At 32.1% G+C, this 46,387-nt stretch carries 44 protein-coding genes and 2 tRNA genes; 36 read left to right on the forward strand and 10 right to left on the reverse strand.

The annotated features are described in order from the left end of the window. Positions 1 to 110: 110 nt before the first annotated feature. Positions 111 to 386 carry a hypothetical protein gene (locus tag Q0409_RS01910; protein ID WP_298534504.1) on the reverse strand — a complete coding sequence of 92 codons (276 nt, stop codon included), beginning with the start codon at positions 384 to 386 and terminating at the stop codon, positions 111 to 113. A gap of 147 nt (positions 387 to 533) precedes the next feature. On the opposite strand from Q0409_RS01910, the gene Q0409_RS01915 reads away from it, so the two are divergent. The 6 genes from Q0409_RS01915 to cfbC all read left to right on the forward strand — a co-directional run bounded on the left by Q0409_RS01915 (position 534) and on the right by cfbC (position 8,047). Beyond that, on the forward strand, positions 534 to 1,517 hold the full coding sequence (locus Q0409_RS01915; protein ID WP_298534605.1) for an NAD(P)/FAD-dependent oxidoreductase: 984 nt from the start codon (positions 534 to 536) through the stop codon (positions 1,515 to 1,517). A gap of 241 nt (positions 1,518 to 1,758) precedes the next feature. Further along, a complete protein-coding gene (galE, locus tag Q0409_RS01920) occupies positions 1,759 to 2,733 on the forward strand; it encodes a UDP-glucose 4-epimerase GalE (RefSeq protein ID WP_298534507.1) in 975 nt (324 codons plus the stop codon). A 64-nt stretch (positions 2,734 to 2,797) separates the two neighbouring features. After that, the gene (locus Q0409_RS01925; RefSeq protein WP_298534509.1) at positions 2,798 to 4,123 is read left to right on the forward strand and encodes a hypothetical protein; all 1,326 of its coding nucleotides are present in this window, start codon (positions 2,798 to 2,800) and stop codon (positions 4,121 to 4,123) included. Positions 4,124 to 4,396: 273 nt separating this feature from the next. Continuing rightward, complete coding sequence (gene purF / locus Q0409_RS01930; RefSeq protein ID WP_298534511.1) at positions 4,397 to 5,839, forward strand: amidophosphoribosyltransferase; 1,443 nt, start codon at positions 4,397 to 4,399, stop codon at positions 5,837 to 5,839. Positions 5,840 to 5,936: 97 nt separating this feature from the next. Beyond that, entirely contained in the window at positions 5,937 to 7,193 is a 1,257-nt protein-coding gene (locus Q0409_RS01935) for a peptidase U32 family protein (protein ID WP_298534514.1), read from the forward strand. Positions 7,194 to 7,243: 50 nt separating this feature from the next. Then, entirely contained in the window at positions 7,244 to 8,047 is an 804-nt protein-coding gene (gene cfbC, locus Q0409_RS01940) for a Ni-sirohydrochlorin a,c-diamide reductive cyclase ATP-dependent reductase subunit (RefSeq protein ID WP_366940040.1), read from the forward strand. A gap of 98 nt (positions 8,048 to 8,145) precedes the next feature. On the opposite strand, the gene Q0409_RS01945 is transcribed toward cfbC, so the two are convergent. The 3 genes from Q0409_RS01945 to Q0409_RS01955 all read right to left on the reverse strand — a co-directional run bounded on the left by Q0409_RS01945 (position 8,146) and on the right by Q0409_RS01955 (position 10,018). Further along, positions 8,146 to 8,604 (reverse strand): DUF123 domain-containing protein, encoded by a 459-nt coding sequence (locus Q0409_RS01945; protein WP_298534517.1) that lies wholly within the window; start codon positions 8,602 to 8,604, stop codon positions 8,146 to 8,148. An 83-nt stretch (positions 8,605 to 8,687) separates the two neighbouring features. Continuing rightward, entirely contained in the window at positions 8,688 to 9,035 is a 348-nt protein-coding gene (locus tag Q0409_RS01950) for a DUF3795 domain-containing protein (RefSeq protein ID WP_298534520.1), read from the reverse strand. 44 nt (positions 9,036 to 9,079) lie between these two features. Next, positions 9,080 to 10,018: a DUF1848 domain-containing protein gene (locus tag Q0409_RS01955; protein WP_298534523.1), complete on the reverse strand. Its 939-nt coding sequence runs from the start codon at positions 10,016 to 10,018 to the stop codon at positions 9,080 to 9,082. A 104-nt stretch (positions 10,019 to 10,122) separates the two neighbouring features. On the opposite strand from Q0409_RS01955, the gene Q0409_RS01960 reads away from it, so the two are divergent. From Q0409_RS01960 to Q0409_RS01985, 6 genes are all read left to right on the forward strand, one after another. Further along, positions 10,123 to 10,536: a DUF371 domain-containing protein gene (locus Q0409_RS01960; RefSeq protein ID WP_298534525.1), complete on the forward strand. Its 414-nt coding sequence runs from the start codon at positions 10,123 to 10,125 to the stop codon at positions 10,534 to 10,536. Positions 10,537 to 10,629: 93 nt separating this feature from the next. Next, positions 10,630 to 10,716, forward strand: a tRNA-Leu gene (locus Q0409_RS01965). A gap of 217 nt (positions 10,717 to 10,933) precedes the next feature. Then, entirely contained in the window at positions 10,934 to 11,779 is an 846-nt protein-coding gene (galU, locus tag Q0409_RS01970; protein WP_298534528.1) for a UTP--glucose-1-phosphate uridylyltransferase GalU, read from the forward strand. Positions 11,780 to 11,832: 53 nt separating this feature from the next. Further along, positions 11,833 to 12,378: a hypothetical protein gene (locus Q0409_RS01975; RefSeq protein ID WP_298534530.1), complete on the forward strand. Its 546-nt coding sequence runs from the start codon at positions 11,833 to 11,835 to the stop codon at positions 12,376 to 12,378. 50 nt (positions 12,379 to 12,428) lie between these two features. Then, positions 12,429 to 13,400 carry an NAD(P)-dependent oxidoreductase gene (locus Q0409_RS01980; protein WP_298534533.1) on the forward strand — a complete coding sequence of 324 codons (972 nt, stop codon included), beginning with the start codon at positions 12,429 to 12,431 and terminating at the stop codon, positions 13,398 to 13,400. A 117-nt stretch (positions 13,401 to 13,517) separates the two neighbouring features. Further along, complete coding sequence (locus Q0409_RS01985) at positions 13,518 to 14,198, forward strand: glycosyltransferase family 2 protein (RefSeq protein WP_298534536.1); 681 nt, start codon at positions 13,518 to 13,520, stop codon at positions 14,196 to 14,198. Positions 14,199 to 14,349: 151 nt separating this feature from the next. Here Q0409_RS01985 and Q0409_RS01990 read toward each other — a convergent pair whose 3' ends face one another. Both Q0409_RS01990 and Q0409_RS01995 read right to left on the reverse strand, forming a co-directional pair. Continuing rightward, a complete protein-coding gene (locus tag Q0409_RS01990; protein WP_298534538.1) occupies positions 14,350 to 15,609 on the reverse strand; it encodes an ABC transporter ATP-binding protein in 1,260 nt (419 codons plus the stop codon). A 51-nt stretch (positions 15,610 to 15,660) separates the two neighbouring features. Beyond that, entirely contained in the window at positions 15,661 to 16,440 is a 780-nt protein-coding gene (locus Q0409_RS01995) for an ABC transporter permease (protein ID WP_298534540.1), read from the reverse strand. A gap of 347 nt (positions 16,441 to 16,787) precedes the next feature. On the opposite strand from Q0409_RS01995, the gene Q0409_RS02000 reads away from it, so the two are divergent. The 16 genes from Q0409_RS02000 to Q0409_RS02075 all read left to right on the forward strand — a co-directional run bounded on the left by Q0409_RS02000 (position 16,788) and on the right by Q0409_RS02075 (position 34,411). After that, positions 16,788 to 17,006: a TIGR04165 family Cys-rich peptide gene (locus Q0409_RS02000; protein WP_298534543.1), complete on the forward strand. Its 219-nt coding sequence runs from the start codon at positions 16,788 to 16,790 to the stop codon at positions 17,004 to 17,006. A gap of 77 nt (positions 17,007 to 17,083) precedes the next feature. After that, positions 17,084 to 18,223: a TIGR04083 family peptide-modifying radical SAM enzyme gene (locus tag Q0409_RS02005; protein ID WP_298534545.1), complete on the forward strand. Its 1,140-nt coding sequence runs from the start codon at positions 17,084 to 17,086 to the stop codon at positions 18,221 to 18,223. A 272-nt stretch (positions 18,224 to 18,495) separates the two neighbouring features. After that, a complete protein-coding gene (locus Q0409_RS02010) occupies positions 18,496 to 18,993 on the forward strand; it encodes a hypothetical protein (RefSeq protein WP_298534548.1) in 498 nt (165 codons plus the stop codon). A gap of 59 nt (positions 18,994 to 19,052) precedes the next feature. Beyond that, entirely contained in the window at positions 19,053 to 20,279 is a 1,227-nt protein-coding gene (locus tag Q0409_RS02015; protein WP_298534611.1) for a hypothetical protein, read from the forward strand. A 324-nt stretch (positions 20,280 to 20,603) separates the two neighbouring features. Next, the gene (locus tag Q0409_RS02020; protein ID WP_298534551.1) at positions 20,604 to 20,996 is read left to right on the forward strand and encodes a DUF356 domain-containing protein; all 393 of its coding nucleotides are present in this window, start codon (positions 20,604 to 20,606) and stop codon (positions 20,994 to 20,996) included. Positions 20,997 to 21,186: 190 nt separating this feature from the next. Next, positions 21,187 to 21,690, forward strand: a complete 504-nt coding sequence (locus Q0409_RS02025) for a multiprotein bridging factor aMBF1 (RefSeq protein ID WP_298534554.1) — start codon at positions 21,187 to 21,189, stop codon at positions 21,688 to 21,690. 320 nt (positions 21,691 to 22,010) lie between these two features. Then, a complete protein-coding gene (locus Q0409_RS02030; protein ID WP_298534556.1) occupies positions 22,011 to 23,285 on the forward strand; it encodes a proteasome-activating nucleotidase in 1,275 nt (424 codons plus the stop codon). Between the two features lie 379 nt (positions 23,286 to 23,664). Then, the gene (locus tag Q0409_RS02035) at positions 23,665 to 24,543 is read left to right on the forward strand and encodes a winged helix-turn-helix domain-containing protein (RefSeq protein WP_298534559.1); all 879 of its coding nucleotides are present in this window, start codon (positions 23,665 to 23,667) and stop codon (positions 24,541 to 24,543) included. Continuing rightward, positions 24,491 to 25,357: a winged helix-turn-helix domain-containing protein gene (locus tag Q0409_RS02040; RefSeq protein WP_298534562.1), complete on the forward strand. Its 867-nt coding sequence runs from the start codon at positions 24,491 to 24,493 to the stop codon at positions 25,355 to 25,357. The genes Q0409_RS02035 and Q0409_RS02040 overlap by 53 nt, the downstream gene beginning before the upstream one ends. A gap of 669 nt (positions 25,358 to 26,026) precedes the next feature. Continuing rightward, complete coding sequence (locus Q0409_RS02045; protein ID WP_298534565.1) at positions 26,027 to 27,103, forward strand: NAD(P)-dependent alcohol dehydrogenase; 1,077 nt, start codon at positions 26,027 to 26,029, stop codon at positions 27,101 to 27,103. Between the two features lie 106 nt (positions 27,104 to 27,209). After that, complete coding sequence (gene npdG / locus Q0409_RS02050) at positions 27,210 to 27,893, forward strand: NADPH-dependent F420 reductase (protein ID WP_298534567.1); 684 nt, start codon at positions 27,210 to 27,212, stop codon at positions 27,891 to 27,893. A gap of 223 nt (positions 27,894 to 28,116) precedes the next feature. Continuing rightward, positions 28,117 to 28,413 carry a putative quinol monooxygenase gene (locus Q0409_RS02055; RefSeq protein ID WP_298534569.1) on the forward strand — a complete coding sequence of 99 codons (297 nt, stop codon included), beginning with the start codon at positions 28,117 to 28,119 and terminating at the stop codon, positions 28,411 to 28,413. 293 nt (positions 28,414 to 28,706) lie between these two features. Further along, on the forward strand, positions 28,707 to 30,353 hold the full coding sequence (locus tag Q0409_RS02060; RefSeq protein ID WP_298534571.1) for a PH domain-containing protein: 1,647 nt from the start codon (positions 28,707 to 28,709) through the stop codon (positions 30,351 to 30,353). Positions 30,354 to 30,471: 118 nt separating this feature from the next. Next, positions 30,472 to 31,707, forward strand: coding sequence for an NAD(P)/FAD-dependent oxidoreductase (locus Q0409_RS02065; RefSeq protein WP_298534573.1), 1,236 nt, complete (start codon positions 30,472 to 30,474; stop codon positions 31,705 to 31,707). 86 nt (positions 31,708 to 31,793) lie between these two features. Beyond that, a complete protein-coding gene (locus tag Q0409_RS02070; protein ID WP_298534576.1) occupies positions 31,794 to 32,828 on the forward strand; it encodes a TIGR01177 family methyltransferase in 1,035 nt (344 codons plus the stop codon). Positions 32,829 to 33,037: 209 nt separating this feature from the next. Then, positions 33,038 to 34,411: an MATE family efflux transporter gene (locus Q0409_RS02075; RefSeq protein ID WP_298534579.1), complete on the forward strand. Its 1,374-nt coding sequence runs from the start codon at positions 33,038 to 33,040 to the stop codon at positions 34,409 to 34,411. A gap of 136 nt (positions 34,412 to 34,547) precedes the next feature. Here the strand turns inward: Q0409_RS02075 and Q0409_RS02080 are convergent, their stop codons facing one another. Continuing rightward, positions 34,548 to 34,916 carry a hypothetical protein gene (locus tag Q0409_RS02080; RefSeq protein ID WP_298534581.1) on the reverse strand — a complete coding sequence of 123 codons (369 nt, stop codon included), beginning with the start codon at positions 34,914 to 34,916 and terminating at the stop codon, positions 34,548 to 34,550. A 426-nt stretch (positions 34,917 to 35,342) separates the two neighbouring features. Between Q0409_RS02080 and Q0409_RS02085 the strand changes: the two genes are divergently transcribed. The 8 genes from Q0409_RS02085 to Q0409_RS02120 all read left to right on the forward strand — a co-directional run bounded on the left by Q0409_RS02085 (position 35,343) and on the right by Q0409_RS02120 (position 42,871). After that, positions 35,343 to 35,903 carry a helix-turn-helix domain-containing protein gene (locus Q0409_RS02085; protein ID WP_292787180.1) on the forward strand — a complete coding sequence of 187 codons (561 nt, stop codon included), beginning with the start codon at positions 35,343 to 35,345 and terminating at the stop codon, positions 35,901 to 35,903. Between the two features lie 113 nt (positions 35,904 to 36,016). Further along, positions 36,017 to 37,690, forward strand: a complete 1,674-nt coding sequence (locus Q0409_RS02090) for an AMP-binding protein (protein WP_298534584.1) — start codon at positions 36,017 to 36,019, stop codon at positions 37,688 to 37,690. Positions 37,691 to 37,836: 146 nt separating this feature from the next. Next, positions 37,837 to 38,091 (forward strand): ferredoxin family protein, encoded by a 255-nt coding sequence (locus Q0409_RS02095; RefSeq protein ID WP_296856814.1) that lies wholly within the window; start codon positions 37,837 to 37,839, stop codon positions 38,089 to 38,091. Next, positions 38,092 to 39,258 (forward strand): 3-methyl-2-oxobutanoate dehydrogenase subunit VorB, encoded by a 1,167-nt coding sequence (locus Q0409_RS02100; protein WP_298534586.1) that lies wholly within the window; start codon positions 38,092 to 38,094, stop codon positions 39,256 to 39,258. 57 nt (positions 39,259 to 39,315) lie between these two features. After that, positions 39,316 to 40,764, forward strand: coding sequence for a 2-oxoacid:acceptor oxidoreductase family protein (locus Q0409_RS02105; RefSeq protein WP_298534614.1), 1,449 nt, complete (start codon positions 39,316 to 39,318; stop codon positions 40,762 to 40,764). Positions 40,765 to 40,953: 189 nt separating this feature from the next. Beyond that, a complete protein-coding gene (gene nadE / locus Q0409_RS02110) occupies positions 40,954 to 41,754 on the forward strand; it encodes an NAD(+) synthase (protein WP_298534588.1) in 801 nt (266 codons plus the stop codon). Positions 41,755 to 41,827: 73 nt separating this feature from the next. Further along, a complete protein-coding gene (locus Q0409_RS02115; protein ID WP_298534591.1) occupies positions 41,828 to 42,259 on the forward strand; it encodes a very short patch repair endonuclease in 432 nt (143 codons plus the stop codon). 539 nt (positions 42,260 to 42,798) lie between these two features. Next, positions 42,799 to 42,871 (forward strand) — tRNA-Ala (locus Q0409_RS02120). A 184-nt stretch (positions 42,872 to 43,055) separates the two neighbouring features. On the opposite strand, the gene Q0409_RS02125 is transcribed toward Q0409_RS02120, so the two are convergent. The 3 genes from Q0409_RS02125 to Q0409_RS02135 form a co-directional block, all read right to left on the reverse strand. Next, positions 43,056 to 44,648, reverse strand: coding sequence for a putative glycoside hydrolase (locus Q0409_RS02125; protein ID WP_298534594.1), 1,593 nt, complete (start codon positions 44,646 to 44,648; stop codon positions 43,056 to 43,058). 244 nt (positions 44,649 to 44,892) lie between these two features. After that, entirely contained in the window at positions 44,893 to 45,861 is a 969-nt protein-coding gene (locus tag Q0409_RS02130) for an alpha/beta hydrolase (RefSeq protein WP_298534597.1), read from the reverse strand. Positions 45,862 to 45,934: 73 nt separating this feature from the next. Further along, the gene (locus Q0409_RS02135) at positions 45,935 to 46,294 is read right to left on the reverse strand and encodes a cyclophilin-like fold protein (RefSeq protein WP_298534600.1); all 360 of its coding nucleotides are present in this window, start codon (positions 46,292 to 46,294) and stop codon (positions 45,935 to 45,937) included. Between the last annotated feature and the right edge of the window lie 93 nt (positions 46,295 to 46,387).

A 46,387-nucleotide genomic window follows, 5' to 3' on the forward strand; every position in this document is an offset into this window, starting at 1 on the left:
AGACTTGGTTTTTTGTTTATGCAGGGCAGTGCGTATATGATATAGTCCGCGCATGTGCGCAAAATAAAATTGCCGACATTTGTCGGCAATTTGTTTTTGATGCTATGTAATTATGCGGTGTGATATTTTCTGCTTCTGTACAGCAAGTAGTAGATGACTGAACTGATAGGCAGGTTTGTGAGCATAACACCGGGGAGAATGATTGTTTGGAGCAACATATCAATGTCATCAATGCTTGCGCCCACTGCGAAGAATCCAACCAGTATGCAAACAACCAAAAGTTCAATGAATATCATACTGCGATTGATTATGGACAACTTAAAGTTGAAATTGGCTCGTACGCGTTTTGTGGGATTGAACAGATAAATGACTGTGGGGATGAGCATAAGTGCTGCACCGCCGATCATAAATCCAAGGAAATAACCATAGTGGACTCTGCCAAGCAATGACACCCACATGATGGCAACTTCAACAAGGAATAATGCCATAACAATGAGCCAACTGTCACGATTGATACGGTTAGAACTCAGGAAATTGAAGGTGTAAGATTGATTGCACCTGATGGAACTGATGTATGGATTACCAATGATGTAGTGGAACTTCCAGAAGCAGGTTACATCTTAGAAAGAAAAGTCTTTGACAAACACTTGGCTATGGAAGCAGGAAGAGAAGGTGTGGAAATCAGAATCAAAACCCAAGCAAAAGGTCTTAAGAAAGAGGAAGACGGATCCTACACTGTAACTTGTGAATGCATGGGTGAAGTTTTCGACATTAACGCTAAAATCCTTATCGGTGCAGATGGTCCTGAATCCCATGTAGCTAAATGGGCTGGACTTAAAGCTATCACCAAACCTAAACACATGGAAGCTGGTGTACAGTTTGAAATGTGTAATGCTAAAATGGAAAGAAACGATGTTCTTGAGTTCTACTTCGGTAGCGTAGCACCTGGAGGTTACTTCTGGTTATTCCCTAAAGGTGACGATATCGTAAATGCAGGACTTGCTATCATTCCTGAAATGGCTGAAAAATCCGCTTACGAATACTTAGTTGATGCTGTAAACAACTGTTACGCACTTAAGGATGCTCAACCTGTAGAATTGAATGTAGGTGGAGATCCTGTTGGTGGACTTGTAAAGGAAATGTACAATGACAACATCATGCTTTGTGGAGATGCAGCAAGCCAAGTTAACCCATTAACCGGTGGAGGAATCACCAGTGGTATTACTGGTGGTAAATTGGCAGGACAAACCGCTGCTGAAGCTATTGCAGCAGGAGACTGCTCCAAAGAATTCCTTAAGAAATATGCTGATTTAGTTGATGAAGCTATGGGTCACGATATGGACAAATACACCAAAGCTTGTGACTACTTATGGTCTTTAAATGATGATGACTTAAACAGCATTGCAAAAGCTTTCCAAGACATTGAATTTGAAACTCTTGGAACCACTGAACTTGTAAAGGCTTTAATTAAAGTTCAACCAAGTGCAGCTTTAAAATTACGTAAATTATTCTTATAATAATTTACTAATTTTCTTTTTTTCTTTTTTTAATATTCTTTTAGTTAATTTTAATTATTTATTTCACTTTTTTTCAATTAATTTTCCTTTATTTTTACTTAATTTATGTAAAAAGTTATATATTCATTAAAATAAAGTAAATATTAATATATATTTTAAACATAGAATAAAAATCAAATATTTTTAAAATTTAATAAAGGAAAGTATTTTATTAAATCAATGATTAGCTATTTGTGATAATATGATATTAATTACTGGTGGAGCAGGATATATAGGCTCCCATGTCAATAAATTGCTTAATAATTCAGGTTATGAAACAATAGTTCTGGATAACCTATCCAAAGGCCATAAGTCTGCAGTTAAATGGGGAGAGTTTGTAAATGCAGATTTAAGCGACAGTGAGAAAGTGAGGGAAATCTTTCAAGACAATGATATTGAGGCAGTAATGCACTTTGCGGCATTTTCATCTGTAGCGGAATCTGTTGAGGAACCTGAAAAGTATTTCAAGAACAATTATGAAAACACCTTGAATTTACTTAGAATCATGAAGGAATTCAGAGTGAGAAAATTTATCTTTTCATCCACAGCTGCATTGTATGGAATTCCAAAATCCATTCCAATCAGTGAAGAAAGTGAATTGAAGCCAATCAATCCGTATGGGGAATCAAAACTAATGGTTGAAAACCTATTGAAGGATGAGTCTGATTTCGGTGGCTTGAAATATGTTTCATTAAGGTATTTCAATGCAGCAGGTGCAGACTTGGATTGTGAAATTGGTGAAGACCATGACCCAGAATCCCATCTAATTCCTTTGGTATTGGATGCAGCTCTTGGAAGAAGAGGCAGCATTTCCATTTTTGGTGATGATTACAGTACTCCTGACGGCACTTGCATCAGGGATTATATTCATGTAAATGACTTGGCTGATGCCCATTTGAAAGCATTGCAATATTTGGAGGAGCCATTCAATGACAGCAATATTTTCAATTTGGGAAATGGTAACGGATTTTCTGTTAAGGAAGTTGTTGACACTTGCAAAAAGGTTACTGGAATTGACTTCGATGTAAAGATTGAAGGAAGACGTCCAGGTGATCCAGATATCCTAATAGCTGATTCAAAAAAGGCAGAAGAGATATTGGGATGGAAACCTCAAATTACAGAATTGGAAGACATAGTGGAATCTGCTTGGAATTGGCATAAGAAGATTCATGTTTAAGAATTGTGAATTTGGAAAAAAATAATTGGATTTAAGTGATTTTCTTTTAGAGTGGAGTGTTAAAATGGATAATTTTGAAGAAAACGATTATGGATTTAACGATTTTGAAGATACTTACTCAAATGAATTAAATGCAGGGGAATTGGTTGATGTTAGGATAATCCTAACAAATTTGGATTATTTGGAATTCCTTTCCAAGGCTGTAAGCAATTTTGACTTATCTAATTTTAATGTGAACATCTCTTCCATAATTCCAACTAAAGACATTGAAATAGCTAAAAATACTGTAATTGGTGCAGATTTGGTTTTAATTGCTGCCGAAAACAATGCAGAAAATCATAAATTATATCAAAACTTCAAGAAATCCTTGAAGAATGAGTTTAATTACATTGAATACTTAAAGCTTCCTTCACTTGATGAATTGAATGGCTATGAATATGATGATTATGATGATAATCTCATGGAGGATGAAATAGCAAATTCAATTATTCGTGGAGGATTATACAGCATTTCCAATCTATCTTCAATCAATGATTCAAAAAGAAAATATGCTGAACTAAAAAAGGATTTCGAAGAGGAATCATTGAAATATGATAAGATAAGTAGAGAAAATGACCTTTTAGTTAAAGAATCCAAATCATTGAGAGAGAAAAATGAAAAGGCATTGGAGGAAGTAAAGATACTCCAAAGACAATTGGATCAAATCAAGTCAGATTTTTCAGATTTGAAATCACGATTTGAAGGAATTCATAGCAAGAACTCATTGGAAGTCTATTCCTTAAATGAATTGTGGTATGATCTCTTTGGAGAATACTTGTCTCAGGATGTTTATAAGTTCATTCTAATCAGTACAGACAATTTCCGTCCTAAAAATCTCATGATAGGTCAAGGAGCAATTTGTGCAGAGTCTAAGGAAGATGCATTGGATTGGTTGAAGATCATTAAGACTGCATTTATCCTCTCTGATACAAATAAGCAGGATTTGGATTACAATAATTTCAAAAGCAATTTCAAGTTCGATGACATTGATGAGTTCTCTTCAAGCTCTTCATTATCCACATCAGGATTTGAGACAATAGAGGAGAAGGACATTTTCAACACTCCAAAGGATGACGGTTTTATCTATAATGAAAGATTTGAAGGAAATGATGATTCTGATGATTCAATCATAGATGATGATTTGTTTACCAACGCTTTCATTGATGAGTCCAAAAAGGAAGACATAAATGTTTTCAATCTCAAGTCTTTAAAGTCAATTGAGGATGAAGAGGAGGACTCAAGTGAAAATCCAAGTTATAGCAACAGAGAAGAAGATTATGATTATGATGATGAAGAGAATGTAGATGATGAGGAAGAAATCTACAATGCTTTTTCAAACCTTTGGGGTTAAATAATCGGTTATTTTAATTTTCTTTTTATTCACTATTTTTATATTTTTTATCTAATTTTTTTAAAGAATTTCAATATATTTTCCTATCTATTTTTTAATAATTTTTTAATAATTATTTATTACTTTTTTACTAATTTTTTTTCAAAAAGATTTATTATAAATATTAGAAAATTTATAAATAATTATATAATATTTTTTTAAGTTCAAAATATTATGTTCATGATTTAAAATTATTAAAAATTTTATGTCTTAATAGGGTAAGGAGATTAAATATTGAAAGATAAGTGTGGTATTGTAGGAATACATTCTAAAGACAATCTTAAGGATGTTTCTCACTTGATTTATTACGGTTTATATGCTTTACAGCATAGAGGACAGGAATCTGCAGGTATAGCTACTCATAACATAAATTATGGTTTGAATTTTTATTGTGGAATGGGTCTGGTAACTGATGTTTTCAACAATGCTTTAATCAAGAGCTTAGCTGGAAATGTGGGTATTGGACATGTAAGATACTCCACAACTGGACAATCAAAAATAGAAAATTCACAGCCATTCTTCACTGAATTGGATGATGGATTCATCGCTATGGCTCATAATGGTGATATTGTCAATTCAGGTTCATTAAGAGAGGAATTGATTAAGAAAGGTTATGAATTCAAATCTGACACTGATTCTGAAGTTGTTTGTTACTTGATTAAGGAAGAGGCTAAGACTGAGAAGGACTTCCTTAAGGTAATCGATACAGTTTCCCAAAAGTTAATAGGTTCATATTCCTTGGTTATTCTAATCAATGATGAATTGTATGTTTTAAGAGATCCTATGGCTATGAAACCTTTAGTTTTAGGTGAAACAGATGACCATTTTGTAGTTGCATCTGAAACTGTTGCTTTTGATGTTATTGATGCAAGGCTTATCCGTGATTTGGAGCCAGGTGAATTGATTTACTTCAAGGACAATAAGGTCAACTCCTATATCTTGCCATCTGCAAAAGGTTCCAAAAGGGCACATTGTATGTTTGAATATGTTTACTTTGCCCGTCCTGATAGTGTAATCGATGAGAGAAGCGTTTACAATACAAGACTTAGAATCGGTGAAGCATTGTATAAGGAATACCCTATTGATGCAGATTTGGTATTGCCTGTTCCGGATTCATCAATCCCTGCAGCTATTGGTTATGCAAGGGCTTCAGGAATTCCATACGGTGAAGGTCTAATCAAGAACAGGTATGTTGGAAGAACTTTCATTATGCCAACCCAAGAAGAGCGTGAAATTGCTGTAAGACTTAAATTAAACCCATTAAGACATGAACTTGAAGGAAAAAGTGTTGTTGTAATCGATGACAGTATCGTTAGAGGTACAACTTCCGAATCCTTGGTAAGAATCCTTAAGGCAGCAGGCGCTAAAGAGGTGCATATGTTGATTGGATGCCCTCCTGTAATTGCACCATGTTTCTACGGTGTTGCTCTTGCTACTAAAGAGGAATTGATTGCAGCTAATTTGGAAATCGATGATATCAGAAAACAGTTAGGTGCAGAAACTTTAGGTTATATCAGCATTGAGTCTCTTATCGAAGCTATTGGCATCGATGGGGACAATTTATGCTTAGGCTGTATCAATGAAGACTATCCTACTGAGATTCCAGAGGATTTGGAAGCGGAATCTTACTATGATTATTATCAACCTTTAATGGATGCAGCTGAAGAAGATGAATAATATTTCATCTTTTTATTTTTTTAATTTCTATTTTTATATTTTTTATTTTTATTTAATTTTTATGAAGTTTTGTTTGATTTATTAATGAGTTGTTTTTATGGTGGAATTGTTAGCTCCTGCAGGAAATTTTATTTCATTGACCAGTGCACTTAAAAACGGTGCAGATGCAGTTTATATTGGCCTTGAAGATATGAATATGAGGGTTAATGCAAGTAATTTCTCTCTTGAAGACATTAAAAAGGCAAGTGAAATGACAAGGGAGTATGGAGCTAAGCTATATGTCTGCACAAATACCATAATGAAAGACAAAGATGTTGAAATGCTAAAGGAACAATTACCCTATATCAAGGAATATGGTGCAGATGGAATCATCCTATCAGACATTTCATTAATAGATTTGGCAATCGAAAGTGGCCTTGAAGCCCATATGAGCGTTCAGGAAAACACAACTAACTTTTATGCATTGAAGGCATTGGAGAAATTAGGTGTCAAAAGGGCTATTCTATCAAGGGAACTGTCCTTGGAAGAGATTAAGGAAATCACTAATAAATTGAAACAAAGCGATTCCTCCATTGAGACTGAAGTCTTCATTCATGGAGCAATGTGCATGGCAATATCAGGCAGATGCTTCTTGAGCTATGGATTGTATGGCAGAAGCGCTAATTGTGGAGATTGCCTCCAGCCATGCAGAAAGGAATGGAAATTGAGCTTTGAGGAAGATGAGAATGATGATGTAATCAATTTCTCAGAATGTGATGATGAGTCATTCATAATATCCAATTCCTATGATGATTCCTATAGGACAAACTTCTTCTCTCCAAAGGATATGGCATTGATAGAACATATTCCAGAACTCATTGAAGCTGGAATCGATTCCTTTAAGATTGAAGGAAGGGCAAGATCTCCAGATTATGTTGCAACTGCAGTTAAGGTATATAGGGAAGCCATTGACTTGTATCAGGAAGATCCAGAAAACTATCAATATGATCCTAAATGGATGGATGAGCTTATGAAGGTATTCAATAGAGGTTATGATACTGGATTTTACTTCAATGTTCCTTATGAAATCAGTGAAAACAACCAATCCAGATTCATTAAGAAGGATATTGGAAAGGTTGTTAATTATTACAATAAGATTAAAGTTGCAGAGCTAAAGATATGGGATGACTTGGCTATTGGTGATGAGATTATGGTCCAAGGGCCAACAACAGGTTCAATCACCCATGTAATTGATTCTATGCAAATTGATGGAAAAGCTATTGAAAAGGCAGAGAAAGGTTCAAATGTGGCAATAGCAATTGATGAGAAATTAAGGGAAAGCGATTTTGTTTATAAATTGATTCCAAGAGAATAATTATTATACTTACTGAAATTACGGATTATTTTAAAACTATTGGTGTAAAGATGAAAAGACAAAAGAAAATAGCTATCTATGGAAAAGGTGGTATTGGAAAAAGTACCACAGTAGCTAATATTGCAGCAGCTTATAGTGAAGATGATAAGAAGGTTATGGTAATAGGTTGTGATCCTAAATCTGACACTACAAGAACCTTGTGCGGTAAAAGGATACCTACAATTGTAAACACCTTAAAGGATAATAAGGCTCCAGAGCTTTCCGATTTGGTTTTTGAAGGATTCAATCAAATCAAATGTGTTGAAAGTGGAGGTCCGGAACCTGGAGTTGGATGTGCAGGACGTGGAGTTATCGTTGCAATGAAACGTTTAGAGAATCTAAATGCCTTTGATGAGGAGTTTGATGTTATTCTTTACGATGTTTTAGGTGATGTGGTCTGTGGAGGATTTTCTGTTCCTCTAAGAGAGGATTATGCTGATGAGGTATTCATTGTATCATCTGGTGAATACATGTCATTATATGCTGCAAACAACATTTCCAAAGGAATCAAGAAGCTAAAGGGTAACCTTGGAGGTATCATTTGCAATTGCAAAGGAATCGAAAATGAAGAGGAGATTGTAAGCTCCTTTGCAGAAAAAATCAACACTCAAGTCATTGGAGTCATAGGAAGAAGCAATTTGATTCAAAGAAGTGAATTGGATGCAAAAACAGTTGTTGAATATGCTCCTGATTCAAATGAGGCAGAAGCTTATAGAAAATTAGCAAGTGATATTTTCATCAATGACAATTTCTCAACTCCAGAACCTATGGGAGATGAGGATTTTGAAAATTTCTTTAAGTCATTCTTGGATTAATGGCTTATTTTTTCTTTTTTTATTTACTTTTTTTAATTTTATAACTAATTTTTTCTTTTTAAAATCTGAGAACTATTTTTTTTATTCCTGGTTGATTTTTAATTCTTATTTTTAATTAACTCTTTTTTAAAATAGTTTAAATTATGATATTTCATATCTAACTTTTCATATGCACTTTTTACAGAATTCATAGCCTCTCTTTTTCTTTTAAAATAGATTAAATGAGAATTGCAATTGCAATCTGAACATCCGAATTTAGGAACTTCCTCACCATCTTCAGCTATTGTTGATGCAAGATCACATTCAATCTTCTTATCTGAAACATTAAAGAGAACATCCCTTATTTCACTGTTTTCATTTTTAAGCAGGTAATCAATATGCCAATGAAGTTTCTTGTCATCAGACAAATGCCTATTGATTCTTGCAACAAGTGAATTCATTGCTGAACCTATGTAAACATAGTATCCTTTCCTAAATTTATAGTCTTGATGTAGATGCCCTATGTTAAGTTTCTCACTTTTTCTCATAGATATGATTAAACAGTATGTTCCTTTCATAATTTAACAACTTTTGAATTTATTTTTAATTTAATTAATCATTATTTTTATTAAATTAATGGAATGTTTTTGTGCATAAATTATTATGTGTAAATGTTATATTCTTTTAGATTTTTTAATGCATCAGGATTGTTTTCAAAAATCATTTTTACTTTTTCACATTCTTCAAGTTCTGCACAATCTGCACATGTTTCATATTTTTTAGTTGAAGCGCATTTTCTTATAGGGCAGATTGAATCACAGAAGGGAGTTTTCACTCCATCAATACGACAACCTACACAATTGATCATTTCAGGGCTTATTTCAACACCATTTAGCTCGCTCCAAAGCTTTGCAACTTTTTCACGTAGTTCATTGTCATCATTTGCTGTTGCTATGCGAGCTTCACAGGTTTCACAATCCAATCCGCAATATGCTATGTATTCATTCATGATATCATCCTTTTTTCTATTCTCTAATTTTAAATAATTATTTTTTAAAATAATCTAGTTTGCTTAGTCTTTTCATTTGAGATACAGCTTTCCTGTTTTCTTTCGATTATTATATCATCTTCCTTTATTTGCCCTATCAAGAGAGGGGATTTTGGATCATGAAGTTTCAAATTCCTTTTGACCAATCTCTTATTTGAATTGGCATAGCAGTATAGGCAACCATGATCACAAGTGTTGTATTCTCCTATATCATTATTCAAAAGGCAATAACACTCTCCATTTCTTGCCTTTTGCTTTGGAATATTTAGGTTCTTATTTATTGCCTTTTCAATGACTTCCTTGGTCATGCATCCACTTGAATCGATTCCAAATCTTTCCAGTTCAGTTCCTTCAACGCAGGTCTTGACTTTAATATTGTATTTTTCTCCAATCTTTGCAAATTCCTCTCCAATCCTCAATCTTTCATCTTGAGTCACTTCTTTAGCATTTGGAAAATTGCGCTTTGTCTTTTCATATAAATCTATAAAGCTAATGATTGCTTCAGTTGTGTAATCAGATAAAGAATCTAATATGTAATCAAAGGATTCAATATGTTTTTCTAGAGAGTATTTTTCGCTAATGAAAATAGGATCATATCTTAGTGTCACCTTTTCTTTTCCTAATCTCTCAGAAAGGAATTTGAAGCTATCGATTACTTCATCAACAGGTGGAACATTAGGTTCTATTTCTTTTCCATAAGGAGTGATTGTTACATGCCAGTATTGATTGAACTTATCTATTTTTTCAAGATTCCTAAACATAGGCCTTGGATTTTTTGTAGTGAAAATTATGCAATCTATCAATTCAGGGTCTAGTCTATAAGAATATATTTGATTTTTAGCATATGGATTTCTTACATAAACGAATCCTTCGTCTATTCTATTATAGAACCATTCGCTGAAAAATCCTGGAATGTCTGTTCTTAAGCCAGTATTCAATATCATTTAAAAACTCCTTTAGAAAAATTACATTGTTTATCTTATCATATATCTATTTGGCATTGGTTTTTTAAAAATATTTTTATAAAATAATTTGCATAACTTTTATTATGAATTTTAAGATTAAGGCAAAAGGGCATGAAAATGTATTGTCTTTGCATAAATCCACATTTGAAATCACAAAGGATAAGGACTTGAGTCTTGCTGGAGATTGCATTATCGGATTGGATATTGACAAGTCAATGGAGGATTTTCCAAAAGGATTTAAGGAAAAACTGGCTAATGATGATACAAAAGTCATAGTCGAATTAAGGACTCCCAATGCCTCCGACACTATAGAGGGTTATGGTCATCATGATTTAACCTTGTCTCATCCAACAGATATTGTTTGCAGAAAAAGCACATTTGTGTGCTCTAGAACCTTAATGATTAAGTCTAACAAAGCAGCTATTGATTTAAATAGAGATTTGATTAAAGATTTGGCTAACGGTGAATCTATGGATGTGAATATTGAGCTTATTTGATTTATGAGCTAATTCTTTTATTTAAGTTGGTAGTAATATTTAAATAAGATAATAAATATATTATATAGTACTGTACTATTTTTCTGTTTTTATGCAGGGGTGGTCGAGCGGTCAAAGGCGCTAGGTTGAGGGCCTAGTGGGTTAGTCCCTTCGCGGGTTCGATTCCCGTCCCCTGCACCATTTTTATAATCTATTTTTATCTGATTTTATTTGATTTTTCACTTTTTTATTTTAACAAATTTTGATTGCTTATTTTTTTAAATAGCCTATTTTTTCATCAGATTTATATATTTTTATTAATAAAAATAATAATATACTAATTATTTAAATAATTCTTTGAATAAGAATTATTAGATTTATAAGAATTTTAAAATTCTAATTTATTTGAGGTGTAATGATGAAGGCAGTTATTCCAGCAGCAGGTTTAGGAACAAGATTCTTGCCTGCTACAAAGGCTCAACCTAAGGAAATGCTACCGGTTTATGACAAGCCTACTATTCAATATGTAATAGAGGAATCAGTAAATTCCGGTGTAGATGACATTCTAATTGTTACAGGTAAAGGTAAAAGATCAATCGAAGACCATTTTGACAGGTCTTTTGAATTGGAGCATCATTTAAAGACAAAAGGCAAAGAAGAGTTTTTAAAGGAAATAGAATACATTTCTGATTTGGCAGATATTCATTTCATAAGGCAAAAGAAGCAAAAAGGTCTTGGTGATGCTATCTATTGTGCAAAGAAACATGTCGGAAATGATCCTTTTGTTGTTATGTTAGGGGATACAATCACTAAAGACACTGTTCCATGCACAAAACAATTAATTGACATCTATGAGAAATATGGCAAGTCAGTCATCGCTTTGGAAGAGGTTCCTGATGAAAAGGTAGAAAGATACGGTATCATTGGCGGTGAAGAGATTGAACCTAATATCTATCAAATCGATAAATTGGTGGAAAAGCCACCGTTAAGAGTTGCACCAAGTAATTTGGCTATTATGGGAAGATATGTTCTCACTCCAGACATCTTTGACTGCATTGAAAATGTAGAGCCAGGTTATGGTGGTGAAATTCAATTGACTGATGCATTGTCTAAATTGGATGAAATCTATGGTCAAGTCTTTAAAGGCCAATCCTATGATATAGGTAACCGTATCGATTGGTTAAAAACTTCCTTAAGATTTGCATTGGAAGATGAAAAGGCTAAAGATGAAATTCTAAACTTTATTAAAAATGAGATAATTTAATTTTACAATTATCCACTTTTTATTTTTAATTTTTCAATTGTTTAAGTGATTCAATGATTAATGAGAAAAGCCTTGAAGAGGAAATCGAAGAGCTGAAGATACAGCTTTCCAATTACAGAAAGGAAAATCGCATTCTCAAGGAAAGGTGTGAATCCTATGAAGATAGGATAGAGCATTTTGCTATAGAAAGGGAAAACCTTTCAAGAGACATTATGAGATTTGAATCAATGGAAATGGAACTTAAGCAGTATGATATTGAAGAATTAGCCTTTGAAACCAAGAAATTGAATCATAGGGTTGATATTCTTAGGAGATATCTTAAAGCTGAAAGGCAGGACAATGAAAAATTAAATGAGCTTATAGATAAGTTGACAAAAGAACTGAATGATGCCAATTATGAAATTGCTAATCTGGAAAGAGACTTAAGGAAATCCAGGATTCGTCAGAATCAAAGAACCTACAATCTGGAAAATCGTTTGGATATAGCATATACAAAATTGGCACAGATGAAATACACTTTAAATGAATTTGAAGAATTAGGATTTTTTAAAAGGGTAAGAGGCAAGAAGCCTGAAAGCCTAGATGATATTGACATTTAATTTAAATTTTATTTTGCAATTGATATTTATTTGATAAAAAGGTGTTTTTTATGGAAACTCAAAGAATTATGGTAACTGGAGGAGCAGGATTTATAGGAACTAATCTTGTAAATGAACTTAGAAGCAGAGGTCATGAAGTATTGTCAGTTGACTTATTGCATCATGAAGATGAGGCTGACTTATACTCCGATTCCTATTCTGACTATGTTAGAGGGGATATTCGTAATTATCGTCAAATGGAAAGGATCTTTGATGATAATGAAAAGTTCGATTATGTCTACAACTTAGCTGCTGAATATGGAAGATGGAATGGTGAAGGATATTATGAAAACCTTTGGGAAACCAATGTAATCGGTTTAAAGAACATGATCCGTCTTCAAGAGAAATTAGGATTCAGAATGATTTCATTCTCATCTGCTGAAGTTTACGGTGATTATGAAGGAATCATGACTGAAGATGTAATGGAAAACAGGCCAATTAAAGACACTTATCAAATGAATGACTATGCAATTTCCAAATGGGCTGGAGAATTGATGTGCATGAACTCCGCAACCATGTTTGGAACTGAAACCGTAAGAGTACGTCCTGTAAACTGTTATGGTCCTCATGAAGCTTATTCTCCATATAAAGGATTCATTCCTATTTTTATTTACAAAGCCCTTCATGGATTGCCTTATTCAGTTCATAAAGGCCATAAGAGAATTATTGATTATGTTGAAGACACTGCAAATACCTTTGCAAATATTGTAGATAACTTCATTCCTGGTGAAGTTTACAATGTTGGAAGTAAACAGGAATGGGAAATGACCATTGAAGAGTATTCCGACTTGGTATTGGAAGCTGTAGGAATAGATGACTCTTTAGTTACTTACACTCCTGCTGAAGCATTCACTACAAAGGTCAAGACCATTGACTTTTCCAAAGCTATTCGTGACTTAAAGCATGATCCGAAAGTTGACCCTAAAGAGGGAATAAGAAGAACTGTAGAATGGATGAAATGGTATTATAGGATTGAAGATTAATTATTAATCTCAATTTTATAAGCAATTTAATCAATTTTAATCAATTTTAATCATTTTTTACTATTTTTTAGTTGTTTAAAATTCCATAATTTATTAATTATTTTTTCAAGTGATAAAATGGCAAATGTAGTGGCTATCATACCTGCATACAATGAGGAAAAGGCTTTAGCTGATGTCATAGGCAAAACTTTAGAGCATGTTGATGAGGTTATCGTTGTAGATGATGGAAGCAGTGATAAGACTTCTGAAGTAGCTGTTGAAGCGGGTGCTAGAGTAATAAAGCATAGCGTTAATTTAGGTAAGGGAGAAGCATTGAAATCAGGTTTTAAAGCTATTGGAGATGATTCAATAATCATTACAATAGATGGTGATGGCCAGCATAATCCTTCAGAGATTCCTGATTTAGTAAGGCCTATCATTGAGGATGGGGCAGATTTGGTGAATGGAAGCAGGTATATGAATGGTCCTGAAGAAAACACTCCGGCTTACAGAAGAGTTGGACAAAAGGTCTTGGATATTGCCACAAATATCTCTGCAGGAACTAAGGTAACAGATTCCCAAAGCGGTTTTAGAGCATTTTCTCCTAAATCCAAAAATGTTTTCAGATTTAAGGATACAGGCTTTGGAATTGAAAGTGAAATGCTTGTTGATGCAGCAGAATCAGGATTGAAAATAGTTGAAATTCCTATAACAGTTCGCTATGATTTGGATGGATCTACAAAAGACCCAATAACTCATGGTGTAGGTGTTTTATTCAATATCACCAAAGATAAAGTTCTCAGAACTTTTAAAAGATAGTCTTTTTTTAATAGTTTTAATTTAGAAAATAGGTAAATTTAAAAAATACTTTTAAAAAATAGATAAAATTTAAAAATAACTTTTTTTTAGTTTTTTAATAAAAAATAGATAAAAATAGCTATGAAAGCTATTTTAAATTAGATGAAATAAATTAGAACCTTTGTGGTTTTAGTTTTTTGGTTTTTTCTTTGCTTGCATTCTTAGCTTCTTTTGTATATTTATCACAAATGTAATTTACTTCTCCAATCTCACGGACTTTTCCCTTTTCAATCCAGATTGCCTTATCACAAATGGAACGGATTTCTGGAATGGAGTGAGATACAAGCAATACAGTAGTGTTGGATTCCATCAATGATTTGAGCTTTTCCTTACTTTTCTTCCTGAAAGTGATGTCTCCTACACCTAATACTTCATCAAGAATTAGAATATCTGGATCCACTATTGTAGCAATTGAAAAACCAAGCTTTGAAAGCATACCAGAAGAGTAATTCTTAACTGCAAGATTTATGAAATCTCCAAGTTCGCTGAATTCCAAGATTTCATCATACTTTTCTCTAAGGAATTTCTCATCATATCCTAAAATAGCACCATTCAGGAATATGTTTTCTCTTCCAGAGTAGTTCTTATCAAATCCAGCACCTAAGGATAATAAAGGAGCAATGTTACCGTTGATGATCACATCACCTTCATCAGGCGAGTAAACTCCAGAAATGATTTTCAAAAGAGTACTTTTTCCAGCACCGTTGTATCCAATGAGACCTACCTTTTCGCCTTTGTAGATTTTAAAGGACACATCATCAGTAGCTTTAAAAATGGTTTTCTTTTCCTTGTTTCTCTTCAAGGTCCTGATAACATATTCCTTAAGGTTGTCTATCTTATCATTTCCTATCTTAAAGCTTAGGCTGACATTTCTTAGTTCGATAGCAACATTGTCATCACCAGTGGTTTGGAGATAACTTTGGTTATTGTTATATTCCTCTAATAATTTAGCCTTTCTTTCCTTGTTTTGCTTTCTTTTAAGTGCTTTCTCTTCTTTTTCTTTTTCTTCAGCAAGTCTTTTTGCTTCAAGTTCCTTTTGTTTTTCCTCTTCTTCAATTCTTTTCTTTTCCTCTTCAGATTCCTTTAAGAAGAAAGTAGTGAGTTCAGTCTTTTCATACTCTTCGCTACCATCAAAAATAAGTTCAATCTTCAAGTCATTGTCAGAGTCAAAGGAAACTTCAAACTTACCTGCATCATCAGTTATGTATTGATGGGAGTTGATGAATTCACCATCTAATTTATAAGTATTACATTTTATTTTTTGATTGCTTAAAGAAGCATCTTCAGCTGTTTTTAGGTATGCTTCGAGAGAGAATGTGTTATGAATAGATGGCACTATCTTTGTTTCAATCTTACTGTTTGTTTCATTCATATTTTTCTCTCCTTAATCTTTTTTCAATCAAAATTTGTTTTTAAATTCTTTTTATAACTCTAAAGTGATCTTGTTTTGATATTTTCTAAATACTAATACTCCAATAATAAAGATGACTATTGAAAATATAATTGTTGTTAACATAATGGTTTGTGATGGGAATCTTCCATACATTACGAATTCCCTGAATTGAGCAATGATTCCATAAACTGGATTTAGTTCCATATATCCTCTAATAGGCTGTGGAACAATGTCCATTGGATAAAATATTGCACATGCGTATACTAATAAGCTTGTAAAGATTTTGTATAAGTATTCAATGTCTGTGAATTTTGTACATACAATAGCTAAAATCAATCCCACTCCAGTGATTAGGATAACTAAGGTTGCAATTGGAATAACTGCAAAGAGTCCCATCGCATAAAATGGAGCGCCAGTTACAATCATAATCGCTATCATAACGATTAAAGACATCAAAAAGTTTAAAAATTCTGAACAGATTCCTCCAATAGCAAATATGTATCTTGGAATGAAAATCTTTTGCAAAATACTTCTATTGCGTTTAATGGAGGTCATAGCTATTTTTGTTCCACTATTGAAGAAATCGATTACGCAACGTCCAGCCATAAAGTAAACTGGGAAGTTCTCAATACTTTTTGTAAAAAAGGTGGAAAATATAGCTGTTAATAATACCATTGTAATCAATGGATTTAAAAAACTCCAAAGAATTCCTAATACAGAATCTTTATATTTGGTAGTGAAGTTTCTCTTGATGATCTGTTTTAGAAGGAAATTTTCACTACTCCCTTTTTTCAGCATATCTAAAGTCATAGTTGTTACCTATTATTAAAGTTAAGTTAATTATAAATTAAGTAATATAATTTTAATTTATTAAATTAATTATATAAGTTTATTTATTTTTATTTAAGAGATTTATTAATAATACTGTCTTTAAACTAATTAAATAATACTATTCAATTGTAGATTATTATTGTTTTTTGACCAGTATTTTAAAATAGGGATTATAAAATTTTAAAATTTAAATTAAATTATATTAATAATGACAAACAATATTATAGTATCAAATTAAAATTATGATAAAATTATAATAAAATTATAATAAAATTATAATAAAATTATAATAAAATTATACTTAAAAAGATTTAGGAGAGATAAAAATGAAATTTGAAGATTTAATTGCAAAATGTCCTAAATGCGGTTCTACTGATAAGACTGCTCACAGGAGATTCATTGATAATCATCACGCACATGCTGAATTAAAGGAATTCAAATGTGACAATTGCGGATATGTTTTTGAAACCGGTAATGATAAGGAAAAATCAGAAGAGGAAACTATTAAAAAGGACCTCATCGGTGAATTAAATAAAAAATTATAATAATTTTCTATTAGATAATTAAAATCAATTGCTTTCAATAGTTTCATTCTTTTTAAAATTTATTTTTGAGGGATAAAATGACTTTTCATGTAATGATCATACCAACTTTAGGATGCCCATCCAACTGTGCCTATTGTTGGGGTTCTGAAGAAAATGCAGAATTAATGGATATTGATGTCATAAATCAGATTGTCAAATGGTTAGCTAATTTTAGAGACGAACCTGTACATTTCACCTTCCATGGTGGAGAGCCATTGCTTGCAGGTTATGAATTCTATGAAAAGGCACTTCCATTGCTTAATGATGCAACTACCCATGAAACTGAAGGTTTTTCCCTACAAAGTAATTTATGGCTATTAGATGAGGATATGGCTAAGTTATTCTCAAAATATAATATTGCTATCAGTACAAGCATTGATGGTCCTAAGGAAATCAATGATTATCAAAGAGGTGAAGGATACTTTGATAAAACCATGAAATCAGTTAAGTTAGCTACTGATAATGGCATACAAATCAACTTTGTCTGCACATTCACTTCATATTCCAAGGATTTCTCAGATGAGATTTATGATTTCTTTAAGGAAAACGGATTGAACTTGAAAATTCATGCTGCATTGCCATCATTGCGTGGAGATAATGCAGATCCATGGGCACTTCCTCAAGAGGAACATGGAAAATTGTTAATCGATTGGTTAGAAAAGTACCTATACGATTTGGATAAGTTTGTCATTATGGATTTGGACCATATTGCAAAAAGCAGTCTTAGAAGAGTAGGAACATTATGTACTTTCAATGACTGTATGGGAACTACCCTTGCTGTTGGTCATGACGGTTCCATTTACCCTTGCTACCGTTTTGTTGGAATGGATGAGTACATTATGGGAAATGTATACGATGAGCCATCCATGGAAGATTTGGAGAAATCTGAAGCTTGGGAAAAACTAATGGAATTCAAGAGTTTTGTTGATGAGGACTGTGCAGATTGCAAGTTCATTAAATTCTGCAGAGGCGGATGTCCTTATAATGGAATAGTTGCTACCCAATCTCCAAGAGCTGTAGACCCTCAATGTGAAGCTTATAAGATGATCTTTGGTGAAGTCTCTAAAAAAGCCAATGAAGACTTCAAGAAACATGCTATGGCAGCATTTGGTGGAGCTCCAAGAGTTAGAAAAGAAGGAGAGCCATTTTCAATAATGGATTTAATGACTAAAATGTAATTTTTAAATTACTTTTTCTATTCTTTTATTTTATTTTTTTTCTATGTTTTCTATTTTTATTTTCTTTTCTTATATTAACTTATTTTAACTCTTTTTATTATTCTACAAACCCTTTTTATAGTTAACTATTAATAATATGTAAATTAAATAAATATTTATATTATACTTTATTTGCGATTCTTTTGAATCGTAGAGAAAATATGATAATTTTAATTAATTATATTTTATTTGAAAAGTTTTTATAACTTAATTTATATTTATAGAGGCATGTTATGTTTTTAAAAATTAGGAGAGATACTTTAATAATTTTATTATTGGCTTTTATCTTAATTGTTTGTGGTAGATTGATTATCTATGTAGCATATGCATCCTCTGCTGAAGTCGCTGAAGGTGTGCCTATTGCAGGTATCATCGTTAAGGGAAATGATATAGTTCCTATTGACAGTATTCGTTATAATGTTCAGAACTCTGGTTTAAGAGAAGGCAGTTATATTGATGGAGATATCCTTAAGACATCCATACGGGAGCTGCCCGTGACTGAGGCCGAGGCAAATGCAGAGAAATTCGTTCGAAGATCAACAATTCCAGGTACTAAAATCGCCCCTATTGCGGGTGCGGATGTTAGTGTAAACAGAGACACTGGTATTGTTACTGTAACTGTTATCGAAGATTTCTCAACCATTAATATTACAGGTAATAAAACTACTTCTAGTGATAGTTCAAGTCTAGAAAAATCAACAAGTGTTTATAATTATAGTATTGCTGGATAGGAGGTTAAAATTTGAGTAAAAAGTCTAATAGAATCATAGGTTTAGTATTTTTAGTTTTAATGCTCTTTTCAGTAATGGCTGCTGCTTCAGCTACTTGTAACGTAATTGTTATTACTGATCCAAGCGGTGAAGACCCTAACGGTGCTGCTGCGGGAAGTATGTCCTTTGCAAACAACATGTTCCAATCTTCATTCCTTATGTCAAAGAATGATGGATATGCAGTTCTTTCCGGGGGTGAAGGTAACGGTACAGAAAGGAACTATGCGATTATTGATGCTCTTGGAGCTATGCAACATGGTTCCAGTCCTGCATCTGCCGTAGCTTTGGCTGGTGGTTTTGAAGGTATTCGTTTGCTTATTGGAGGTCCTTCAATGGGAGCAGCTATTGGAGGAAGTTTCAATGCTTATCTTGTTGTAGTGGATAATGACGGAACAGTCAGAATCACTCACCATGAAGGTGGAGTAGTGCAATTACCTCAAGGCTCTAAAGGAGCTATCATTCACTTAAGGAACAGTCAAGGTAACCCTAAGATGGGTACTGCAGATCGTGTACGTAGAGAAACTGCAGTGAACATCGGAAAGATGATTAGGGATGGATATCCTGCTGCCTATATCGTCGGAAAAGCTATGGAAGAAGTGGCTAGAGATTCTGGTGAGAAATACGGTGGGGGTGCAGTGAACCTCGTATCATTAATCAGTACTGGAGACATGTTCGTACCGAAAGAAGTAAACACCACAGGTTATCCTATGGATGAAAATTACTCTAAAGTATGTTTAGACTGTGGTTGGGCTACCGGATACCCTGATGCAGAAAACTATAACGTTTGTCCAATCTGTAATCATGAACTGGAAGTCCGTTCAGCTACAGATGTTTTGATTAATGAGATTACAATATCCAAGGATTCTGTTTCTGTTTCTGTTTATGGAAGTGAAAAAGCCGGTTTGTCCGACATTACCCGTGAGGTAGTAAAAGCATCAGTCAAGAAGTATGGTTATAATGCATCGACAATAGCCGGATCGATCAATAAGGGTATCAATAACGGTCTTATCGTTGGGGTAGATTATGTGGAACCTAGCGATTTAAACGTTAAGCCTGATGTCCGTGCTGTAGGTGTGTACTATAATCCGTTGCCTAATGGTAGAACTTCTCCTGCATGGAATTTACCTATCAATTCCATTGTGCTTACTATTTTAGGTTCTATTCAAACAGCAATCGGGTTTGTTTTAATAGTCTTGGTTGTATTTAGAACAAGATTATTGAAATCATTCAGAGATCGTGTATCTTAAATTGGTTTTTAACCAATTTTCTTTTTTTATTTTTTTTTAACTTTTTATTTTTCTTCATATGCTATATTTTTTTTCAAATTTTTGTTCATTAATTCTACTGTTTTTTATCTATTTTTCTATTTATTTAATTAAATTTATTTATTATTCAGTTTTTTTAAATATTTGTTAGTTTTTATTCAAAATTTTTAATATTCTTGTTTATTTTCAAGTTTAATTAGTTTTTAATAGTAATATATTTAAATAAAAAAATCTAATATTAATATATAGATTTTTAAATAATGTAAATCATTTTTTTATTTTTTATTATATGATTCTAGGGATAATATGGCTTTGGTATTGATTAGAGGAGAAAACAATTCAAAAATTCTTAATGCGATTGCAGATGTTGAAAGACATGCAAATTTAAATTTAACTACAAAACCTAAAAAGATTGATGCGAAATATGCAGATAAAATTGTTGAAAACATCTTGAAGGCTCCATTAAGGACCAAATCAAAAGTGGCTACTGCATTTCGTATAAAGGAAGACACTGCAACTGCAATTGTTCAAATCAAAAAGATCCATCCTCCAGCTCATATTGTTGTAATCAGCAATGATTATGATGATTATAAGGAATTGAATAAGTCCTTAAATGATGCAAAAGTATTCAGAGGATATTACTCTGGCAAAAAGCAATCAACCCAAATGAAGGATTATAAGGCTAATAAGAGTGAATAGATTAGTCTAATCCATTTACTATTTTTTGATATTTTCCACTATTTTAGCTATTTCTTTTTTAATTTATTTTATAATCCTAATTTTCAATGTCTATTTTTCATTCCATCATCTATTTTTCAGTTAACTTGGTAAATAGCTTATTAGAATTAATTAAAAAGCATTATATAATTCAAAAATCATATATTTAAACATGAATTGTGAAATATGTGGTAAACCTATAGAAGGCAGGCCTATAAGAACAAAAATAGATGGTTCAGTTTTAGAAGTTTGCAAGGAATGTTCTAAATTCGGTAGAGTTCAAAAGGACACTCCTCTTGAGAGGAAATTTGTTTCAAGAAACAAAAATGGAAATCCTCAAAGACCTAAAGCAAACAGGCAGAATGTTCAAAGAAGACGCAGAGAAGAACCTATGGATGAGCTTGTAGAAGATTATAATGTATTAATCAGAAAGGCAAGGGAATCTAAGGGTTGGACCAGAGAAGAATTAGGAGCTAAGATGTATGAAAAGGTTTCAGTAATCAACAGAATCGAATCAGGAAAGATGGAACCGGACATTAAATTAGCTAAAAAGTTCGAAAAGACTTTGGGCATTACCATTATTGAAAAATATGATGAAATGGATTTGGAATCATTTAAAAGTTCTGCATCAGGTCCAAATACATTAGGAAGTATTGTAAAGATCAAAAGGAAATAATCCTTTTACAATGTTTTCATTTCATTTCTTTCATGATTTATAGTCTATTTTTTATCCATTTTTTAGATGAATTTTTTATGGAATTATTTTTCTTACTTAAATTAAGAAAAACTTTATATATTACTATGTATAAATTATTTTATAATCTACGAATATTTAGATTTAAATGGAATTATGATATATAACAATTATTATAATCTCAAATCTATCTTAAAATATGTAAAATTGTTGTAAAACTATGATATGAAATTAGTTAGTACATTTGAAAACTAAATTTAAAATTTATGTTGATAATAACTAATCTAAAGGAGGAGTATATTATGGAAGATTCTCCAAATGAAGTTCAAAATATCCCAAGCCCTACTAAAATAGAAGAAGTAGATGAGCCTAAAACTGTTGAAGAACTTCAAAAAGAACTTGACTTGCTAAAAGCAGAAAATACAAAAACCAAACGTAATCTCATGTGGAAGGTTAGAAAGCTTGAAAAAGACAAGATTCTAACTGAAAATGAAAAGATTCGTTTAGAAAGAGAGTTAAAATCATTAAGAGGTGAAGTTGAAAGATTCAGATCACCTCCACTTATATTGGCTACCATTACTGAAGTCATTGATGATTCAAGATTGACTGTAAAAAGCAGTACTGGACCAAGTTTCCTCATTAACTATTCAAAGTTCTTGGATGAAAAGTTATTGAAACCCGGTTCAAGAGTAGCTTTAAATCAACAGACCTTTGGTGTTGTTGAAGTATTGCCTTCTGAAAAGGATGCAAATGTTTCCGGTATGGAAATTGACGCCAAACCTGATGTAACCTATGATGTTATTGGTGGTTTGGATGATCAAATCATTGAAGTTAAGGAAACTGTAGAATTACCTTTAAAACACCCTGAATTGTTTGAAAAGGTCGGTATTGACCCACCTAAAGGTATTCTATTGTACGGTCCTCCAGGAACTGGTAAGACCTTGCTTGCAAAGGCAGTGGCTAACGAAACCAATGCAACATTCATTAAGGTTGTTGCTTCTGAATTCGTTAAGAAATACATTGGTGAAGGAGCAAGAATGGTTAGAGAAGTGTTTGAGCTTGCTAAGGAAAAGGCACCAAGTATCATCTTCATTGACGAGCTTGATGCAGTGGCAGCACAAAGACTTAAAAGTTCCACCAGTGGAGACAGGGAAGTTCAAAGAACTCTCATGCAATTGCTTGCAGAATTGGATGGTTTCGAATCCCGTGGAGATATTGGTATCATTGGTGCTACCAACAGACCTGATATCTTAGACCCAGCATTGCTCAGACCTGGAAGATTCGACAGATTCATTGAAGTTCCAGCTCCAAATGAAGAAGGAAGACTTGAAATTCTCAAAATCCACACCAAGAAAATGAATTTGGCTTCTGACATTGATCTTAATGATATAGTGGCTCTTACAGAAGGATTCGCTGGTGCAGACTTAAAGGCTATCTGTACAGAAGCAGGTATGTTTGCTATCCGTGAAGAAAGAGACCATATCATTATGGCAGACTTTGAGGATGCTATCAACAAGATCTTAGGTAAAAATAAAGAAGCCCAATTAGATGACAATGGTGGAGTAATGTTCGGATAATTTCGAACTTACTTTTCATTTTTTTAATTTTTTTTATTAATTTTAAAGTTTTTATTAATTTTAATTTTATTTCTTATATTTTCATAATCATTAAATGGCCTGTGATGAACCCTATGAGCTCTGATACGTGATGAATGATGGGCGATCTGAGGCCATTTCATTTTTCTATTTTTTATTAATTTTTATAATTTTTTCACTCATTTTTCATTTTTTCACTCATTTTTCATTTTTTTATTCATTTTTCATTTTTGGGCTGATTTTTTTTTTTAATTAATTGTCCATTTTTTTCAAAAATACTTTATACAATTAAGTGTTTATTTTTATATTATTAAACAATTAAAAAGTTTAAATATATTTTGCTATATAAATATCAATAAGAATGGAAGGAGGTATGAATTTGTCAAATCTATATCTGGAAGAAAATTTTATTGAATTTCAAGATGACATCAGGTTTTTAATAAACTCTGAGATTCGTTTAAAAATTTTAGGCTGTTTATTTAATTCAGGCGCTTCAATAAAGCAGATTGAAGAGAAAACAGGTTACAGTTACAGTTCAATTCTTGATAATATCAATAAGCTAGAGCAAAAAAAGTTTATTTACAATATAGAAGAAAAGTTTTATTTGTATAATAAAACAAGGTTGAAATTAACTGATATTCTCTATTTTAACAAATCTGCTAAGTTTTTAAGAGAAAAATCAGACTTCCTCAATCAATCTCTTATAGATATTCATATTGATGCAATAAAAGATTTGTCATCCCTTGAGGGTTCTGAAATAATTGAATCCAATAATGTTGATTTATTCAAAGCTACTGAGACTTTTCAACGTTCCTTAATGGGCTTTAAATTTTTAAAAGGCATTTTTCCTTATTTCCATCCAAAACATGATGATATCATTAGCTATTGGGTCGATAATGACTGTACTGTTGAATTGATACTTCCGGATGAAGTTTCTGAAGCTGTAAAAAACTTCATTATAGATTATGTGCCAAAAAGTCCCGGAATTAAAAATAGATTTGTCAAATTGAAACCTAACGATCATAATATTGAATTTGCCTTCACAGTTTCAGATAAATGTTTTGTTGCAGCTTTTTATACTAAAAATCATCAGTTCAATCAAAATAGTGTATTGGTTTCCACCAATCAAGAAGCTATAAAATTTGGTTTGAAACTTTTTGAGGAATATGAAGAGTTATGCGGGGATTATGTTTCACTTGAAGACCTCATATATCCTAATGGCAGGGGGGATAGTTATTAAGTCTGACTACTTTGATGGAATAAATGATTTGGATGATTTTAACTTATTGAAGTTCATTGTCACTTCTGAGTTAAGATTGAAGTTATTGTTTAGTTTATATGAGTCCAGCAAAACAATAAAGGAATTGGAATCTGAGTTTAATAGAAAACCTGGTAATATTTCCAGAGGTTTGAATGAATTGAAATCCTGCAAATTAATTCAAAAGTTTTCAAATAAGTTGTATTCAGTATCATCTATCGGTTTTTTGCTTGCAAAGAATCTAGAAAATCTAATGTATAACATGGAAGCTGTTGATACTAATGGGGAATTCTGGGAAAATCATTCTATAAAATCCATTCCGAATAAATTTTTAAAGGAATTGTCTGTATTTAATGGAGCTTCAATAGTTAAATCAACTATCACTGAATTTGCTAAACCTATTAATGTATACTTGGATAATATTAAGAATTCCACATATATCTGTATCATCTTGCCTGTCTTCTCTAAGATTTTTATGGATGCTATTGCTGAAGCATTAATCAATCATGATGGGTATTTGGATATAATAACCACTAAAAACATTTATGATTTAGTTGTCAAATCTGATTCAGAAAATATCATAAAGGCATTGGTAAGAGATAAAAAAATTAATTTCTTTATAGTGGATGATTTGCCAAATATCTTCTTCACAGTTTCAGATGTTTTTGCATCATTATTCCTTTTCTTTGATGATGTGGTATTTGATAACTCTGAAATGCTTTTATTAGAAGATAAATCTGATTTGAATGATGCTTATAGGTTCTATAGGTATTTCAAGGAAGATATATTAAAATAATCATATCTATTGTTTTTACTCTTTTTTTATTTTTTTTTTACTTCTTTTATCGCTCTTTTTACTTCTTTTTTCACTCTTTTTACTTCTTTTTATTTTAATAATCTAGAAAAAATCCATTTTTCTAATAATTTTTCATCATCAATCAAAATTTTTTTCATTGACTTGTTTTTTTATCATTCCTTTGATTTTAATTTTTATTCTTAAAATTTTTTTCTTATGGATAAATTTTTTGGCATGATTTTTATTTTTTATTTAGAATTTATTTTTTCATTTTTGTTTTATGAATTTCTTATGGAATTATGATTTTTACTTTTTTTATCATTTTTTCGATATGAATTTATTTTCTTATCATTTGAATGAAAAATTATCATTTGAGCTTATTTTTCTTATTAATTCAATATAATTCCTTTAATTTGAATTTAATCTATAAAAAAATAGTAAATTTTATATATGGTAGATTTTAAATCTTTATTCAGAAAGTATTTATATTAAATCTATTTGTTTCTAAATTAACTTAATTTCATTATGTTTTTTTAGAAAATAATGGTTTATAACAGTATTAAATCTTGATTTTTTAAGATTTTGGACTGTTTTTTTAAAATTTTAACACGGATCCTTTTTTAAAATAGGTTTTTTATAAATTCTTCTAATTTTTTTGAGGTGAAAGAAATGGCAACTTTTAAAGGATTTGCAATGAAAAGACTCAATGAAATCGGTTGGGTAGAAAAAGAAGTACCTGAATGTGGACCAATGGACGCAATCATTAAACCAACTTGTGTATCCCCATGTACTTCAGATATTCACACTGTATGGGAAGGTGCAATCGGTGACAGAAGAGACATGATCTTAGGTCACGAAGCTGTTGGTGAAGTTGTTGAAGTAGGTAGCATGGTTAAAAAATTCAAACCTGGTGACCGTGTAATTGTACCTGCTATTACCCCTGACTGGGACGATGAAGCAGCTCAAAGAGGATACCCATCACAAACTATGGAACCTCTCGGTGGTTGGAAGTTCTCTAACTTCAAAGACGGTGTATTCGGTGAAAGATTCCATGTAAACATGGCTGATGCAAACTTAACCTTAATTCCAGATGGAATGTCAGAAGAAGCTGCTGTAATGTTAACCGACATGTGGTCTACTGGTATGATGGGATCTGAAAATGCAGACATTCCATTAGGTGGATCTGTATTAGTTATTGGTATTGGTGCAGTAGGTCTTTCCGCTATTGCAGGTGCAAAACTTTTAGGTGCAGGTAGATTATTCGCAGCAGGTACCCGTCCAATTTCTGTTGAAGTTGCTAAAAAATACGGTGCAACCGACATCATCAACTACAAAAACGGTGCAATCGATGATCAAGTCAGAGAACTCACTGACGGTGCAGGTGTTGACTCAGTAGTTATTGCTGGTGGTAACTTAGAAAACACATGGAAAGAAGCTATCGGTTCAGCAAAAGCAGGAGGAACCGTATCCAACGTAAACTACTTAAGTGGCGCTGACAATGTATTAATCCCACGTGAACTATGGGGTTGCGGTATGTCCAACATCAACATTAAAAACGGATTATGTCCTGGTGGAGCAGTAAGAATGGAAAGACTTGCTGACTTAGCATTATACGGTAGACAAGACCCTGAATTATTAGTTACCCACAAATTCAAAGGTCTTGAAAAAATCGAAGATGCTTTACTCTTGATGAAAGAAAAACCTAAAGACTTAATCAAACCTGTTGTAATGTTAGACATTGACTAAGCTCAGTAATTGCCTAAAAATGGATGTTAAAAAAGTAATGGATTGATTTCCATTACTTTTTTTTTAAAACTATTCTAATTATTTCAGATATTCTACGGAGGAAAAAATGAAAGTTGCAGTAATTGGCGGAACTGGTCCGCAAGGTTTAGGAATTGCAAAGAGATTTGCAATTGAAGGTGTTGAAGTTATTGTAGGTTCCCGTAAGGAAGAAAAAGCTTTAACTGTTGTAGAAGAAACAATTGAGGAACTAAAGGATTATGATTTGAACATTGTAGGGATGGCAAATGAAGATGCAGCAAAAGCAGGAGACATTTTAATCCTTACTGTGCCTCTTGCAGCTCAAAAACCTACACTTGAAGGAATTAAAGAATTCTGTACTGATAAAATTGTCCTTGACGCAACAGTCCCACTTGAAACAGCTATCGGTGGAAAACCATTCCGTTTCATTGACTTAATGGAAGGTTCAGCTGCTGAAAGAACTGCAAAGATCTTAGATGGGACCGGTGCAAAGGTAATATGTGCGTTCTGTAATATAAGTAACTCTCACTTATCCAATATTCCAAATGATATTGATTGTGATTGTTTGATTGCAGGAGATGATAATGAGGCTAAAGGAATTGCTACTGAACTTATCAATAAACTCCCAGGAGTTAGAACTATTGATACAGGAATTCTAGAGAAATCAAGAGTTATTGAAAAAATCACCCCACTCCTTATTGGATTAAACATTAAATACAGATCCCATTATGGAGGACTCAGAATCACTGGAATTCCAAAATTTGATGAATAAACTATTTAATCCATTTTATTTCTAAATTTATTAGAAAAAATTTTTTGAATTAGTTTTTCTCAACCAAAGTTAAATATTTAGAAAATTATTTTCACCTCTTATTGATAATTTTCTAATATATTTAACTTTAAAATGAACAATTCTCTATTTATATCCCCATTTATTAGATATCTTTTTATCTAAAAAATTATAAAAATAATACATATTATTAGTTGGTGATTTTATGATAGTCGTATTAGCAAAAGCAATCCCAAAGGATGAAGAAGCTTGTGAAAAAATTGTAGAATTTGCACAAGACCTAATTGAAAACTCAAGAAAAGAAGATGGAAATGTAGATTACAACTTGTACAGCAATACTGGTGACGGAACATTATTGTTTGTAGAACAATGGGAATCTATTGAAATTTTAGGAGTTCATTTAAAAACTGAACATTTCCTTAAATTCGGAGGAAATATTGCAGATTTAGTTGCAGAAGATCTAATAATTGATGTTTTCAATGCAGAAGCAGTAGATCTCTAATTTTTCCCCTTTTTTCATTTTTATTCTTCTTTTTTTTATTTTTTATTATTACTTTTATTTTTTTATTCTTATTTTTTAATTATTTCACTTTTTTTAAGTTAATTTAACTTTTTTGTCTTGATTTATTCAATTTTAACCTATTCTTTTACATAAACTATATTTAAAATAAAAATTATAAATATAAACTAATGTTTGGTAAAGATAAAAAAGAAGAATTTCATGAAAAAATATTATACGAGGCACAACCTAATATTTTTGTCTATTCAAAAGGAATTTTAATATCAATGTTTGTGTTGGGATTTTTATTTTTCTTGTATTCTGCTGGAATTCAATACATTGGGAACATGAATGTCTATTTGATTGAATCAACCAAAGTTCCAATGACACGCTATTTCGCAATAGCTGTGTTTATCTTAATAATGATTGTATTGCTATACATCATATTAAAGCTTTTAATCTGGACTTCAATCAAGTATACAATCACTGAAAGCAGAGTGATTGTTGAAAAGGGCATACTCTTGCAAAAGAAAAACTACATGCCTTTTAACACTATTCAGGATGTAAGCCGTTCCCAAAGTCTTCTTGGAAAAATATTTTCAGTAGGCACTATAACCTTATACAGCGCTTACGATGGAAAGGATATGGAATTGAAGGACGTTTCCAGCCCTAAGAAGATTGAAGACATCATCTTCGAGAATATGAGAGGAACCCATTTAAGAACTCGCAATTTTTACGATGATGATTTCAATTCCAATTTCAATCCAATTAGGCCAAATCATGAACCTGGCCATTATAGACGTATGGAAGATTTAGATGATTTGGAATTGGTTGATGCTAAAGAGCGTAAAAGACAGCTTAGGGAAATAAGACGTCAAGCTAAACAATCCAGAAACAATCCAAATTATAACTCAAATTATAATTCCAATTATAATTCTCCTTATGGTTCCAATGATTCCTATTATGATGATTATAATAGTTATAATGATTATGGTAGCTATGATTATGATAATTATTCAAGAGATAGGAACTATAGGGAAAGCAGGGCTCCTAGGGATAATTTCAATAATCAATATGATTCAAGAAGAAGGCCTGATTCACATCATCATCAGTATTCCGGAGCGATTAAAGACTCTTATTCAAGAAATCCTGATAAATACTTTGCAAACAATTATGAGGAATTCCATCAAAACAATCTAGATGCTCAAAGAGATTATGATGATTACATCCAAGGCAGAAATCAGTATGCGGAGAACGAAGAGCCTCAAAAGGTAGAAAAGAAATCCAAAGGCCTTTCAAGATTCAATCCATTTTCAAGCAATAAGGATGAAGATATTTATGAAGATATCTCTGATGCTGAGTTTGATACCACTATAAATCAGGCTATGCATGATATGGGAGATAACCTTAAATTCCAACCATCAAATGATAATCGCTTTAGAGATGATTATAATCATGGATCTAGAGGGCATGATAGGGCCTATGATAGAAATTATGATGGCTATGATGGCTATGATGACAGATACTATGATGACTACTCTGATAGGCGTAATGCTAATTCCCATAGATATCAGGATTCAAGACCTTTAAGGGATAATTATAATAATCCTAACCATTATGATAATCGTCATGAAAGTTATAATCAAAGGGATTATAGGCAAAATGACAGTTATAGGAAATCTAATTCAAGAAATCAGTATGGCTCCAATTCAAATCATTATGATGCAAATCATACAAGAGCATACTCTGGTGATGGTGAGATAGATTATAAGTATATGAGTCCTAGAGAATCCAGAAAAAGATCTGGACACAATTCAAGTTCTCACTATGATGATCATAATCATTATAGGGATGAATCTGGTGCAGAATTGTCTGGAAAGGATAATAAAAACAAAACTTCAGATGATCTCTTTGAAAAGCATTCCAGAAAATTCAGGAGATAATTTTTTATATTGATAAATAATTTTTAAATTAATTATCAATTTTTTATTTTAATATTTTTTAATTTAGTTAATTTTTAGTTTTTCATAAACTCTTTTATTTCAATTATGTGGGTTAACTATGAGTTTTGATTATGATGTCACTATCATTGGAGCAGGCCCTATTGGTTCTACCTTAGCTTATGAATTGGCTAAAGAGAATATCAATGTCTGTCTGATAGATAAAAAGAAAGTAATAGGATTGCCATTGCAATGTGCAGGCATAATCAATAAAAGAGTTTTGGATGTCAATCCTTTTCCAGATGAATTAATATTGAATAAGGCTAGAGGGGCTGTTTTACACAGTAAAAATCATAGCTTAAGCGTTTCTAAAGAAGAAGACCAAGCTATAATAATCGATAGGGTTGCATTGGATCAATTCCTTTACAACAGAGCTATTGAAAACGGTGCCCATTCCTATTTGTCATCTAAGGTTGTAGCTATTGATGATATGGGAGGAAAAGTCTCATTTCAAAATGAATCAACTGAAAAAAGCATCAGATCAAAGATTATTGTAGGTGCAGACGGCCCTCTTTCAATTGTTTCCTCTGCATTTGGGAATGATTTCGATTATTATTGTGCAAGCCAATATTTAGTTAAAATTGAAGAAGACAACAATAATTTGTCTTTTGTAGACTTATACGCATATGGAGATTTATTCCCAGGGTTCATTTGGCAAATTCCAGTGAGTGAAAATATATTTAGAATTGGATTGTTTTCAAATTATGATTATAAAAGACAAAATGAAATCTTAAATGATTTCCTAATGAATGACTTCCAATATGAAAAGTATGAAATAATTGAAAAGTATAAGGGCAAGATTCCTATTTACAATAAGGAAAATAAACTGTTTAAAAACAGAGCTTTGATTATCGGTGATGCTGCTTCACAGGTTAAGCCAACTACTGGAGGTGGCCTATTAATAGGTTTTGAAGCGGTTGAAATAGCAAAAAATGCCATTATCAAGGCTTTAAATTCAGAGGATTTCAATTCTTTAAACCTTGAAAAGGAGACTCATGATGACAACAAGATATTACAGGATTGTCTCAAATCTTATCAAAAGGATTTTGAAGAAAGATTCATAAAGGAATTTTCCTATCAGTTTAAGGTTCAAAAAACATTGTGCACTTTGTCAGATGATGATTTGGACTATTTCTTTGAAAAGCTAATAGAAAAGGAAGCAGATAAATTGATATCTGAGTATGGTGATATGGATAATCAATCAATACTTGTTAAGGAATTCTTGAAAAGAGGTTTGGTCCTATCATTATTGCCAGCTATTCATAAAAGGGAATTGGCTAAAATTTGGTTATTATAATACTTATTGAATAATTATCATTGATTTAAAAATTAATTTATGCTTATTAAAATACTTATTATTGATTTAAAAATTGGAGATAAAAAATGGATTTATTGTTAATCTTATCACAGGAACATGACAAACTACCATTAGCTGAACTTAGAGCAGTTTTGGAAATTGAGGAAATAGAGACAGAAATGGAGATTGTTTGTCCAGGATTGGTTATATTAAGAAATCTTGATGAAGATGTTTTTGATGATTACTACAGAATCTTTGTAAAAAGGTTAGGTTACACTCATGAGGTTCATCAATTGATAGATGAATGTGATTATGAAGACTTGGACAGTGCTGTCAAAGCTATTGACTGGTCAGAATATGTTGATGAGAACTTTGCAGTTAGAGTGAAAAGATTCAGCACTGAAATAGATACAGTAGCTACTGAAAGAAGAGTAGGCCATTTAATCTTAACAAGCACTGAAAATATTTCAGTCAACTTATCCAATCCAAAATCATTCATTAGAGTCGTAGCACATCATAGTCATGTCTATTTATGTTTCGGTAAGTATCAGCTCAATAAGAAGTATTTTGAAGAGATGAAACCTCATAAGAGACCTTTCTTCCACCCTGGGTGCATGAGTCCTAAACTTGCTAGATGCATGGCTAATTTAGCTAGAGTCAAGGAAGGTGATACTGTGCTTGATCCTTTCTGTGGTACTGGAGGAATACTTATTGAAGCAGGTCTTATTGGATGTAAGGTAATCGGCTGTGACATTGATTGGAAAATGAAAAAAGGAACTGCAACCAATTTGGAATATGCAGGAATCACAGACTATAAGACTCATGTTGTTGATGTCCGTGAACTTGAAATGTATGAAGAGGTTGATGCAGTTGTTACAGATCCGCCTTATGGAATTTCCACAACCACTTGCGGTGAAGGCACTTCTGGAATATTCAGTGAATTCTTGCAGTCAATTGAACACAGTATGAAGAAAGATGCACTTTTAGTCATGGCTAGTCCACATACATTGGATATCGATTCACTACTCAATGATGTAGGGTTCGAATTATTAGAAAGGTATGAGATTAAAATGCATAGAAGCTTAACTCGTATCATTTCTGTGATAGCTAAAATTCATTAAATTCAATCATTTTATTTTTTTAATTAATAATTAGTTTACTATGTAGATAACATAGTAAACATTTTTTATTTTATTCTATTTTTCCATTTCTTCATTTATTTTTTCATTTATTTTCTTTTATTTTTCCAAATGTTTCCTTTCTTTCCACATCTTCTTATCCTATTTACCTATTTTTAATTTTTTATACTATAAGAACACAATATAATCTTATGGAAATCAATAAGAATATTGAGTCAATAATCGGAGACCCAAAAAAAGCAATTAATAGATTGGCTTATCCTACAATATTGTCCATGCTATTGATGTATGCCAATAACCTAATTGACAGCATGTGGGTAAGTGGACTTGGCTCTGGACCACTTGCCGCTTTAGGATTCATGTCTCCATTGTACTTGGTTATTATTGGTTTTGGTGTAGGAATTGGTGCAGGTGCCAATTCTCTGATTTCACGATTGATTGGTGCCAAACAATATGATGAATCCAATAATGCAGCTATTCACAGTATTGTACTTGCATCAATTGTATCCATTCTTATTTTGTTAATCGGTGTTTTCTTTTTAAGGGATTTGCTTATTCTCTTTGGAGCCAGTGAAGTAATTGATTATGCAATGGATTATGGGATGATTATCTTTTTAACAAGTTATATTATACTCTTTCCAGCAGTAGTTTCAAGTATTTTTAGAGCAGAAGGAGATATTAGAAGAGCTGCAGTGCCTTTGGTTGTCAATGCAATATTGAATATGGTAATGGATCCTATTTTCATTTATTACTTTAATTGGGGCATTAAGGGAGCAGCTATTGCAACAGTATTGTCCACACTTGCAAACTTGCTCATGATGCTTTACTGGTATTTGATTAAAAGGGACACTTTCATAAAATTAAGCTTAAAATATTATCACAGAAAAATGGAAATCTATAAGGAAATCCTTTTGGTAAGCTTGCCTGCAAGCTGTGAAGAGGTGATTTATTCAATTGTAGCCATTTGTTTCAATTACTTGATTTTCATAACTGCCGGCACAATGGAAGTGGCTATCTTTACAGTTGTATGGAGATTTGTTTCCATTGGATTCCTGCCATGCATAGCTATTGGAGTCTCTACAATAACCGTTTCAGGAATTGCATATGGTGCTAGAAATTATGAAAACTTCAAGACAACAATCAATTATTCAACTTTCATAAGTTTTATTATAACCTTGATAATTTGCGCTATATTCTTTGTCTTTGCATATCCTATTTCAGAGGGATTCAATTTCATAAACGGAAATCCTCAAATGATTGCAAGAACTGCAGAAGTCCTTAGGATAATGGTTTTCTATAATCTTTTCATACCATTTGGAGCAACTGCAGCATATGTTTATCAAGGTGTAGGTTCCGGATTCAAGTCATTGGCATTGACCATTTTAAGAGAATTGGTATTAAGTGTTTTCTTTGCTTATATCTTTGCGATTCCACTTAAAATGGGAATTTTTGGAGTTTATTTAGGTGCAATAATCGGTATGATTTTAGGTTCTTTCATTGGATTTGCTTGCATAAAACTCTATGAGAGAAGCTTTAAAAAAGAGTGTGAAAAAACAGTTGTGTAAAGATAGAAAATTTATTTAAACTATTATAAAAATCAATAAAAAAGGTAATAAAAGTAAAAAAAGTAACAAGTAATAAAAGTAAAAAGTAAAAAAAGTAAAGTTGGTTTAAGGTTTAAAAATGTTCAAAAAGCTTGAACTAGTGTAAACCACAGCCAACACATTCATGTGCAGGAATACCGATTTCCTGTTCTTCATCGACTATTTCCTGTTTTAACTCTTGAACAGTCACTGATATAAAGGAATAATCCGGTTTTTCGATTATTGGTGAAATTCCCTTAAAGTAGCAGTGGATATTTCCAGTGCATGCAATGTCAATGAGAATTGGTTCAGGGATTTTAAATCCTTTAAAGTATGATTCAATGTCATCGATTTGATCTTTAGGAACTCTGAGGTTAAAGGACATCATTCCATCTTCTTTTGTTCTGATTCCTACGTGTGCTTGATTAACTAATAATTCATTTCCGTATTCTTGTTTAAATATTACACATTCTTCTCTATTTATCATACTAGTCCCTCCATTTATTTTGTCATTAGTTTAATGTATTTGTCAGTATAATGTAAATTTTTTAAAATTTTTTTCATTCAGTTTATTATTATTGTTTTATATAATATAAACTTTTTTATAAAAATCATTTTCACCTTTATTATTTTTCTTAAATGAGATAATATTCTTCTTTAATTTCAATAGATATAACCATATCAAGTCTTTATTTTGATAATACTTGAATAATTTTCTTAATTTAGTTAATTAAGCAATATTTTCTAATTTTATTATTTTTTTATAGTTTTTAAGTAGTTTTTACCATAATCTTTATATTAGTTTAATTACAAATTTACATAATGCTATGTATTATATATTATATTAAATATATGAACATAGTTCAAATTATTAAAACAAAACAATTTAAATTTAAAAAACAAAAATCAAAAGATGGTTAAAATGAGTGACGTAAACAAAGATATCGGAATGAGAATTAGAGAATTAAGAGAATTGTCCGATATTACAACAGAAGAAATTGCTAAAGAACTTGATGTAGACGAAGAAACTTATATTTCATATGAAAATGGTATTATTGACATTCCAGCTAGTTTCTTATACCAAATTGCACAGATTTTCAATGTTGATTTAGCTTTGATTCTTACTGGTGAAGAAACTCGTATGACTTATTTTGATGTAACAAGAGCAGACAAAGGTTTTGCTGTTGACAGAAGGAAAGAATATAAGTATGAAAACTTATGTAAGAAATTTGTTCATAAAAAAGCTGAAATGTTTATTGTAACTGTTGATCCTAAAGAAGATGCTATTCCTTCTTTGAATTCACATGCAGGTCAAGAATTTAACTATATTCTTGAAGGAACCGTTAAAATATTCATTAAAGACAATGAGATTATTTTAAATGAAGGAGATTCTATATTCTTTGATGCAACTTGTGAACATGCAATGATTGCTTTAAATGATGAAAAAGCTAAATTTTTAGCTGTAATTATGTAATTAAAATAGAATATAAACAAATAACTGAAATAATGAATATTTAACAAAAAATAAGAAGGATTAATGGCTATATTCAAGGGGAGTATTAGCTTAGATTAAAATAGAGTGATAAAATGACATCTTTAATAGGAAACTTTGTAAACAGAGTTGATTTTAAATCGTACAAGGATTTTTACGATAATTTTGAATTTACCGTACCAAAGGACTTTAACTTTGGTTTTGATGTAGTGGATGAGTATGCAAGAATAGACCCAGAAAAACTTGCATTGATCTGGTGTGACGATAATGAGAAAAAGGTATTCACCTTTTTGGATATGAAAAAATTATCCAATAAGGCTGCAAATCTCTTTAAATCCCAAGGAATTAACAAAGGGGATGCAGTATTGCTTACCTTAAAAAACAGATATGAATTCTGGATCTGCATGACTGCACTTCATAAAATCGGTGCAATAGCTATTCCAACCACTCACATGGTAAAGCTTCATGATATTATATATAGAGTGGAAAATGCAAGCATTAAAATGGTTGTCTCTGTAGAAGAGGACCAATTGATTCCGGATTACGAAGCTTGTGAACAGGAGTTAGGCATTGAGCTTAAGAAAGCTCTTGTAGGAAATATCAATAAGGAAGGTTGGTTAAACTTTGATGAGGAACTTGCTAAGATGAGTGATGAGTTCGAAAGACCAACTGGAGAAGATGCTACTCATGAGGATGAGACTTTCCTCATTTACTTCTCAAGTGGTACCACTGGAAACCCTAAAATGGTTGCACATGCTCACACTTATGCAATTGGACACTTGATCACTGCTAAATACTGGCACAATGTTGTAGAAGACGGTGTTCACCACACCTCTGCTGATACCGGATGGGGTAAAGCAGTATGGGGTAACTACTATGGACAATGGATTTCCGGTTCTGCAGTATTCGTTTACGATTATGTAAGATTCAATGGTTTGGATTTAATGGAAAAGATCATTGAAAACAAGGTAAACACTTTCTGTGCACCTCCAACAATCTACAGATTCTTGATTAAGGAAGACTTATCCCAATTTGACTTTTCAAATGTCCAATATGCAACTACTGCGGGAGAGCCATTGCCTCCTGAAGTATTTAAAAGATTCAAGGAATTCACTGGATTGGAGATTAAAGAAGGATTCGGTCAAACTGAAACTACCCTTTCATTGGCTACATTCATTTGGATGGAATCAAAAACAGGTTCTGTAGGAAAACCATCACCTGCATTTAAAGTAACCCTTTTAGACCCTGACCACAATACTGTAGATATTGGTTCTGAAGGAGAAATCTGTTTTGATATAACTGGAGAAAGGTCTGTAGGTTTATTTAAGGAATATTACAGAAACCAAGAGAAAACTGATGAAGTATGCCATGATGGTTATTACCACTGTGGAGACACTGCATATATAGATGAAGATGGTTATTACACCTTTGTCGGTAGAAATGATGATATAATCAAGTCTTCAGGTTACCGTATTGGACCCTACGAAGTGGAAAATGCAGTTATTTCTCACCCTTCAGTATTGGAATGTGCAATTACAGGTGTTCCTGATGAATTGAGAGGCCAAATCGTTAAGGCAACAATCGTTCTTGCAAAAGGATTCGAACCAAGTGAAGAGCTTAAAAAGGACATTCAAAATCATGTAAAGCATGAAACCGCTCCTTATAAATATCCAAGAATGATTGAATTTGTTGAAGAATTGCCTAAAACAATCAGTGGTAAGATTCAAAGAAAGATAATCAGAACTGAAGATGAGAATAAACTTAAATAATTATTTTTCTCTTCTTATTATTTTTTTTAAACTTTTCAATTAATAATCAGATTAAGTTTAAAAATCAATAATCAATCTTATTAAATTATACAATTTCAAAAAATTAAAAAATTAAAAAATTAAATTTATTGTAGGATAGTGAATAAATGAATGTAAATCAAATTAAACCATATCCTGTCATTAGCAAAAACAATTGTAAGGCATGTTTAAGATGTATAAGCGCTTGCAAAGAGGAATGCCTTAAATTAAGTGAAGAGATTAATGATAGCGGATATCAATATGCAGAATATACTGGAGAAGGCTGTATTGGTTGTGGAGATTGTTATTACACTTGTCCTGAACCATTAGCTATTGAAGTTCATATTCCTAGAAGGACTAGAAAACCTAAAGGAGATGCTTAAATGAGTAACCAAATTGTAAAAGGAAATACCGCTGTAATCATTGGAGCATTATATGCTGGCTGTGATTGTTTCTTTGGTTATCCAATCACCCCTGCAAGTGAGATTCTCCATGAAGCATCCAAATATTTCCCAATGGTAGGAAGAAAATTTGTACAGGCTGAAAGTGAAGAGGCTTCTGTAAACATGATCTATGGTGGAGCTTCAACTGGTCACAGAGTTATGAGCGCATCATCTGGGCCTGGAATCAGCTTAATGCAAGAAGGATTCACCTTTTTAGCTGGTGCAGAATTGCCTGCAGTTATTGTAGATGTAATGAGAGCAGGTCCTGGCTTAGGTAATATTGGTCCTGAACAAGGAGATTACAATCAAATTGTAAAAGGTGGAGGTCACGGAAACTATAGGAATATAGTATTGGCACCTAACAGCGTTCAGGAAATGTGTGACTTCACCATGAAGGCATTTGAGCTTTCAAACAAATACAGAAACCCTGTAGTTGTCCTTGCTGATGCAGTATTAGGTCAAATGGCTGAACCTTTAAGATTCCCTAAAGAAGCAATTGAGCCTAAGATTGATGAATCATGGGCTGTAAGGGGAAATAAGGAAACCATGAACAATTTAGTGACTTCAATTTTCCTTGACTTCAATCAATTAGAGGATTTCAACTTCCAAATTCAGGAAAAGTATGAAACAATTAGGCAAAATGAAGTTGTCTATGAAGAGTATATGGTTGAAGATGCTGAAATTGTAATTGTAGCTTACGGAACAAGCAGCAGATTATCCAGAACTGCTGTTGATGTTGCAAGAGAAAAAGGCATTAAATTAGGTCTCTTAAGACCAATCACCTTATTCCCATTCCCAGAGAAAAGAATTAAGGAATTGGCAGATAAAGGTGTTAAATTTGTTTCTGTTGAAATGAGTAACGGTCAATTAAGAGAAGACGTTAAGGCAGCAGCCAATTACGATGATGTCCATTTGGTAAACAGAATGGGTGGAAATGTAATTGAGCTTAAGGATATTCTAAATGAAATCTATAAGATGGTAGGAAGCGATGAACGTCACAAGGTCCACAGTGACGAAAAGGATTATGATGCAAGCTACCTAAATGATAAGGAATATCAGGAAGAATTAGACAATGATAACTATTATAATCATAGGGTTGTAGATTAGGGAGGTGAAAGAATGGATAATATTAAAGTAACTGATGAAAACACTGAAAAAGTTCAAATGAGTGAAATCGAAGAAAAAGTTATTAAAAAACCAGAATCCTTATATGACAGCTTCCCTAGAAAAGGAAATGACATTTACAATACTCATTACTGCGCTGGTTGCGGTCATGGTATTTTACATAAATTGATTGCAGAAGTGATGGATGAATTGGATATCCAAGAAAGATCCGTAATGATTTCTCCTGTAGGATGTGCTGTATTCGGTTATTACTACTTCAATTGTGGAAATGTACAGACTGCACACGGAAGAGCTCCTGCAGTTGCTACAGGTATTTCAAGAGCTGAAGACAATGCTATTGTAATGAGCTATCAAGGAGATGGGGATTTAGCTTCCATTGGATTGAATGAAACATTACAAGCTGCTAACCGTGGAGAAAAATTAGCGGTTTTCTTTGTAAACAACACTGTTTACGGAATGACTGGTGGTCAAATGGCACCAACAACCTTGATTGGTGAAAAGACTGTAACCTGTCAAAACGGAAGGGATGCTAACTTTGCAGGATATCCATTGCACTTATGTGAATTATTGGATAACCTAAAGGCACCTGTATTCATTGAAAGAGTGTCCTTAGCAAATCCAAAGCTTATTAGAAAAGCTAAAATCGCTATTAAAAAAGCTTTAATGATTCAAAAGGAAGGTAAAGGTTATGCTTTCGTTGAAGTTTTATCACCTTGTCCAACCAATATTAGAAGAGATGTGAAAGGTGTTGAAGACTTCTTGATTAATGAAATGGGTAAGGAATTCCCTGTAAAAAGATTTAGGGATTTATCCAAAGAAAGAGAACCTAAAGAAAGACCTGTAAGTGATTTCTCCATTGAAACTCTTGATAAAGTCTTTGGAATAGATAGAAGCAAGGAAATCAAGGAAATCGAAGAGGACTTTGATGACATCAAGGTTAAAATAGTTGGTTTCGGTGGTCAAGGAGTATTAAGTACTGGCCTTACCCTTGCTCAAGCAGCATGTAGTGAAGGTAAGGAAGTGTCATGGTATCCAAGCTATGGGCCAGAACAAAGAGGAGGAACTTCCAACTGTTCTGTAACCATTTCATCTAAAACCATCGGTTCTCCAGTTGTGGAAGAATGTGATATATTAATCGCAATGAACAAGCCTGCTTTGGAAAAATACTCTATTGATGTTAAGGAAAAAGGAATAATCCTATACGATTCCCGTGCAGGAGATTACAATAAGGATAATCTTCATGTAAAGGATGATGTTGAGATCATTGCTATTCCAGCAAGAGCTATTGCAACTGAAGTAGGAAATGCAAAGGCTATGAACACTGCAATTTTAGGTGCTTTAATGGAATTAGGTGCAGATAGCCCTATCTTATCTAAAGAAGCATTTGAAAACGGTATTAAGGATACCTTTGCAGCTAAACCAAAACTCATTGATGTAAACTTAAAGGTTTTGGAAGCTGGAGCAACTTGGTTAAGAGAAAACAGATAATCTCTTAACTTTTTTTCTTTTTATTTTTTATTTTCATTTCTTTTTTTTAATTTTTTATTTTCATTTCTTTTTTTTAATTTTTTATTCTCATTTCTTTTTGATAATTAAACGATTTTTATTGCATATTTTTTTCAATTTATCTTATTTTCATGATTTTAATTTTTTTAAAAAAGTTTATTATATAAAAAATTGAAATTATTATTTGAAAAGAACCTATTTTTAAAACTATATAGAGGAGATATTATCACTAAAAATTACGAATTTGATGCATTGGACGCTAAAGACCAATGTGTTAAATGGATTCAGGAATTCTTTGAAGAAAACGGAAAAGGTTGCAATGCTGTTGTGGGCATCTCTGGAGGCAAGGATAGCGCTGTAGTTGCTGCATTATGTGTAGAAGCTTTAGGTAAAGACAGGGTTATCGGAGTCCTAATGCCTAATGATGTTCAATCAGACATTGATTTTGCTAAGCTTCTTGTAAATCATTTAGGCATTGAGCATTACATAATCAATGTTAAGGATGCTGTAAATGGTGTTTTAGATCAATTATCATTATCTGGAATTGAAATCAGTGAGCAAACCAAGATAAATCTCCCACCTAGAATCAGAATGTCTGTTTTATATGCAGTTTCCCAATCCAATAATGGTAGGGTAGCAAACAATTGCAATTTATCTGAAGATTGGGTAGGATATTCCACTCGATATGGTGATGGAGCTGGAGACTTTTCACCACTCTCAAACCTAACTGTGACTGAAGTTAAGGAAATAGGAAGAAGCCTTAATTTACCTAGGGAGTTAGTGGATAAAGTACCAACTGATGGACTCTCCAATCAATCTGATGAAGAGAAGCTTGGATTTACTTATGATGTATTGGATAAGTATATACGAACTGGTGAAATTAGTGATAAAAAGACAAAAGATAGAATTGATTACCTCCATGAATTGAATAAATTCAAGTTGGAATTGATGCCAAGTTTTGAATATAAATAATTCTTATTTTTTTTTAAAGTGAATATTTGATAGTTTGAATATTTGTCCATTGTGATTTTATAGAGATGATTTCATGGCTGATAAATTTAGCAAGGAGACCCGCAGTTACATCATGTCAAGGATCAGGGGAAAGGACACTAAGCCAGAGATTCTTGTTCGTAAGTATCTCTTCGCTAGAGGGCTTAGATTTCGAAAGAATGATAAAAGATATCCTGGACGTCCTGATGTTGTGCTTCCTAAATACAAGACTGCTGTCTTTGTTCATGGCTGTTTTTGGCATCTTCATGAGGGATGCAAGTACGCTAAAATGCCAAAGTCCAATGTTGAGTATTGGGAGGAGAAACTCTATAAAAATAGAGAACGTGATGCTCGTAATCAGGAAGAGCTTAAAGCTATGGGATGGACTGTTCTCACTGTGTGGGAGTGTGAATTGAAAAAGGACAAGCGTGAAGAGACACTTGAGATCTTATACGATAGAATAACATCCCAAGATAATGAGGAATAGAAGAATTATTACAATTTCATCTAATTTTTTATCTTTTGTAATAATTTATAACGATTTATAATTATTTATAATGATTTAACACGATTTTTTTCTAAAATAAAAGATTGTTCGTAGTTTATATTGCAAAATACGAACAATCAGAGGATTAAATAGTATGTATTTATATACCAGTTTTTTTATAATAGTAAATAATATATGATTTTTTTATTTTTATTAAAATCATGTAGAATCATTATGTTCTATATTGCTATAGAACTTTAAAAATGGAGTCGCTAAATGTTTATGACTGTATTTTTTAGTTTCCTAGTATTTTTAGGAATGTTAATATTCCTAAACGAGGGAGATATTATCCTCGATTATATATGAGCACTATATAATAATACTAATACCTGTACTATTGTACAATGTATTCATTTGAATGATAGATGTAACTATTGTTCTGTTTTGTTTTTCAATTAAGTTTTTTAAAAAACTTAATTCTTTAATTCTTTTTTTAAATTTAATTGATAATTTATTGATAATTTATTTATAATTCTTGTGGGCTGGTAGCTCAGATGGTAGATCGTCGCCTTGGCATGGCGGAGGCCCCGGGTTCAAATCCCGGTCAGTCCACTTCAATTTTTTTATTTTATTTTAGTTTAGTTTATTTTATTTTATTTTTTTTATTTTTATTAGTGAGTAATAGTTTCTAAAATTAGTGTTTATTGCTAAATAAATAACATTAAAAAAGAAGTTTTGAAATAAAAAAGAATAAAAATAGAATAAAAATAGGATAAAAAAAGAAAATTAAAAAGGATTAAACCTTTTTAAAATTTAAATTGCAACTTATGCCAATTCTAAATAATAAAACTCCTTTTGCTCCACCTTTCATAGCTGCTTTTGCATCTTTGAGAAGAGCTGAATGGGATAATTTTTTAGTATTCTTATCAGAATGATATGATTGCAAACCAACCCAAATTTGAGCTCCATTTGATTGGCTAACGAATTTTTTTGTTACAGAAGTGAGCCATGTCCTTTTTTTCTTATAATTGCCTTTATATTCCATTGGAGTCAACACATCAGCGTATTTGCTCATTGTTGAAACATCTTGGCCAAAGGAATAGGTCATTGCACTTGGTTCAGGCATTATGGCGGCTGAAACAATGCAATTAGGCTTAATCTTACGGACTTCAATTGAAGCTTTTTTCATGAAGTAGTTTATTGCACGATTAGGATCTTTATATAAATGTGCAGTGCCTCCAAAACGGACATAATCAAAGTGAATGCCGTCTACTCCTTTAATCTTTGCATAGCTTTTGGCTTCTCTAATCCTTTTATTTAAGAAGGAATATTTGATTTTGTTATTTTTATCGATAGGTCTAACCCATTTTCCGCCTCTATAACAGACTTGCATCCATAAATGGACTTTAATTCCATGTTTATGTGCTTTTTTGATAAAGGAAGCAACACCTGATCTTCCATATGTTGCTATTGCATGAACATGAAGGAAAATGTGTTTAGTGCCTCTTTTTGCAAGGCTTTTAAGATTCACTTTTTTCATATGGTTGGACCATAACCAATATCCGTCCCCTTTAGTCATTTTAGGTTTGACTTTTATTTTAAAGGAACCGTTTGAAGCTAAATAAGGTGAGTTGCTTTTAATTGAATATTTGATTTCATGCAATCCTTTCTTAAGACTTAAGTAGATTTTAGCGTTACCGTACTTGTTAGTTTTAGCAGTATAGGTTTTTCCTGCAACCTTGAATGTTACTTTCTGATTTTTTAAGGTATTGTTTTTTGCATCAAGCAATTTTACATAGAATAATGATTTTAATCCTTGACGATAATTGATGTATTTATCTCCAACTCTTAATTTGGTTTTAATTGCAGATGCAATAGTAACTTTACATGTTTCAGTTGCATTGCTTGTTAAATCATCACCTAAATAAGTTATTTTTGCATAATAAGTTCCCTTATTTAATTTAACATTCAGCTTGACTTCACCATTTGCATCAGTGGTTTTATTATAAGTGACGCCATTTAATTCAATTTGAAGTTGTTTTGAAGATAATGCAGTATTATTTGCTGTTAATTTGATGCTTATTGTAGTTGTGAATGACTCATATCCTTTAACATCTGAAGCGGTTATTGTGGAATTTGCCTTTTCTTCTATAAGCTCATCTTCATCATCATTTTCGTTATCTGTTGTGTCTTCAGGAAGTGCATCAGTTGGATTTTCAGCAATTATCTCTTCATTGCTTTCTTCTGTGGATTGATCTTCACTTAGAATCTCCTGCACTTCATCAACTGCATTCTCATCTGCAGATATCATTAGATTATCCGCTGCTGAAACTGCAGTTATGGACAGTATCAATAAAGTGAAAATAGTTAATAAAAATATTTTTTTCATAATAAAACCTTTATTTTTCTTTATTTTTATATGTACTGTTTCATTATTGGTTTCGTTTGTTTCACTAAACCAGTCTTTTTAGTGATAATATAATAGATTATTGCACAAGTTATTTTTTCAAGAAATTAAATTAATTAAAAAAATTAATTAATAAGAAAGTAAAATAGAAAAAAATCTTAAAATGTATTGTAAATAAAAAAAAGAAAAAAAGAAAAAAGAAGAAAAAGTTACCATTTAAAGTAACTTACAAGTTTGCTTTGAAAAATTCTGCAATCTTTTCAAATGGTATCACATCTGTCTTATAATATAAATCAGTGTGTACAGCATCTGGAATGATTATTAGCTCTTTATTGTCTCCAGTCAATTTAGCGAATTCATCTTCTGAGAAATATCTGGAATGAGCCTTTTCTCCATGAATCATTAAAATTGGGGTTCTGATTTCATCTGAATAAGCTATGATTGGTTGAGATATGAATGACATGCAGCCAATTACATTCCATCCATCATTTGAACCTGGAGACCTTGGATGGTATCCTAATGGTTCAATGTAAAAGTCATGATAATCCTTTACAAATTGTGGCAAGTCATCAGTCACTTCCTTAATGACTCCTCCCGCTTTTGCATATTCTCCATTTTTAAAGTCTTCTGTTCTTTGGTTGTTTAATGCAACTTTCATTTCATATCTTGCATCAGCATTATCATCTGCATCATAATACCCTTTTGCTGTAATACGGGTCATATTATACATTGTTGAAGTAACTGTTGCTTTGATACGAGTGTCGAGGGATGCAGCATTTAAGGCCATTCCTCCCCATCCACAGATTCCACAGATTCCAACTCTATCTCCATCAACTTCATCTGATGTGACAAGATAATCAACTGCTGCTTGGAAATCTTCTGTATTTATGTCAGGGGATGCCATATCACGAGGTTCGCCTAAGCTTTCCCCTGTAAATGAAGGGTCAAAAGCTATTGTCAAAAAGCCCATTTCAGCTAATGTTTGAGCATAAAGGCCTGAGACTTGTTCTTTTACAGCGCCAAATGGTCCTGCACATGCAATAGCAGGCAATTTGTCTTTGGAATCCTTTGGTTTGTATAAATCTGCAACCAATGTGATTCCATATCTATTTTTAAATGTCACTTTTTTGTGGTCTACTTTATCGCTTTTAGGGAAAACTTTATCCCATTCTGTTGTTATTTCAATGTTATTCATAAATAAACACCTTTTTAATAATTAAATAATATTCATATTTCAAATTATCTTTAATTTGGAATAATCGTATAGACTATTCTAAACTAAAAACTAATGTAACATTACCCTGTCCTAGAACTTCTTTTAGCTCATTGGAGCTAATATTGTCTATTTTGCCTAATTTTGTATAGCTCCATGAATGAGAGCCATAAAACAAGGATACTTTATCTCCTTGATATAACACAATATCGCCAGGTTCTGTATTAATATTTTCATCACTTGTTGGAAGTGAAAAACCTAATTCCCCCACTTTCTCAAAGCCACCATATTCTGTTGCATTAACAGTAATGTTTCCTTTTTCCAATTCTTTAAGGAATTCTTGTGTAGCGGAATTATTTTCCAATTCAACATCGAAAATATCCTCATTAATTTGGACTTTAACTGAATCATCCATATTATCATCTCCATTTGAACATTATAATATCATATATTAATTAAAATTAATAGTTACTTATAATTACTAATTATATAATTTATTAATATATCA

It is taken from the genome of uncultured Methanobrevibacter sp., assembly GCF_937898925.1.
Taxonomy (GTDB): Archaea; Methanobacteriota; Methanobacteria; order Methanobacteriales; family Methanobacteriaceae; genus Methanobrevibacter.

Coding starts and splice junctions, on each gene's coding strand:
- Q0409_RS02075 (WP_298534579.1), top strand. CDS start 33,038: ATGGAAATCAATAAGAATATTGAGTCAATAATCGGAGACCCAAAAAAA.
- Q0409_RS01950 (WP_298534520.1), bottom strand. CDS start 9,035: ATGAATGAATACATAGCATATTGCGGATTGGATTGTGAAACCTGTGAA.
- Q0409_RS02065 (WP_298534573.1), top strand. CDS start 30,472: ATGAGTTTTGATTATGATGTCACTATCATTGGAGCAGGCCCTATTGGT.
- Q0409_RS02045 (WP_298534565.1), top strand. CDS start 26,027: ATGGCAACTTTTAAAGGATTTGCAATGAAAAGACTCAATGAAATCGGT.
- Q0409_RS02070 (WP_298534576.1), top strand. CDS start 31,794: ATGGATTTATTGTTAATCTTATCACAGGAACATGACAAACTACCATTA.
- Q0409_RS01990 (WP_298534538.1), bottom strand. CDS start 15,609: ATGAATGAAACAAACAGTAAGATTGAAACAAAGATAGTGCCATCTATT.
- npdG (WP_298534567.1), top strand. CDS start 27,210: ATGAAAGTTGCAGTAATTGGCGGAACTGGTCCGCAAGGTTTAGGAATT.
- galE (WP_298534507.1), top strand. CDS start 1,759: ATGATATTAATTACTGGTGGAGCAGGATATATAGGCTCCCATGTCAAT.
- Q0409_RS01910 (WP_298534504.1), bottom strand. CDS start 386: ATGCTCATCCCCACAGTCATTTATCTGTTCAATCCCACAAAACGCGTA.
- Q0409_RS01925 (WP_298534509.1), top strand. CDS start 2,798: ATGGATAATTTTGAAGAAAACGATTATGGATTTAACGATTTTGAAGAT.
- Q0409_RS01995 (WP_298534540.1), bottom strand. CDS start 16,440: ATGACTTTAGATATGCTGAAAAAAGGGAGTAGTGAAAATTTCCTTCTA.
- Q0409_RS02015 (WP_298534611.1), top strand. CDS start 19,053: ATGCTCTTTTCAGTAATGGCTGCTGCTTCAGCTACTTGTAACGTAATT.
- Q0409_RS01975 (WP_298534530.1), top strand. CDS start 11,833: ATGATTAATGAGAAAAGCCTTGAAGAGGAAATCGAAGAGCTGAAGATA.
- Q0409_RS02135 (WP_298534600.1), bottom strand. CDS start 46,294: ATGGATGATTCAGTTAAAGTCCAAATTAATGAGGATATTTTCGATGTT.
- Q0409_RS02020 (WP_298534551.1), top strand. CDS start 20,604: ATGGCTTTGGTATTGATTAGAGGAGAAAACAATTCAAAAATTCTTAAT.
- Q0409_RS01955 (WP_298534523.1), bottom strand. CDS start 10,018: ATGATATTGAATACTGGCTTAAGAACAGACATTCCAGGATTTTTCAGC.
- Q0409_RS02115 (WP_298534591.1), top strand. CDS start 41,828: ATGGCTGATAAATTTAGCAAGGAGACCCGCAGTTACATCATGTCAAGG.
- Q0409_RS01980 (WP_298534533.1), top strand. CDS start 12,429: ATGGAAACTCAAAGAATTATGGTAACTGGAGGAGCAGGATTTATAGGA.
- Q0409_RS02090 (WP_298534584.1), top strand. CDS start 36,017: ATGACATCTTTAATAGGAAACTTTGTAAACAGAGTTGATTTTAAATCG.
- Q0409_RS01985 (WP_298534536.1), top strand. CDS start 13,518: ATGGCAAATGTAGTGGCTATCATACCTGCATACAATGAGGAAAAGGCT.
- galU (WP_298534528.1), top strand. CDS start 10,934: ATGAAGGCAGTTATTCCAGCAGCAGGTTTAGGAACAAGATTCTTGCCT.
- Q0409_RS01945 (WP_298534517.1), bottom strand. CDS start 8,604: ATGAAAGGAACATACTGTTTAATCATATCTATGAGAAAAAGTGAGAAA.
- Q0409_RS01935 (WP_298534514.1), top strand. CDS start 5,937: ATGGTGGAATTGTTAGCTCCTGCAGGAAATTTTATTTCATTGACCAGT.
- Q0409_RS02085 (WP_292787180.1), top strand. CDS start 35,343: ATGGTTAAAATGAGTGACGTAAACAAAGATATCGGAATGAGAATTAGA.
- Q0409_RS02010 (WP_298534548.1), top strand. CDS start 18,496: ATGTTTTTAAAAATTAGGAGAGATACTTTAATAATTTTATTATTGGCT.
- Q0409_RS02030 (WP_298534556.1), top strand. CDS start 22,011: ATGGAAGATTCTCCAAATGAAGTTCAAAATATCCCAAGCCCTACTAAA.
- Q0409_RS01960 (WP_298534525.1), top strand. CDS start 10,123: ATGAATTTTAAGATTAAGGCAAAAGGGCATGAAAATGTATTGTCTTTG.
- Q0409_RS02000 (WP_298534543.1), top strand. CDS start 16,788: ATGAAATTTGAAGATTTAATTGCAAAATGTCCTAAATGCGGTTCTACT.
- Q0409_RS02035 (WP_298534559.1), top strand. CDS start 23,665: ATGGAAGGAGGTATGAATTTGTCAAATCTATATCTGGAAGAAAATTTT.
- Q0409_RS02080 (WP_298534581.1), bottom strand. CDS start 34,916: ATGATAAATAGAGAAGAATGTGTAATATTTAAACAAGAATACGGAAAT.
- Q0409_RS02125 (WP_298534594.1), bottom strand. CDS start 44,648: ATGAAAAAAATATTTTTATTAACTATTTTCACTTTATTGATACTGTCC.
- Q0409_RS02130 (WP_298534597.1), bottom strand. CDS start 45,861: ATGAATAACATTGAAATAACAACAGAATGGGATAAAGTTTTCCCTAAA.
- cfbC (WP_366940040.1), top strand. CDS start 7,244: ATGAAAAGACAAAAGAAAATAGCTATCTATGGAAAAGGTGGTATTGGA.
- Q0409_RS02100 (WP_298534586.1), top strand. CDS start 38,092: ATGAGTAACCAAATTGTAAAAGGAAATACCGCTGTAATCATTGGAGCA.
- Q0409_RS02005 (WP_298534545.1), top strand. CDS start 17,084: ATGACTTTTCATGTAATGATCATACCAACTTTAGGATGCCCATCCAAC.
- Q0409_RS02055 (WP_298534569.1), top strand. CDS start 28,117: ATGATAGTCGTATTAGCAAAAGCAATCCCAAAGGATGAAGAAGCTTGT.
- Q0409_RS02095 (WP_296856814.1), top strand. CDS start 37,837: ATGAATGTAAATCAAATTAAACCATATCCTGTCATTAGCAAAAACAAT.
- Q0409_RS02025 (WP_298534554.1), top strand. CDS start 21,187: ATGAATTGTGAAATATGTGGTAAACCTATAGAAGGCAGGCCTATAAGA.
- Q0409_RS02040 (WP_298534562.1), top strand. CDS start 24,491: ATGTTTCACTTGAAGACCTCATATATCCTAATGGCAGGGGGGATAGTT.
- Q0409_RS02105 (WP_298534614.1), top strand. CDS start 39,316: ATGAGTGAAATCGAAGAAAAAGTTATTAAAAAACCAGAATCCTTATAT.